This window comes from Streptomyces sp. NPDC006365 (assembly GCF_042870755.1).
Taxonomy (GTDB): Bacteria; Actinomycetota; Actinomycetes; order Streptomycetales; family Streptomycetaceae; genus Streptomyces; species Streptomyces xiangluensis.
In genome coordinates this window covers 1-56972 of sequence record NZ_JBIAHS010000013.1, presented here as the reverse complement: position 1 = coordinate 56972, position 56972 = coordinate 1, and the positions used below count along the sequence as shown (strand labels likewise).

General features: G+C 70.3%; 51 protein-coding genes and 3 pseudogenes (1 of these 54 running past the window's edge). 21 read left to right on the top strand and 33 right to left on the bottom strand.

The features are described 5' to 3' along the window. On the top strand, positions 1 to 636 hold the 3' portion of the coding sequence (locus ACFYO0_RS30195; protein WP_388682368.1) for a GntR family transcriptional regulator. The gene continues 87 nt to the left of window position 1, outside the view; only the last 636 of its 723 coding nucleotides appear in the window; its start codon lies off the left edge, out of view; its stop codon occupies positions 634 to 636. On the opposite strand, the gene ACFYO0_RS30190 is transcribed toward ACFYO0_RS30195, so the two are convergent. The 4 genes from ACFYO0_RS30190 to ACFYO0_RS30175 all read right to left on the bottom strand — a co-directional run bounded on the left by ACFYO0_RS30190 (position 602) and on the right by ACFYO0_RS30175 (position 6189). Continuing rightward, positions 602 to 1177: an NAD(P)-binding domain-containing protein gene (locus ACFYO0_RS30190; RefSeq protein WP_388682366.1), complete on the bottom strand. Its 576-nt coding sequence runs from the start codon at positions 1175 to 1177 to the stop codon at positions 602 to 604. The two genes, ACFYO0_RS30195 and ACFYO0_RS30190, sit on opposite strands and share 35 nt — an antisense overlap. 101 nt (positions 1178 to 1278) lie before the next feature. Continuing rightward, entirely contained in the window at positions 1279 to 1872 is a 594-nt protein-coding gene (locus ACFYO0_RS30185; RefSeq protein WP_388682364.1) for a TetR/AcrR family transcriptional regulator, read from the bottom strand. Positions 1873 to 2704: 832 nt separating this feature from the next. After that, on the bottom strand, positions 2705 to 4045 hold the full coding sequence (locus ACFYO0_RS30180) for a class I SAM-dependent RNA methyltransferase (protein WP_388682362.1): 1341 nt from the start codon (positions 4043 to 4045) through the stop codon (positions 2705 to 2707). Positions 4046 to 4137: 92 nt separating this feature from the next. Next, positions 4138 to 6189 (bottom strand): APC family permease, encoded by a 2052-nt coding sequence (locus ACFYO0_RS30175; RefSeq protein ID WP_388682360.1) that lies wholly within the window; start codon positions 6187 to 6189, stop codon positions 4138 to 4140. Positions 6190 to 6599: 410 nt separating this feature from the next. Here ACFYO0_RS30175 and ACFYO0_RS30170 point away from each other — a divergent pair, with 410 nt between their 5' ends. Together ACFYO0_RS30170 and ACFYO0_RS30165 are read left to right on the top strand one after the other, a co-directional pair. Then, complete coding sequence (locus ACFYO0_RS30170; RefSeq protein ID WP_388682358.1) at positions 6600 to 7271, top strand: NAD-binding protein; 672 nt, start codon at positions 6600 to 6602, stop codon at positions 7269 to 7271. Then, on the top strand, positions 7271 to 7948 hold the full coding sequence (locus ACFYO0_RS30165; protein WP_388682356.1) for a potassium channel family protein: 678 nt from the start codon (positions 7271 to 7273) through the stop codon (positions 7946 to 7948). The genes ACFYO0_RS30170 and ACFYO0_RS30165 overlap by 1 nt, the downstream gene beginning before the upstream one ends. Positions 7949 to 8012: 64 nt before the next feature. Here ACFYO0_RS30165 and ACFYO0_RS30160 read toward each other — a convergent pair whose 3' ends face one another. From ACFYO0_RS30160 to ACFYO0_RS30125, 8 genes and pseudogenes are all read right to left on the bottom strand, one after another. Next, positions 8013 to 8828 (bottom strand): DUF3159 domain-containing protein, encoded by an 816-nt coding sequence (locus ACFYO0_RS30160; protein ID WP_388682354.1) that lies wholly within the window; start codon positions 8826 to 8828, stop codon positions 8013 to 8015. A gap of 3 nt (positions 8829 to 8831) precedes the next feature. Next, entirely contained in the window at positions 8832 to 9230 is a 399-nt protein-coding gene (locus ACFYO0_RS30155; protein ID WP_388682352.1) for an OB-fold nucleic acid binding domain-containing protein, read from the bottom strand. Positions 9231 to 9288: 58 nt separating this feature from the next. Next, positions 9289 to 9972, bottom strand: coding sequence for a response regulator (locus tag ACFYO0_RS30150; RefSeq protein WP_388682350.1), 684 nt, complete (start codon positions 9970 to 9972; stop codon positions 9289 to 9291). Further along, positions 9969 to 12516, bottom strand: a pseudogene (locus tag ACFYO0_RS30145) (ATP-binding protein). Before ACFYO0_RS30145 ends, ACFYO0_RS30150 begins: the two are co-directional and overlap by 4 nt. 136 nt (positions 12517 to 12652) lie before the next feature. Then, the gene (locus ACFYO0_RS30140; RefSeq protein ID WP_388682348.1) at positions 12653 to 13354 is read right to left on the bottom strand and encodes an ABC transporter ATP-binding protein; all 702 of its coding nucleotides are present in this window, start codon (positions 13352 to 13354) and stop codon (positions 12653 to 12655) included. 238 nt (positions 13355 to 13592) lie between these two features. After that, entirely contained in the window at positions 13593 to 14363 is a 771-nt protein-coding gene (locus ACFYO0_RS30135; protein WP_386355772.1) for a DUF3710 domain-containing protein, read from the bottom strand. A gap of 1 nt (position 14364) precedes the next feature. Beyond that, entirely contained in the window at positions 14365 to 14880 is a 516-nt protein-coding gene (gene dut / locus ACFYO0_RS30130; RefSeq protein ID WP_344386860.1) for a dUTP diphosphatase, read from the bottom strand. Between the two features lie 8 nt (positions 14881 to 14888). Continuing rightward, a complete protein-coding gene (locus ACFYO0_RS30125) occupies positions 14889 to 15473 on the bottom strand; it encodes a PaaI family thioesterase (RefSeq protein ID WP_388682347.1) in 585 nt (194 codons plus the stop codon). Positions 15474 to 15871: 398 nt separating this feature from the next. On the opposite strand from ACFYO0_RS30125, the gene ACFYO0_RS30120 reads away from it, so the two are divergent. Both ACFYO0_RS30120 and ACFYO0_RS30115 read left to right on the top strand, forming a co-directional pair. Beyond that, positions 15872 to 16597 (top strand): hypothetical protein, encoded by a 726-nt coding sequence (locus ACFYO0_RS30120; protein ID WP_388682346.1) that lies wholly within the window; start codon positions 15872 to 15874, stop codon positions 16595 to 16597. Positions 16598 to 16620: 23 nt separating this feature from the next. Then, on the top strand, positions 16621 to 17076 hold the full coding sequence (locus ACFYO0_RS30115) for a DUF3093 domain-containing protein (RefSeq protein WP_388682345.1): 456 nt from the start codon (positions 16621 to 16623) through the stop codon (positions 17074 to 17076). Positions 17077 to 17233: 157 nt separating this feature from the next. Here ACFYO0_RS30115 and ACFYO0_RS30110 read toward each other — a convergent pair whose 3' ends face one another. Further along, positions 17234 to 17407 carry a hypothetical protein gene (locus ACFYO0_RS30110; protein ID WP_344386815.1) on the bottom strand — a complete coding sequence of 58 codons (174 nt, stop codon included), beginning with the start codon at positions 17405 to 17407 and terminating at the stop codon, positions 17234 to 17236. A gap of 402 nt (positions 17408 to 17809) precedes the next feature. Here ACFYO0_RS30110 and ACFYO0_RS30105 point away from each other — a divergent pair, with 402 nt between their 5' ends. From ACFYO0_RS30105 to ACFYO0_RS30090, 4 genes are all read left to right on the top strand, one after another. Continuing rightward, positions 17810 to 18463: a response regulator transcription factor gene (locus ACFYO0_RS30105; protein ID WP_388682343.1), complete on the top strand. Its 654-nt coding sequence runs from the start codon at positions 17810 to 17812 to the stop codon at positions 18461 to 18463. Positions 18464 to 18469: 6 nt separating this feature from the next. Continuing rightward, complete coding sequence (locus tag ACFYO0_RS30100; protein WP_388682693.1) at positions 18470 to 19714, top strand: sensor histidine kinase; 1245 nt, start codon at positions 18470 to 18472, stop codon at positions 19712 to 19714. A 391-nt stretch (positions 19715 to 20105) separates the two neighbouring features. After that, positions 20106 to 20402, top strand: coding sequence for a DUF4193 domain-containing protein (locus ACFYO0_RS30095; protein ID WP_005481602.1), 297 nt, complete (start codon positions 20106 to 20108; stop codon positions 20400 to 20402). Between the two features lie 13 nt (positions 20403 to 20415). Then, a complete protein-coding gene (locus ACFYO0_RS30090) occupies positions 20416 to 21312 on the top strand; it encodes a hypothetical protein (RefSeq protein ID WP_388682341.1) in 897 nt (298 codons plus the stop codon). A 329-nt stretch (positions 21313 to 21641) separates the two neighbouring features. Here ACFYO0_RS30090 and ACFYO0_RS30085 read toward each other — a convergent pair whose 3' ends face one another. Beyond that, positions 21642 to 22454, bottom strand: coding sequence for an inositol monophosphatase family protein (locus ACFYO0_RS30085; RefSeq protein ID WP_388682339.1), 813 nt, complete (start codon positions 22452 to 22454; stop codon positions 21642 to 21644). Positions 22455 to 22462: 8 nt separating this feature from the next. Beyond that, positions 22463 to 23590 (bottom strand): ferrochelatase, encoded by a 1128-nt coding sequence (locus ACFYO0_RS30080; protein ID WP_388682337.1) that lies wholly within the window; start codon positions 23588 to 23590, stop codon positions 22463 to 22465. A 150-nt stretch (positions 23591 to 23740) separates the two neighbouring features. Between ACFYO0_RS30080 and ACFYO0_RS30075 the strand changes: the two genes are divergently transcribed. From ACFYO0_RS30075 to sepH, 3 genes are all read left to right on the top strand, one after another. Continuing rightward, positions 23741 to 24979, top strand: a complete 1239-nt coding sequence (locus tag ACFYO0_RS30075) for an MFS transporter (protein ID WP_388682335.1) — start codon at positions 23741 to 23743, stop codon at positions 24977 to 24979. Next, a complete protein-coding gene (locus ACFYO0_RS30070; RefSeq protein ID WP_388682333.1) occupies positions 24939 to 26267 on the top strand; it encodes a D-arabinono-1,4-lactone oxidase in 1329 nt (442 codons plus the stop codon). The genes ACFYO0_RS30075 and ACFYO0_RS30070 overlap by 41 nt, the downstream gene beginning before the upstream one ends. Before the next feature lie 486 nt (positions 26268 to 26753). After that, a complete protein-coding gene (gene sepH, locus ACFYO0_RS30065) occupies positions 26754 to 27818 on the top strand; it encodes a septation protein SepH (protein ID WP_388682331.1) in 1065 nt (354 codons plus the stop codon). 88 nt (positions 27819 to 27906) lie between these two features. On the opposite strand, the gene ACFYO0_RS30060 is transcribed toward sepH, so the two are convergent. Continuing rightward, positions 27907 to 28734: a sulfurtransferase gene (locus ACFYO0_RS30060; RefSeq protein ID WP_388682329.1), complete on the bottom strand. Its 828-nt coding sequence runs from the start codon at positions 28732 to 28734 to the stop codon at positions 27907 to 27909. Positions 28735 to 28996: 262 nt separating this feature from the next. Here ACFYO0_RS30060 and ACFYO0_RS30055 point away from each other — a divergent pair, with 262 nt between their 5' ends. The 3 genes from ACFYO0_RS30055 to ACFYO0_RS30045 all read left to right on the top strand — a co-directional run bounded on the left by ACFYO0_RS30055 (position 28997) and on the right by ACFYO0_RS30045 (position 32832). Continuing rightward, positions 28997 to 29791, top strand: a complete 795-nt coding sequence (locus tag ACFYO0_RS30055; RefSeq protein WP_388682327.1) for a VOC family protein — start codon at positions 28997 to 28999, stop codon at positions 29789 to 29791. A gap of 318 nt (positions 29792 to 30109) precedes the next feature. After that, positions 30110 to 31291 carry an FAD-dependent monooxygenase gene (locus ACFYO0_RS30050; RefSeq protein ID WP_388682325.1) on the top strand — a complete coding sequence of 394 codons (1182 nt, stop codon included), beginning with the start codon at positions 30110 to 30112 and terminating at the stop codon, positions 31289 to 31291. Continuing rightward, complete coding sequence (locus ACFYO0_RS30045) at positions 31291 to 32832, top strand: hypothetical protein (RefSeq protein ID WP_388682323.1); 1542 nt, start codon at positions 31291 to 31293, stop codon at positions 32830 to 32832. The genes ACFYO0_RS30050 and ACFYO0_RS30045 overlap by 1 nt, the downstream gene beginning before the upstream one ends. Before the next feature lie 293 nt (positions 32833 to 33125). Here ACFYO0_RS30045 and ACFYO0_RS30040 read toward each other — a convergent pair. Next, positions 33126 to 33389: pseudogene (locus ACFYO0_RS30040) on the bottom strand (thymidine kinase); the annotation flags it as partial. Then, positions 33388 to 33724, bottom strand: a pseudogene (locus tag ACFYO0_RS30035) (ferric reductase); the annotation flags it as partial. The pseudogenes ACFYO0_RS30035 and ACFYO0_RS30040, both read right to left, overlap by 2 nt. A 410-nt stretch (positions 33725 to 34134) precedes the next feature. Between ACFYO0_RS30035 and ACFYO0_RS30030 the strand changes: the two are divergent. Further along, a complete protein-coding gene (locus ACFYO0_RS30030) occupies positions 34135 to 36399 on the top strand; it encodes a WD40/YVTN/BNR-like repeat-containing protein (protein WP_388682321.1) in 2265 nt (754 codons plus the stop codon). Between the two features lie 90 nt (positions 36400 to 36489). Here ACFYO0_RS30030 and ACFYO0_RS30025 read toward each other — a convergent pair whose 3' ends face one another. After that, on the bottom strand, positions 36490 to 36792 hold the full coding sequence (locus tag ACFYO0_RS30025) for a hypothetical protein (protein ID WP_388682319.1): 303 nt from the start codon (positions 36790 to 36792) through the stop codon (positions 36490 to 36492). A 794-nt stretch (positions 36793 to 37586) separates the two neighbouring features. On the opposite strand from ACFYO0_RS30025, the gene ACFYO0_RS30020 reads away from it, so the two are divergent. Next, entirely contained in the window at positions 37587 to 38282 is a 696-nt protein-coding gene (locus ACFYO0_RS30020) for a DUF4397 domain-containing protein (RefSeq protein ID WP_388682317.1), read from the top strand. Between the two features lie 581 nt (positions 38283 to 38863). Here the strand turns inward: ACFYO0_RS30020 and ACFYO0_RS30015 are convergent. The 12 genes from ACFYO0_RS30015 to ACFYO0_RS29960 all read right to left on the bottom strand — a co-directional run bounded on the left by ACFYO0_RS30015 (position 38864) and on the right by ACFYO0_RS29960 (position 49760). Then, positions 38864 to 39610 carry a DsbA family protein gene (locus ACFYO0_RS30015; protein ID WP_388682315.1) on the bottom strand — a complete coding sequence of 249 codons (747 nt, stop codon included), beginning with the start codon at positions 39608 to 39610 and terminating at the stop codon, positions 38864 to 38866. Continuing rightward, a complete protein-coding gene (locus tag ACFYO0_RS30010) occupies positions 39607 to 40107 on the bottom strand; it encodes a flavin reductase family protein (RefSeq protein ID WP_388682314.1) in 501 nt (166 codons plus the stop codon). Before ACFYO0_RS30010 ends, ACFYO0_RS30015 begins: the two co-directional genes overlap by 4 nt. Positions 40108 to 40205: 98 nt before the next feature. Then, positions 40206 to 41717, bottom strand: a complete 1512-nt coding sequence (locus tag ACFYO0_RS30005) for a dihydroorotase family protein (protein WP_388682312.1) — start codon at positions 41715 to 41717, stop codon at positions 40206 to 40208. Continuing rightward, positions 41714 to 42853 carry an acyl-CoA dehydrogenase family protein gene (locus tag ACFYO0_RS30000; RefSeq protein WP_388682310.1) on the bottom strand — a complete coding sequence of 380 codons (1140 nt, stop codon included), beginning with the start codon at positions 42851 to 42853 and terminating at the stop codon, positions 41714 to 41716. The genes ACFYO0_RS30005 and ACFYO0_RS30000 overlap by 4 nt, the downstream gene beginning before the upstream one ends. Continuing rightward, on the bottom strand, positions 42832 to 43896 hold the full coding sequence (locus ACFYO0_RS29995; protein ID WP_388682307.1) for a PrpF domain-containing protein: 1065 nt from the start codon (positions 43894 to 43896) through the stop codon (positions 42832 to 42834). Before ACFYO0_RS29995 ends, ACFYO0_RS30000 begins: the two co-directional genes overlap by 22 nt. Then, positions 43893 to 44615 carry an asparagine synthase-related protein gene (locus ACFYO0_RS29990; RefSeq protein WP_388682690.1) on the bottom strand — a complete coding sequence of 241 codons (723 nt, stop codon included), beginning with the start codon at positions 44613 to 44615 and terminating at the stop codon, positions 43893 to 43895. Before ACFYO0_RS29990 ends, ACFYO0_RS29995 begins: the two co-directional genes overlap by 4 nt. Further along, positions 44579 to 45715, bottom strand: a complete 1137-nt coding sequence (locus ACFYO0_RS29985; RefSeq protein ID WP_388682306.1) for an asparagine synthetase B family protein — start codon at positions 45713 to 45715, stop codon at positions 44579 to 44581. The genes ACFYO0_RS29990 and ACFYO0_RS29985 overlap by 37 nt, the downstream gene beginning before the upstream one ends. A gap of 87 nt (positions 45716 to 45802) precedes the next feature. Beyond that, entirely contained in the window at positions 45803 to 45988 is a 186-nt protein-coding gene (locus ACFYO0_RS29980) for a 4-oxalocrotonate tautomerase family protein (RefSeq protein ID WP_388682304.1), read from the bottom strand. 998 nt (positions 45989 to 46986) lie between these two features. Then, the gene (locus ACFYO0_RS29975; RefSeq protein ID WP_388682302.1) at positions 46987 to 47754 is read right to left on the bottom strand and encodes an oxidoreductase; all 768 of its coding nucleotides are present in this window, start codon (positions 47752 to 47754) and stop codon (positions 46987 to 46989) included. A 70-nt stretch (positions 47755 to 47824) separates the two neighbouring features. Continuing rightward, positions 47825 to 48265 (bottom strand): luciferase family protein, encoded by a 441-nt coding sequence (locus ACFYO0_RS29970; RefSeq protein ID WP_388682299.1) that lies wholly within the window; start codon positions 48263 to 48265, stop codon positions 47825 to 47827. 22 nt (positions 48266 to 48287) lie between these two features. Next, complete coding sequence (locus ACFYO0_RS29965) at positions 48288 to 49088, bottom strand: cupin domain-containing protein (RefSeq protein ID WP_388682296.1); 801 nt, start codon at positions 49086 to 49088, stop codon at positions 48288 to 48290. 87 nt (positions 49089 to 49175) lie between these two features. Continuing rightward, positions 49176 to 49760 carry a TetR/AcrR family transcriptional regulator gene (locus ACFYO0_RS29960; RefSeq protein ID WP_388682293.1) on the bottom strand — a complete coding sequence of 195 codons (585 nt, stop codon included), beginning with the start codon at positions 49758 to 49760 and terminating at the stop codon, positions 49176 to 49178. A gap of 399 nt (positions 49761 to 50159) precedes the next feature. On the opposite strand from ACFYO0_RS29960, the gene ACFYO0_RS29955 reads away from it, so the two are divergent. The 3 genes from ACFYO0_RS29955 to ACFYO0_RS29945 are packed head-to-tail and all read left to right on the top strand — an operon-like array spanning position 50160 to position 54683. Next, positions 50160 to 51422 (top strand): Cmx/CmrA family chloramphenicol efflux MFS transporter, encoded by a 1263-nt coding sequence (locus ACFYO0_RS29955; protein ID WP_388682291.1) that lies wholly within the window; start codon positions 50160 to 50162, stop codon positions 51420 to 51422. 10 nt (positions 51423 to 51432) lie between these two features. Then, positions 51433 to 53010: an FAD-dependent monooxygenase gene (locus ACFYO0_RS29950; protein ID WP_388682288.1), complete on the top strand. Its 1578-nt coding sequence runs from the start codon at positions 51433 to 51435 to the stop codon at positions 53008 to 53010. Positions 53011 to 53024: 14 nt separating this feature from the next. After that, the gene (locus tag ACFYO0_RS29945) at positions 53025 to 54683 is read left to right on the top strand and encodes an FAD-binding oxidoreductase (protein WP_388682285.1); all 1659 of its coding nucleotides are present in this window, start codon (positions 53025 to 53027) and stop codon (positions 54681 to 54683) included. Positions 54684 to 55597: 914 nt separating this feature from the next. Here ACFYO0_RS29945 and ACFYO0_RS29940 read toward each other — a convergent pair. Continuing rightward, entirely contained in the window at positions 55598 to 55861 is a 264-nt protein-coding gene (locus ACFYO0_RS29940; RefSeq protein ID WP_388682688.1) for a hypothetical protein, read from the bottom strand. Between ACFYO0_RS29940 and ACFYO0_RS29935 the strand changes: the two genes are divergently transcribed. Further along, complete coding sequence (locus ACFYO0_RS29935; protein WP_388682686.1) at positions 55787 to 56446, top strand: TAXI family TRAP transporter solute-binding subunit; 660 nt, start codon at positions 55787 to 55789, stop codon at positions 56444 to 56446. The two genes, ACFYO0_RS29940 and ACFYO0_RS29935, sit on opposite strands and share 75 nt — an antisense overlap. A gap of 30 nt (positions 56447 to 56476) precedes the next feature. On the opposite strand, the gene ACFYO0_RS29930 is transcribed toward ACFYO0_RS29935, so the two are convergent. Next, a partial coding sequence (locus ACFYO0_RS29930) for a sensor histidine kinase (protein WP_388682282.1) occupies positions 56477 to 56972 on the bottom strand: 496 nt, incomplete at its 5' end.

Here is a 56972-nt window from a genome sequence, read left to right as displayed (position 1 = left end):
GGTGAGCTGTACTCCGTCAGCCAACTCGCGGACCGGCTGAGCGTCTCTCGTACCCCGGCACGCGAGGCGCTGCTGGGACTGGTCGATCTCGGCCTGGTGCGGATCGAGCGCAACCGCGGCTTCAGGGTCGTACGGCGCGAGCCCCGGCAGATCGCCGAGGTCTTCCACCTGCGTCTGTTGCTGGAGGTGCCCGCCGCCCGACTGGCGGCCCAGCACGTCGATCTCGCCCTGATCGACGGCCTGCGGCGGGAACTGGCGGACATGGGTGCGGCGGCAGCCGACCACGACGAAGCCCGCTTCATGGCCCATGATCGAGCCTTCCACGCGCTCATCCTCACCGCCGGGGGCAACTCGCTGCTCGTCACGACAGTCGGCAATCTGCGCGACACCATCGCCACGGTCGGCGCCTCCACCGTCGACCGCACCCGCTCACTCGCCGACATCGCCGCCGAGCACCTGCCCATCCTCGACGCGCTCGCCGATCGCGACCCGGCTGCGGCCGCCGACGCGATGCGACGGCACGTGGCGCACACCGGAGAACTCCTTCTGGCCCAGGTCGCAGCCGAGAGCGGCCGGCATCTGACACCCGACGAGGCGGAACTCATCCGCGGCACAAAGGACAAGGCCAAGGAGTGAGCCGCGGCCGTGGTCCCCTGCCTCCATCTGGCCTTGGGTGACCCCTTCGGGAGCGGTGACGTTCACAGTGCGCCCTCGTGACCGCCGTGCGTCGGCTGGCGCTGAAGCACCACCAGGTGGTTCGGTGACCGATGATCTCCCCGCAAACGTCACCGTGATGAGCTGCGCGAGCACCCCGACGACTCGTCGCACCAGGGCTGTTGACCTGCATGAACCACGATGGAACTTCCTCAGTGGGGCAGTTCGCGGAAGAAGGTGCGGATGTCGCCGACGAGGTGTCGATGACCACCGTCTCGTCGGGCACCGACGTGAACAGGCCGGCCAGCTGGCCCGCCACCCCGAACGGGATCGACAGGACGATGACGTCCTGGTCCTGGACGGCGTCGGCGAGGTCCGCCGCGCGGGCGCCGGACTCCAGCACCTCCGCCCGGACGGCCTCGGGGCCGCGGGCGTCGGCCACCTGGACGTCGTGACCGGCCGTGCTGAGTTTGGCGGCGAGGTTCCCGCCGATGACACCGGCGCCTATGACAGTAATTTTCATGATTTGTCCCTTGGGGGATTGTGCTGCCCCTGAGGGCAGCGCGATGTGATGGCCGGGTGGTGGTGCCGCCTGGCGTTGCGGAGGCGGGGCAGGGGTGCGGTTTACGCCTGGGTGTCCTGCTGGCGGTAGCCGCTCGCGAGGAGCGTGCGGAGCCGGTCGAGGGATTCTCCCTCGGTGCCGGTGCCCTTGATCCAGGCAATGGAGCAGGCCGCGAGGAACAGGTCGTTGCCCCGCACCGACGCGCGCACGTGCCCCGCGAGCTGTGCGGCTCCCACGTACTGATCGGTGGCGGCGATGAGGATGTCGCAGGGAATCGTGAGCGGGTTGTCCGGCTCCTGCGCCCGGGCCGCGGCCATGAGCGGGTCCGGCAGACCGCTGAAGGCGCTGAAGTACTCCTCCATCGCCCGCAGCCACTGCTCCAGCGCCTCGGCGGGGTCGCCGAGCTGATCGATGTCCGCCTGGCGGGCCACCAGCTCCTCGGAGCGTGTCTGCAACACGGCCGCCAGCAGCGCCTCCCGGGTCGGGAAGTGCCGGTACAGGGTGCCGGGCCCCACGCCCGCCTCCTTGGCCACCACCTCTAGGGAGGTGCCGACCCCGTGCTGCAGGAAGTGACGCTGCACGGTCTCCAGGAGGGCAGCGCGGTTGCGCTGGACGTCCGCGCGGGGCTTGCGCCCCCGCTGCTCACCGGCGCTCATGCGCCCTCCTGCCTGCCGTGATCCCGCGGCCGCATCAAAACGGATGCTGCCTCCGTACTTAGTTGAGAGCAAAACGGAGGCGGCATCCGGTCAAACCGGCGGTCCGACCACGGAGCCCGGACAACGCAGGGGGCCGACATGTCTGGCCGTAGAGCGCAGGGCAAAAGCCATGCGGGCTGCCCCCGTACCAGCGTGCCGTTGTCCGGCCCCTCCCGCGCCGAGCCTGGCCCCGGTCCCCGGTCCGGGACGTCAGGGGGTGAGCTGTTGGTGTCCGATGACGGAGAGCAGTTCGAGTTTGCTGTGGCTCTCGGCTCAGCATCTCGCCGCCCCCCGTACACGAGGGGAACGCAGGCGTGGTCGAGGCTCCAGACCGACCCCAGAGCCGCGGGCAGCTTTGTCGGTCGCAATCCGAAAGCTTCTCGACCGATGTGACAAGGCGGGTCGAGACCGCTGACCGTGAGGTCACGTGGCGGCTACGAGACCAGCACACTGCGGGGCCACCTTGGCGTGCCGGATCAGTACGGACTCGACCCGCGCCTGGCGTCCAACTCCTGAGCCCGCGTACAGTCCGAGTTTGATCATTAACCTCGCTGCTGTTTCAGGCGCACGAGCCTCGTGACGCCCCATCAGAAGCAGCGTCGAACGAGCGTCAAGACACGTCCCCCACCGCCCCCTCACGAAGCCGCGGCAGAGCGTTCATCGCCCGCACCCCGCTGTTCGAAGCAGCAGGTGAGGCATGTGACACGAGCCTGCGACGCACTCCACGCGATGGACTGAGGGAAACAGGTCGGGCACACCTCGACGCACCTGAGCAGTCCAAGAAAACAGCAGGTCAGAGCGCCTTTGAAGCCGGTTCGAGGATCGCCACGCACTCCACATGATGCGTCATCGGGAACAAATCAAACGCCCGAAGCATCCGCACCCGATAACCCCCCTCCCGGAAGTACCCCAAGTCCCGCGCCAGCGCAGCCGGATCGCACGCCACATACGCGATGCGACGCGCCCCCAGGTCCGTCAGAAGCCGGACCGTCTTCTTGCCGGCGCCCGCCCGCGGTGGGTCCAGGACGATCAGGTCGGCCTCGGTGATGCCGGTGCGCGGCAGCACCGCCTCGACCTTGCCGTGTTCGATGCGGACGCGGTCGAAGGCGGCGAGGTTGTGCCGGGCGTCTTCCACCGCGCGCTTGCCGGACTCGATGCCGAGCACTGCGCCCTGGTCGCCCAGGCGGTCGGCCAGGGCGCCCGCGAAGAGGCCGACGCCGCAGTACAGGTCGAGCGCCGTCTCGCCCTTGCGCGGCAGCAGGCCCTGCATGACCGCCTTGACCAGCGCGTCCGCGGACTTCGGGTGGACCTGCCAGAAGCCGCCGCTGCCGACTCGGTACGTGCGGTCGTCCGCACGCTCGCGCACGAACGGGCGGCCGTGGACCCGGTGGACCCCGCCGTCCTTCTCCTCCACGCGCATCACCGACACCGGCCGGTCCAGCTCCACGATCGGCAGGCGGGCGCCGGGCCTTGGCGTCAGGATCACCTGCCGGTCCTGGGAGCCCGTCGCCGCGATCGCCTCGATCGACTCCATTCCGGACCAGTCGCGCTGCTCGATGCCCAGCTCGCTGACGCCCGGCGCGGCGATCATGCAGTGCTCGATCGGCTCGACCTCGTGCGAACGGTGCCGTCGCAGACCGGCATGCCCGGAGTCGTCCACGGCGTACTGCACGCGCGTACGCCAGGCGGGCACCTCACCGGCGGGCACCTTGTCGCCCTCGGCCGGCATCACCGTGCCGTCCCAGCCGGCCTCCTCGGGCGTCAGGCCCGCGAGCCGCTTCAGCTGCTCGGCGATCACCTCGCCCTTCATGCGGCGCTGCGCGCCCGGCTTGGCGTGCTGCCAGTCGCAGCCGCCGCAGCGGCCGGGGCCCGCGTACGGGCAGGGCGCCTCGACTCGGTCCTTGGACGCTTCCAGGACGGTCACGGCGTCCGCGCGCAGGAAGCGCGAATCCTCCTCGCCCTCCGTCACGCGCGCGACGACCCGCTCACCGGGCAGCGCATGCCGGACGAACAGCACCTGTCCCTCGGACGTACGAGCGATGCAGTGCCCCCCGTGGGCGACGGGCCCGATCTCGACCTCGTACTCCTGCCCCACGAGCGACCCCGCCGGCGTTTTCTTCGGTTCTGCCTGCATGGCGGGGTGACTCCAGATGCGAAAAGGGGGAACGGCCGGACAACAGCCCACCAGTCTACGTGGACACCGCCCAGCCGTTCGACACGAGTCCGTCAGCCCCTCGGAGTGCTGGGCTCCTTGGGCCGCTCCTCCGCGGGACCACGCCGCACGGAACCCGGCGCGTTCCACTCCTGCTGCTTCCGTGCCCGCCGCTTGGCCACTTCGGAGGACTCCAGCTGGTACGGCACGGAGGTCACCATCACCCCGGGTGTGAACAGCAGCCGCCCCTTGAGCCTGAGGGCGCTCTGGTTGTGCAGCAGTTGCTCGTACCAGTGGCCGACCACGTACTCGGGGATGATCACGCTGACCGCGTCGCGCGGGGACTCCTTGCGCAGGTTCTTCACGTACTCGATGACCGGCCGCGTGATCTCGCGGTACGGGGAGTCGAGAACCTTCAGCGGTACGTCGATGCCGCGTCGCTCCCACTCCTCCCTCAGTGCCTTCGTCTCGGCCGGGTCGACATTGACGCTGAGCGCCTCCAGAGTGTGCGAGCGCATCAGCTTGGCGTAGGCGAGGGCGCGCAGCGTCGGGCGGTGGATCTTCGAGATCAGGACCACGGAGTGGACGCGCGAGGGGCGTACGACATCATCGCTCGGCCCTTCCGGCGCGGCGATCTCCTCGGCGACGCGGTCGTAGTGCTTACGGATCGCGGACATGATCGCGTAGAAGATCACCATGCCGAGCAGCGCGACCCAGGCGCCGTGCGTGAACTTGGTGACGAGCACGACGACCAGCACAAGGCCGGTGAAGAAAGCACCGAACGTATTGATCGCCCGGGAGCGGTACATGCGGCGGCGCACGGCCTGGTTCCGCTCGGTGGCCAGGTGGCGGTTCCAGTGCCGGACCATGCCGGTCTGGCTGAGCGTGAAGGAGACGAAGACGCCGACGATGTAGAGCTGGATCAGCCGGGTCGAGTCGGCGCCGTAGACCCACACCAGGAGCCCGGCGGCGCCCGCGAGCAGCACGATGCCGTTCGAGAAGGCGAGGCGGTCGCCGCGGGTGTGCAGCTGACGGGGCAGATAGCGGTCCTGGGCGAGGATCGAGCCCAGCAGCGGGAAGCCGTTGTACGCGGTGTTGGCCGCGAGGAAGAGAACCAGCGCGGTGGCCGCGGCGAGCACCACGAACATGAAGCTGCCCTCACCGAAGACGGCCTCGGCAACCTGCGAGATCACCGGGTTCTGGACGTAGTCGGCGCCGACCGCGACGCCGTTCTCCAGCAGGTCGTGCGCCGGGTTCTCGGCCATGCGGACGTTCGTCGCCATGGCCAGGCCGATGATGCCGCAGAACATGGTGACGGCCAGCAGGCCCATCATCGCGAGCGTGTTCCCCGCGTTCTTGGACTTGGGCTTGCGGAAGGCCGGGACGCCGTTGCTGATCGCCTCGACGCCGGTGAGCGCGGCACAGCCGGAGGAGAAGGCGCGCAGCATCAGGAAGACCAGCGCAAAGCCCGCGAGCCCCTGGTTCTCGGCCTTGATCTCGAAGCCGGCGGTCGGCGCCCTCATGGTGTCGCCGAGGAACAGACCGCGGAACGCGCCCCAGGCGATCAGGGCGAAGACGCCCGTCACAAAGACGTACGTCGGAATCGCGAAGAGCCTCCCGGACTCCTTGACCCCGCGCAGGTTCATCAGCGTGAGCAGCACGATGACGGCGATCGCGCACGCCACCTTGTGCTCGACCACGAAGGGGATCGCGGAGCCCAGGTTCTCGATGCCGGAGGAGATCGACACGGCGACGGTGAGCACGTAGTCGACGAGCAGCGCGCTGGCGACGGTGAGACCGGCTTTGGGGCCGAGGTTGGTGTTGGCCACCTCGTAGTCGCCGCCGCCGCTCGGGTACGCGTGCACGTTCTGCCGGTATGAGGCCACCACCGTGAACATCAGCACGACGACCGCGACCGCGATCCAGGGGCTGAAGTGGTAGGCCGACACGCCCGCGATGGACAGGACCAGCAGCACCTCGCCCGGCGCGTACGCCACGGAGGAGAGCGGGTCCGAGGCGAACACGGGGAGGGCGATGCGCTTCGGAAGGAGCGTTTCCCCCAGCCGGTCACTGCGCAGTGCGCGCCCGATGAGGATCCGTTTGGGCACGTCGGTCAGTTTGGACACGCTGAGGATCGTAAGCCGTCGGGGTATGGGGCGCCCACCCGCCACCCGACATCTGCTCTACGAGTGAATTAAGCGACGGGTGATGCTGCGGGTTCCGGCACCGACGGCGTCCCCATGTCTATATGACAAAACCCCGCATCCCACCCCTCCTGGAGACCTCATGACGCAAGCGACCGCGGAACTCATCGGCGCCGCCGCCGCACTCCTCGGGCTCGGTGTCCTCACCCTCGTCAGCGTCCGCAGCATCAGCCGCCGCTGATCGCGGCAAGGCCGTGGGCGAGCGTGCACAGGGGTGCCCACCGCGGACCGCGCGTGTGTAGCTTGGGCATCGGTCTGAGACCCTGTTCGAGGCCTTTTCAGCCTGAGCAGTAACTCCATGAGCAGTAACGATTGACAGCGGAAGGACGGTCGTGCACATCGTCATCATGGGCTGCGGGAGAGTGGGTTCCGCTCTCGCCCAGACCCTGGAGCAACAGGGGCACACGGTCGCCGTGGTCGACCAGGACCCCACCGCCTTCCGACGACTGGGCTCCGGGTTCGGCGGCCGTCGTGTCACCGGAGTCGGCTTCGACCAGGACACCCTGCGCGAGGCGGGCATCGAGGAGGCGGGCGCATTCGCCGCCGTCTCCAGTGGGGACAACTCGAACATCATCGCCGCCCGGGTGGCCCGCGAGATGTTCGGCATCGAGAACGTCGCGGCGCGCATCTACGACCCCCGCCGCGCCGAGGTCTACCAGCGCCTGGGCATCCCGACCGTGGCCACCGTCCGCTGGACCGCCGACCAGATGCTGCGCCGGCTGCTCCCGTCGGGCGCCGAGCCGCTGTGGCGCGATCCCACCGGCGGTGTGCAGCTCGCCGAGGTGCACGCGTCGACGGTGTGGGTGGGCCGGCGGATCAGCCGGCTCCAGGACGAGACCGGCGTACGCGTCGCTTTCCTCACCCGGCTTGGAGAGGCGATCCTGCCGAGCTCGCAGACGGTGCTGCAGGAGGGCGATCTGGTGCACGTGATGATGCGTACGGACGACGTGGACAAGGTCGAGGCGGCGTTCGCCAAGGGCCCTGACGAGGAGGGCGGTCACTGATGAGGGTCGCCATTGCCGGTGCCGGTGCGGTGGGCCGCTCGATCGCGGGCGAGCTGCTGGAGAACGGGCACGAGATCCTGCTGATCGACAAGGCGCCGACCGCGATCTCGGTCGAGCGCGTGCCGCAGGCGGAGTGGCTGCTGGCCGACGCCTGCGAAATCACTTCGCTGGACGAGGCGGCGCTTCAGCGCTGCAACGTCGTCATCGCCGCCACGGGCGACGACAAGGTCAACCTCGTCGTCTCGCTGCTGGCGAAGACGGAGTACGGCGTTCCGCGCGTCGTCGCCCGCGTCAACAACCCCAAGAACGAGTGGCTGTTCAACGAGTCCTGGGGCGTGGACGTGGCCGTCTCGACCCCCCGCCTGATGTCGGCCCTGGTCGAGGAGGCTGTGAGCGTGGGCGACCTGGTCCGCCTCCTCCGCTTCAGCCACGGCGACGCCAACCTCGTCGAGCTGACACTCCCCCCGGAGTCGGCCCTCGCAGGCATCCGGGTCGGCGACGTGGAATGGCCCGAGGACACGTCGTTGGTCACCATCATCCGCGGCACCCGAGTCCTCACCCCGACCCGGGAGGACTCCCTGGAAGCAGGCGACGAGTTGCTGTTCGTAGCGGCCCAGGCCAGGGAGGAGCAGCTGGAGGACCTGCTGTCGGTTCGGCGGGAGGATGCGGTCGGCTAGAACGCTCGGATACGAGGATGGGGCTCCCGGAGATCTCCGGGAGCCCCATCCTCGTATCCGAGCGTCAGCGCTTGCGGTGCTTCGGGCCGCCCGATTCGACTGAGTCCGTCGGGCCGTCCGTGAGGCGTTGCAGGGTCTCGTCGGCCAAGGGGTCCATCGCGTCGCCGAAACGCTCGGCCGTACGCCGGCGCTCCTCCTCGGCCTTCTCCTCCGCCTCCATCTCGGCGAAGACGTCGATCGGCGCGGGCGCCTTCGCCAGGAACACCCAGGTCAGCCACACTGCCAACAGGAACGGCGGAATCTTCAACGCGACCAGGACCCACCCCAGCTGGGTGGTGTCCGCCCACCAGTACAGCGGAAAGAGGATCGCGCACTTGGCGAGCAGAATCGCCCCCCACGCGTAACTCGCCTTCGCGTACGCCTTCTTGCGGCCCGGGTTACGCGTCCGCCAGGAGAGGTTCTCCTTGAAGACCGGGCCGAGGATCAGCCCGATCAGCGGAACGCCCGCGAGGGTCGTGATGATGTACGCGAGGCCCAGGCCAAGCGTGTAGAGCATGCCCGGCAGATAGAAGTCCTTGGCGTTGCCGGTCATCATCGCGAAGACCACGCCGAAGGCCACCCCGAAGACACCGCTGAAGGCGTGCTTGACGGTGTCCTTCATGACCAGGCGCACGACGACGAGCAGCACGGAGACGCCGAGCGCCGCGATGGCCGCGGAGTGCAGGTCCTTGTTGACCGTGTAGATCGTGACGAAGAGGAGGCCGGGCAGGACCGTCTCGATCATGCCCCGCAGACCGCCGAACGCCTCGAAGAGCGCGGCCTCCGTCACCGCCCGCGAGTCGTGGGCGTCGTCTTCGGTCGGCTTGTCGAGCGACGTCACCGGCTACTCCCGTCCGAGGGGTCTGAGTTCGTACTTCGGATTGAACAGCACCCGGCGGCCCCGGCTCATCGAGATCCGGCCCGATGCGATCAGCTTGCGCCCCGGTTCGATCCCCACGATGGAGCGCCTGCCGAGCCACACCACGTCCAGGGCGCCCGAACCGTCGAACAGTTCGGCCTCCAGAGCCGGGACACCGGCCCTCGGGCGCAGCGTGACCGTGCGCAAGGTACCAGTAACGGTCACTATCTGTCGGTCATCCGCGTCACCGATACGCGTACACCCGGTGGTCTCGGTGTCCTCGCGCAGTTCCTCCGACTCCAGGTCCTCCTGCGACGAGGAGAGCCGGTCGATCATCCGCCGGAAACGGCCCGGCGGCCTTTCGGAACGAGGAACAGCGCTCATGCCTGAAGCGTACCGGGGGCCTCTGACAGCTTCGTACCCCCTAGGTTTACCCATAGCACTAACGCTCGAATCGATACCCCATCCCCGGCTCCGTGATGAAGTGCTGAGGATGCGAAGGATCCCCCTCCAGCTTGCGCCGCAACTGGGCCATGTAGACGCGCAGGTAGTTGGTCTCGGTCCCGTACGAGGGACCCCAGACCTCCTGGAGCAGCTGCTTCTGGCTGACCAGGCGGCCCGCGTTGCGCACCAGCACCTCCAGGAGGTGCCACTCGGTCGGGGTGAGGCGCACGTCGCGGCCTGCCCGGTTGACCTTCTTGGCGGACAGGTCGACCGTGAAGTCCTCCGTCTCCACGATCACTTCGTCCTCGCCGCCCCCGTTGGGCTCCGCGCGGCGGACGGCGGCCCGCAGCCGGGCCAGCAGCTCGTCCATGCCGAAGGGCTTGGTGACGTAGTCGTCGGCGCCCGCGTCGAGGGCCTCGACCTTCTCGTCCGAGGAGTGCCGGGCCGACAGCACCAGGATCGGTACGCGCGTCCAGCCGCGCAGTCCCTTGATCACCTCGACGCCGTCCATGTCCGGCAGGCCCAGGTCGAGCACGATCACGTCGGGGTGGCGGGCGGCCGCGAGCCGGAGCGCGGTGGCGCCGTCGGGAGCCGCGTCCACCTCGTACTTGCGTGCCTTGAGGTTGATCACGAGGGCTCGGGTGATCTGCGGCTCGTCGTCGACCACGAGGACGCGGGTCATGAAGCCTGCCTTTCCGGTTGTGCGAGTTCTGCGGGGCGTACGGCACAGGACGGGCCCGCCCGGACGGTGAGCACCATCGTGAGTCCGCCTCCGGGAGTGTCCTCGGTGTCGAGGGTGCCGCCCATGGCCTCGGCGAAGCCTCGGGCGACCGCGAGCCCGAGGCCCACGCCGGCGCCGCGCGGGGCGTCACCGTAGCGCTGGAAGGGCGCGAAGATACGCTCCTTGGCCTCGTCCGGGACGCCGGGCCCGCGGTCCACCACCCGCACCTCGACCCGGTCTCCGAGCGTGCTGGCGGCCACCAGCACCCGCTCCCCGTCAGGGCTGTACTTCACCGCGTTCTCAACGATGTTGGCGACCGAGCGCTCCAGCAGCCCCGGGTCGACGGCGACCATGGGCAGGGTCTCCGGGATGTCGAGGTCCACGCTGTCCTCGGGTACGCCGCCCAGCGCCATCGGGACGACCTCGTCGAGGTCGATCTCGCGGATCAGCGGGGTGACGGTGCCGGTCTGCAGCCGGGACATGTCCAGGAGATTGCCCACCAGGTGATCAAGTCGGTCGGCGCCCGCCTCGATCCCCTCCAGGAGCTCGGCCTCGTCCTCCTGGGACCAGGCCACGTCATCGGACCGCAGGGACGACACGGCGGCCTTGATCGCGGCCAACGGGGTGCGCAGATCATGGCTTACGGCGGCCAGCAGCGCCGTACGGATGCGGTCGCCCTCTGCCAGCGTGCGGGCATGCTCGGCCTCCTGCTGGAGGCGCTGGCGGTCCAGTACGACGGCGGCCTGGGCGGCGAAGGCGGCCAGCACCCGGCGGTCCTCGGCGGGCAGCACCCGGCCGGACAAGGCCAGCGCCATGGCCGCCGACCGGCATGTCGACGTCCGCGTCCTCCGGCCGGATCGGCGGCTGCGGGCCGACACTGGCCGCGCAGGTCCACGGATCGACGTCGCTCGTACGTTCCAGCAGGGCCACCGACTCCATGGCGAAGGTCTCGCGGACCCGCTCCAGCAGGGCGTCGACACTGGTCTCGCCGCGCAGCACGCTGCCCGCCAGGAAGGAGAGGATCTCCGATTCGGCGCGCAGCCGGGCTGCCTGATGCGTACGCCGGGCCGCCAGGTCCACCACCGATGCCACCGACACGGCGACGCCCACGAAGATCGCCAGGGCGAGGATGTTCTTCGGGTCGGCGATCGTCAGCCGGTGGAAGGGCGGCGTGAAGTACCAGTTCAGCAGCAGGGAGCCGAAGGCTGCTGAGGCCAGCGACGGCAGCAGCCCGCCGAGTAGCGCCGCGGCCACCGTCAGCGTCAGGAACAGCAGCATGTCGTTGGTGAAGCCGAGGCCCGCGTCGGTGTGGGTGAGCAGCACCGTCAGCAGCGCCGGGCCGCCGACCCCGGTCAGCCAGCCTCCGATGATCCGGGACCGCCCGAGCCGCGCACCCCGGGCAACGGGCAGACCGCGCCCCTTGCCGACCTCGTCGTGCGTGATCAGGTGTACGTCCAGGTCGGGGCCCGACTCGCGGGCGACCGTGGCGCCGACGCCGGGCCCGAAGACGTACTGCCAGCCCTTGCGGCGGGAGACGCCGAGCACGATCTGCGTGGCGTTGACGCCCCGCGCGAACTCCAGCAGCGCCGAGGGAATCTCGTCCCCGATGACGTGATGGAAGGTACCGCCCAGGTCCTCCACCAGGGTGCGCTGGACTGCAAGTTCCTTCGGCGAGGCGGACGTCAGACCGTCGCTGCGCGCGATGTAGACCGCGAGCACCTCGCCGCCGGCGCCCTTCTCCGCGAGCCGGGCGGCCCGGCGGACCAGCGTCCGGCCCTCCGGACCACCCGTCAGCCCCACCACGATGCGTTCACGGGCCTGCCAGGTGGAGCGGATGCCGTGCTCGCCCCGGTACTGCTGGAGGTACTCGTCGACGCGGTCGGCGACCCAGAGCAGGGCCAGTTCGCGCAGGGCGGTCAGGTTGCCGGGGCGGAAGTAGTTCGACAGGGCCGCGTCGACCTTGTCCGGCTTGTAGATGTTGCCGTGCGCCATCCGCCGCCGCAGCGCCTGGGGCGACATGTCGACCAGCTCCATCTGATCGGCCCGGCGCACCACCTCGTCGGGGACGGTCTCCTTCTGCCGTACGCCCGTTATCGACTCGACCACGTCACCCAGCGACTCCAGATGCTGGATATTGACCGTCGCAACGACATCGATGCCGGCAGCGAGGAGTTCCTCGACGTCCTGCCACCGCTTGCCGTTGCGGGAGCCCGGGACGTTCGTGTGGGCCAGCTCGTCGACGAGCGCCACCTGTGGGCTGCGTGCCAGCACCGCGTCCACGTCCATCTCGGTGAAGAACGAGCCCCGGTCCTCCAGCTGCCGACGCGGGATCTCCTCCAGGCCGTGCAGCATCACCTCGGTCCGCGGCCGGGCGTGATGCTCGACGAAGGCCACCACGCAGTCCGTGCCCCGCTCGACGCGACGGTGCGCCTCGGACAGCATCGCGTACGTCTTGCCGACGCCCGGCGCCGCACCGAGATAGATCCGAAGCCTGCCGCGTCCCATGGGTTCCATTGTCTTCCCGTAACAGCCGCACACGCTGCGTCGACCTTACGGCCAATCGTCGGCTCCCAAGCAGCGGAAGGCGGGCCCGGAGACGTCTTTGACGTAACCCTGATGCGGCCCGCTCCTCAGCACCAGTTCAGTGCTCGACGATCTCGCCGTCGCTCAGCTCCAGCACCTGGTCCGCCAGGTCGAGCAGCGCGGCGTCATGCGTGGCGACGAGCGCGGTGACCTGCTCGCTGCGGACGACCGCGCGCAGCAGCTCCATCACGGCGAGGCCGGTCTCCGCGTCCAGCTGGCCGGTGGGTTCGTCGGCGATGAGGAGAGAGGGCTGGTTGGCGAGAGCGCGTGCGATGGCCACCCGCTGCTGCTGACCGCCGGAGAGCTCGCCGGGGCGCTGCGCCCCGTGATCGGCCAGGCCTACCAGGGCGAGCAGCAGCTCTACGCGCTCCTCGCGCTCGCGCGGATGGGCCCGGCGCAGCCGCAACGGGACGCCCACGTTCTCGGCGGCCGTCAGGATCGGGATGAGGCCGAAGGACTGGAAGACGAAGCCGATACGGTCCCGGCGCAGCCGGAGCAGCCCCTCCTCACCGAGCCCGGACAGCTCGAGACCGTCCACGGTGATCCGGCCCTCGTCCGGCTCGTCGAGCCCGCCGACGAGGTTCAGCAACGTCGTCTTGCCGGACCCCGAACGGCCCTTGAGGGCGACGAGTTCGCCGCGCGGCACATCGAAGGAGACCCCGCGCAGGGCGTGTACGGCGGTGGCTCCGGTCCCGTACGACCGGTGGACGTTCTCGACGCGCACCATGGTGTCGGTGGCGATCGCACCGCTGCCGCTCATCCGTTCCTCCCCCGTCGGCCGGGCGCCAGTATGGTCACCGGGTACCCGTCCCGGCAATGGTGTGGCACGGCCTGCGCGTCAGCCGCGCCGACAGACCGGAAACCCGCGTACGACCATGGGCCGCACCCGGCGAAGGTGCGGCCCATGGTCGTGCATCCGTGTCTACTGGTCGTGCATCCGTGTCTACTGGTCGTGCATCCGTAGCTACTGGTCGTGCATCCGTAGCTACCGGACGCGTCTACCGGACCTCGGTGATCTCCGGCCCGCGCTGCAGCTGCCCCATGCCTCCCGAGAAGCGGGAACCCGCCTGCTCCTCCTGCTGGACACCCTCGGCGACCATTTGTGCGTCCTCCGGCAGCTTCAGCACGATCGGGTCGCGCGGGGCCATCGGGCCCTCGCCGCGGACGACCACCGTGTCCCGGAAGATCTGCTCGAGCAGCCCGGCGGCCTGCGGCTGCACCGCGCCCTGCCCGGAGATCACTCCGCGCAGGAACCAGCGGGGACCGTCCACGCCGACGAACCGTACGACCTGGAAACCGCCGGTCCCGTCCGGCAGCTGCACCGGTACCTGGGCGCGCAGCTCCCAGCCCAGCGGGCCCTCGACCTCGTCGATGACACCGCCCTGCTGGGTGATGCCGGTGGCGATCTCCTCACGAACCTCGCCCCAGATGCCCTCGCGCTTGGGGGCGGCGAAGGCCTGCAGCTGGACGGCGCTGTCCTTCAGCACCACGGTGGCCGCGACGATGGCGTCGCCCGCGACCTCCACGCGCAGTTCCATGCCGTCGACCCCGGGCACGAAGAGGCCGCCCAGATCGACCCGGCCCTCGGCCGGATCGCGGACCTCCGAACTGTCCCAGGGACCGTCGGGGCGCGGCTTGGGTTCGAGCCGTACGCGCTCCTGCTCTGCGTCGTCCGTCTCAGTGTCGACTTCCTCAACTACGCCGTCGACCTGCTCGGCCTCGCTCGCCGCGTCCTCGGCGGCACTGCCCTTCTTGCGACGTCCGAACACGTCACTGTCCTTCCCGGTCGGATACGACCGAAGCGTATCGATTCCCACCCGTTGTGCCGTCCACCGCGGCATGGCCGCCGGTGGACCCGAAGCCCCCTGCGGCCCGTGTCGAGTCGGGAAGCTCCGCCACCTCCTGGAAGCGCACCTTCTCGACCTGCTGGACGACCAGTTGGGCAATCCGGTCGAAGCGCTCGAACCGCACGGACTCGCGCGGGTCGAGATTCACCACGATCACCTTGATCTCCCCACGGTACCCGGCATCCACGGTCCCTGGGGCATTCACGAGAGCGACTCCGCAGCGGGCGGCGAGCCCGGATCGCGGGTGCACGAAGGCCGCGTACCCCTCGGGGAGTGCGATGGACACTCCGGTGGGCAGCACGGCCCGCTCGCCGGGCGCGAGCTCACGGCTTTCGGTCGTCCGCAGATCCGCGCCGGCGTCGCCGGGGTGCGCGTATTCCGGAAGTGGTACGTCCGGATCGACGCGCTTGATCAGCACATCAACGGGGCTCGGGGGCACGGATCGGGTCACGGGTTCACCTCGAAGGCGCGAGCTCGCCGGACCTGATCCGGGTCGTTCATGGCCGCCTGGATCTCCTCCTGGCGGCCGTTGTCGACGAAGTGGTCGACCTTGACCTCGATGAACAAGGCGTCCGCGCGGACCGCGACCGGACCTTCGGGTCCGCCTATCCGGCCGGTGGCCGTGGAGTAGATCTTCCGTCCGGCCACCGCCGTGACCTCGGCTTCCAGATGCAGCACGGTGTCCACGGGGACGGGCCGTACGAAGTCGGTCTCCAGGCGACCGGTCACCGCGATCGTCCGCAGCAGCCAGTTCAGCGAGCCGAGCGTTTCGTCGAGAGCGCTCGCGAGAACGCCGCCGTGGGCGAGACCGGGCGCGCCCTGGTGGGCGGTCTGGACGGTGAACTCGGCGGTGATCCTGACGCCTTCGCCCGCACGGGCCGCGAGGTGCAGCCCGTGCGCCTGTCCGCCGCCACAGCCGAAGCAGTGCTCGTAGTGCGCGCCTAGCAGTTCGCCGGGGGCGGGCGCGTCCGGGTGCCGCACCGGTGCCACGGCGTCGGGCGGGGGGCGCAGGGTCGAAGAGGTACCACTCACAGGCGCAGACCTTACCTCCGCGTCAGCAGCCCGTAGGCACCGTGGCAGGGTTGATTGCAGTCGTTGGCTTTGCCTGTGTTTCCTGGGTTTGGCTGTGCATCACGATCTGCCAGTGGCTGGGCAGGTACGCGCTACTTTCACATGATTGAGCGACAGACGAACAGATCTGTGAATAGCTCGCGTTGGGCTTCCCTAACCTCCTGGCTGGAGAACTCCTTCGTCTGTCGGTGGCAGCGCGCCAGGTGGGTGCGGGCGACTCACGAGGGATCGGCTGGCCCATTTCGGTACCGCGTGGATCATCGCCTTGCTGGAGCGGGATCAGGTACGGGTGGAGGTCCTGCATTCCCGCCGCGGAACACCAGGCGGGAGTGGGGGACACCAGGGCGGGGAGGTGGACGGTGCGGCGGAAGATCCAGCTGGGTGAGGGGCAGACGGAGCGCGTCGCGTGTGCCTCGGTTTCCGCGTTCCGGGGCCTGGACACGGTCACCGGCGAGGTGCTGGGCACTCAAGTACTGGCCGGGCGGGTGGGCTGGCTGACGTCCCTGGTCGAGGAGCTGTGCACCCAGGTCACCTCGCCGCACTGGAACCGGCCCGACCTCGCGCGGCTCGCCTCCGGGAGGGACTGCTCCGGTGCCCGGCTGCCGTCGAACGCGTGGATGGCCCTGCGCACGCTGGGATGGGGTGCGAGTGTGCCGGACGGGCTGTACCTGCCGGACCGGGTACGCAGGGTGGCCGAGGAGCAGGCCGGACGGGCGCTGCGGTCGGCCTGGTGGCGCAGCGAGATCACCGACGCGGTCCTGGCCACCTGGCCTGTTGGCCCGGATGCCGATCCCCTGCGGCGTACCGAAACCCAGTGGGCGGCGTTGCGGTGTGGAAAGCGTCCGGCGGGGCGGATGCCCCAGTCACCCACCCACCGCAGCCAGCGGCGTGGACGGCGGCAGGCACCGCACACGATGAGCACCCCCACCCGGCACCAGCCCCGTGGGGCCAGACTCGGCGCAGGCTTCCACCTGCACACCCACGCCACCCCCGTCACATCACGGGCACGGCCGCCGGGACAGCCGAGATCCTTTTCCCAGGACCGGAGCCGGGCCCAAAACCCAGCCCCGCCCAGGAATACCTAAGCTCATCTGCGACGCTTGGCTTCATGCAGCTCTCCGCCTCCTACGAAGAACGTCTGACCGCGCCCCGCACCTGGTGGCTCGTCTGCTTTCTGGTCGGCGTCTCGATGGCGCTGATCCTGCTGCCGTTCGGCGTGCTGCCCCTGCTGGGCGGCCTGGCCGGCGGCACGGCGGTCGCGGCGGTCGTGGCGAGTTCGTACGGCTCGGTCCGTATCCGGGTGGTGGGCGACTCGCTGATCGCGGGCGACGCGAAGATTCCGGTGTCGGCCCTGGGCGAGGCCCATGTGCTCGACGCCGAGGAGGCGCGCGCGTGGCGCACGTACAAGGCGGACCCGCGCGCCTTCCTGCTGCTGCGCGCATACATCCCCAAGGCCCTGCGGGTGGAGGTCACGGACCCGTCGGACCCGACGCCGTATCTGTACTTGTCCACGCGGGAGCCGGAGCGCCTGGCGGCGGCGCTGGACGCGGCGCGGGCGGCATAGGTCTTTCAGCGGGGCCCTTTTGACGAGCTGCCGCCCCGGCTCGACTTTCCGGCTTTCGGGACGCCGCCGAGAACGTCCAGAGCGGCTGACAACATGTACAACAACGAAGCGGGGCCCCGGTCTGGATCTGCCGGGGCCCCGCTCTCGTACGAGCTGATCAGACGCGTGACGCGCTGACCTCCACACCGTGCTCGGCGGCGAGGCGGCGGAGGTCGTCGAGCTCGGCCTCCTCGACCTCCGCGAGGAAGTCGTCGCCGGTCTCGCGTGCCCGCGTCAGGTCGGACTCGGTCGCCTTTATGCGCTGCAGAAGTCCTGCGGTGAATGCGTCCATGCTGCGCCCCCTCGTCCTGGGTCGTGGGTCGGTGGCACGGGGGTGTGCCGTTCGGAAGGGGCGATCACGTCTCCTGTGGATGCCCAGCGCTGCCCGTGCTGGGCGGCGACGGTGCCGGACACCCACGTCCGCTCTGCGGAAGCGGCCGGTGGTGTACCACATGGTGGTGTGGCACATGCAGAGCGTGATCGCGGGGTGTAAAGCCGTCCTCCCCGTACTCCCTTCCGCGGAAACCTCAACCGGAAGAGAAAATCTCGCATTCCCGGGCCTCTCACCCTCCTCTCACCCGTCTTACAGCCGACTTATGGCCGAAAAGGGCAGGATGGAGGTCTCACCCCCGACAGACCCCACCGGTGTGCGCCGAAGTGCGCTACGCGGGTGGACAGAGGAAGGACAAGCGACGTGCGCGTACTCGTCGTCGAGGACGAGCAGCTGCTCGCCGATGCGGTGGCCACCGGACTGCGCCGGGAGGCCATGGCCGTCGACGTCGTGTACGACGGTGCGGCCGCCCTGGAACGCATCGGCGTCAACGACTACGACGTGGTCGTCCTCGACCGTGACCTCCCACTGGTGCACGGCGACGACGTCTGCCGCAAGATCGTCGAGCTCGGCGTGCCCACACGCGTGCTGATGCTCACGGCCTCCGGTGACGTCAGCGACCGTGTCGAGGGCCTGGAGATCGGCGCCGACGACTATCTCCCCAAGCCCTTCGCGTTCAGCGAACTGACGGCACGCGTGCGTGCCCTCGGTCGGCGTACGAGCGTGCCGCTGCCGCCCGTCCTGGAGCGTGCCGGGATAAAGCTGGACCCCAACCGCCGCGAGGTCTTCCGCGACGGCAAGGAGGTCCAGCTCGCTCCCAAGGAGTTCGCCGTCCTGGAGGTGCTGCTGCGCAGCGAGGGCGCCGTCGTCTCCGCCGAGCAGCTCCTGGAGAAGGCCTGGGACGAGAACACCGACCCGTTCACCAATGTGGTGCGCGTCACGGTGATGACCTTGCGCCGCAAGCTCGGCGAGCCGCCGGTCATCGTGACCGTTCCCGGCTCCGGTTACCGGATCTGATCAGTGGTGGCCACGAGAAATGCGCTACCGACGGCGCCTCCGAAGCCCTCCTGGGACCCGCGGAGGCCGGAGCCCCCGTTCCCCTGGCTGCGCCCGACCATCCGGATAAGGCTGACGCTGCTGTACGGCGGGATGTTTCTGATCGCCGGCATCCTGCTGTTGTCGATCATCTATCTGCTGGCGGCACAGGCGCTGAACACGGGCAGTGATCCGCTCTTCAAGATCACGGGCGGCACCGACATAAAAGTCACGAGCGAGAACTGCCCCGCGGTCAACTCCGACCAGACGCTCGACGAGTTCAACGCGGCAATCGCCACCTGCATCGATCACCAGCGCCGGGTCGCCCTGGACGACCTGCTCAGTCGCTCCCTCCTGGCCCTGCTGGGTCTCGCGGTGATCGCTTTCGCCTTCGGCTACGCGATGGCCGGCCGTGTCCTGGCGCCGCTCGGCAGGATGACCCGCACCGCGCGTGCGGTGGCCGGCTCGGACCTCTCGCGCCGTATCGAGTTGGACGGTCCGGACGACGAGCTGAAGGAGCTGGCGGACACCTTCGACGACATGCTGGAGCGACTGCAACGGGCGTTCACGGCCCAGCAGCGCTTCGTCGGGAACGCCTCGCACGAGCTGCGTACGCCCCTGGCGATCAACCGCACGCTCCTGGAGGTGCATCTTTCCGATCCGGGGGCTCCCGTGGAGCTGCAACAGCTCGGCAAGACGCTGCTCGCCACCAATGAGCGCAGCGAACAGCTCGTCGAAGGGCTGTTGCTGCTGGCCCGCAGCGACAACCAGATCATCGAGCGCAAGGCGGTCGATCTCGCCGAGGTCGCCTCGCAGGCCATCGACCAGGTGCGCGCCGAGGCAGATGCGAACGGCGTGGCGATCCGCGGGGAGCAGGCCCCCGTGGTCGTCCAGGGCAACGGCGTACTCCTGGAGCGGATCGCGCTGAACCTCGTCCAGAACGCCGTCCGGTACAACGTGCCGAAGGACGGCTGGGTCGAGGTGACGACACAGGCGCAGCACGGCCAGGCGATCTTCGTGGTGTCGAACACGGGGCCCGTGGTGCCCGCGTACGAGATCGACAACCTCTTCGAGCCGTTCCGGCGGCTGCGGACCGAGCGGACCGGCAGCGACAAAGGTGTGGGGCTCGGCCTGTCGATCGCCAGGTCCGTGGCCCGTGCCCACGGCGGCCACATCAGCGCCGAGCCGCGTGAAGGGGGTGGGCTGGTGATGCGAGTCACCCTGCCCATCTGAGAACATGTCGCCGACACACGGCGTTGTTCGCTTTGCGCGGAATTTTCTGGGCAGCAGCCCAGGAGGTTCATGTGTGATCGATCACACAGGCGAATTTTTGGCCATCTACTCTCCGTGATCAAGGAGGCTGGCGGAAAGCCGGGAAAGTCCGGGTTTTCGATGGTCTTCATGACGGGAAGTACTGGTGAGACGCCTTTGTAGTGCGGCGTGAGGACCGTGTACGGTCCCGTTCGCCATCCAAGCCGATCACTACTGCTGAGTTCGGTTGGGTGTCGATTGAGTAACAGACCTTGATGTGAGGCAAAATCTCCGCCTCAGGTCGGGCACAAGTCCGGCCTCTCACGCGTTACGTGCGCTGAGACACCACAGACACCCAGAGGGGGAGAGCGACATGGCTACGGATTACGACACCCCACGCAAGACCGATGACGACGTCGACTCCGACAGCCTTGAGGAACTGAAGGCCCGTCGGAACGACAAGTCGACCTCGGCGGTCGACGTCGACGAGTTCGAGGCCGCCGAGGGCCTGGAACTGCCCGGTGCGGACCTCTCGAACGAAGAGCTGGCCGTACGGGTGCTGCCGAAGCAGCAGGACGAGTTCACCTGCATGAGCTGCTTCCTGGTCCACCACCGCAGCCAGCTGGCCCGCGAGAAGAACGGCCAGCCGATCTGCCGCGACTGCGACTGAGACAGGGTCGGCCGTGGTTGGCTCGACCCCGCCCTGGAAGCGCCGTTCTCATGACCAGGGAGCGGCCGGTCCGTCTTCGGACGGTGTACGTGACGACGAGCGGGGCCGTGAGGCCTCGCTCGAAGCAGCGGACGTGACAGGTGCCTCCGGTGCCCTGGAGGTGTCGGACAAGAAGGCGCCTGTCGCCAAGCGGCGGGCGGTCGCCGTCGGGCACGGGGTGAGGGACGGCGTCCGCTGGGGCGGCGGCAGGGCCAGGGCGTTCCTGGCTTACCTCACGGACCGGATCATCGAGAGCGCCCCGCGGATCCCCGTACGGGACCTCGCGACGCTCCAGCGGCAGTTCCCCGGCCTGGGTCCCGAGCAGCTCGCGGACAAGCTGGTCGCGGGCGCGTGCAACGCGACGGCGACGGTGGGCGCGGGGGTCGGCGCCGCCGCGATGATGCCCGTACCACCGGCGATGCCCGCGGAACTGGCCGCCGAGATCACCGGCGTGGCCGCCATCGAGCTGAAGCTGATCGCCGAGCTGTACGAGGTCTACGGTCAGCGACCGCCGGGCAATCTGAAGGAACGTACGACCACGTATCTGAACTCGTGGTCGGAGGAGCGCGGCATCGACGTGGCCAAGCCGTCGACGGTCAACGCCGCTCTCGGGATCCAGTTGAGGCGCGAGCTGCGCCAGCGGATCATGAAGCGGACGATCAGGAATCTGCCGAACCTGATGCCGTTCCTGGTGGGCGCCGCCGTTGGCGCGGCGATGAACCGCCGCGAGACCAGAAGACTCGCGGACCGCGTCCGCACGGACCTCCGCAAGACGCAGGTCCCCTGGGACGCCCTGCCCGCACTGCCGCCACTGGAGAAGCCCGCCGATCCCTTGGACATGGGCAACAACCACAAGGAACTCGGGTACTGAGCTCATTACGTGCGAAGGCTTCTAGCCACCGCCCTGGGAAGAGCTGCGATGGCCAGAAGCCTCCCGATGCTGCGAAAGGTGCTGACCTAGAGCGCCAGAGATGGCTGCCGTGTCAGTAGCAGGGGTTCACGTCGCTGACTGGATAGACGTTCGGAGCGTAGATCCAGCCCTTGGTTTGGGTGCCAGCGACGCGACCGTAGATCCACCTGTTTCCGTAGTCGTTGCGCACGGAACACCAGTAGTAGATCTTCGTGCCTTCGGCGAAAGTGCCCTTCGAACCGCATCCCTCGCTTTAGCCGTGCCAGTCGCCCCGCAGCGCCTACGCGATGTCAGTCGTGCCACGCGCCCAATTCCTCCAGGCGCCTCTGGAGCGGCTCGAACAGGCCGGGTGGGGCCGCGATGGTCAGGTCGGGTGAGAGGGGCTCTCCGGGGCGGCCGCCGGTGAGGGCGCCCGCCTCCCGGGCTATCAGGTCACCGGCCGCGTAGTCCCAGGGGTTCAGCCCGCGCTCGTAGTACGCGTCCAGGCGGCCCATCGCCACATCGCACAGGTCGATCGCGGCCGAGCCGCCGCGGCGGATGTCCCTCACCTCCGGAATGAGCTGCCGGACCACCTCGGCCTGCCGGGACCGGCGCTCGGCGAGATAGCCGAAGCCGGTGCCGACGAGGGCCAGCCCGAAGGCGGGGGCCGGCCGCACGCGCGCGGGGCGGTCGTTCACATACGCGCCCTCGCCCAGGACGGCCCGGTAGGTCTCGCCGCGCATCGGGGCGTGCACCACGCCGACGACCGTCTCGCCGTCCTTGCGGGCCGCGATCGAGACGGCCCAACTGGGCAGCCCGTACAGGTAGTTGACCGTTCCGTCGATGGGGTCGATGACCCACTGGATCCCGCTGCTGCCCTCGACGCTTGCGCCCTCCTCACCGAGCACGCCGTCGTCCGGCCTGAGGTCGGCGAGCAGGCCGGTGATCAGCTTCTCGGAGGCGATGTCCATCTCGGTGACGACATCAGCGGCGCTGGACTTGGTCGCGGCCACGCCGAGATCGTCGGGGCGGCCGTCGCGCAGGAAGGCGCCCGCGTGGTGCGCCGCGTCGAGCGCGATCTGCAGGAGTTCGGCCTTGAGCGGGTCGCTCGCGGTATCGGTCACGGTGCTCCTCAGGCGTACGGGCTGTCGGCGCCCGCGGCGGCGGGCTTCGGGGCGCGGGCGGGGCAGCAGCCCACAGGGCAGACATCATGGCTCGGCCCCAGATCACCAAGGGCACAGGGCTTCACCTCGCGCCCGCTCTCGGTGGCGGCCCTCTCCACGACGAGCTCACGGATCGCGGCGGCGAACCGCGGGTCGGCGCCCACGGTGGCCGAGCGGCGCACCGGCAGGCCCAGCTCCTCGGCCTTGGCCTTCGCTTCCGTGTCGAGGTCGTACATGACCTCCATGTGGTCCGAGACGAACCCGATGGGCGCCATCACGACGGCCGGAACACCGGCGCCGTGCAGCTCCTCCAGGTGATCGCAGATGTCCGGCTCCAGCCAGGGGATGTGTGGGGCACCGGAGCGGGACTGGTAGACGAGCTGCCAGGGGTGGTCGGTCCCGGTCTCCTCGCGCACCGCGTCGGCGATCAGCCGCGCGGCGTCCAGGTGCTGCTTCACGTACGCACCGCCGTCGCCGTGGTCCTCGACGGGACCGGAGGTGTCCGCGGAGGCGTTCGGGATCGAGTGGGTCGTGAAGGCCAGGTGCGCGCCCGCGCGGACGTCCTCGGGGAGGTCGGCGAGGGACTTCAGGACGCCGTCGATCATGGGCTGGAGGAAGCCCGGGTGGTTGAAGTAGTGCCGCAGCTTGTCCACCCTCGGCAGCTCCAGTCCCTCGGCCTGAAGCGTCGCGAGCGATTCGGCGAGGTTCTCGCGGTACTGGCGGCAGCCCGAGTACGAGGCGTACGCGCTGGTGGCGAGGACCAGGATGCGTCGGCGGCCGTCGGCGACCATCTCGCGCAGGGTGTCCGTCAGATACGGCGCCCAGTTGCGGTTGCCCCAGTAGACCGGCAGGTCCAGGCCGTGGTGGGCGAAGTCCTTGTGGAGGGCGTCCAGCAGGGCGCGGTTCTGGTCGTTGATGGGGCTGACTCCGCCGAACAGGAAGTAGTGCCGCCCCACTTCCTTGAGGCGTTCCTTGGGGATGCCGCGGCCCCGCGTCACGTTCTCCAGGAACGGGACCACGTCGTCGGGGCCTTCGGGGCCGCCGAACGAGAGCAGGAGGAGGGCGTCGTACGGATGGGCATCGAGCGCGTCGGGCATGTCATTGATCCTGCCACTCGTCACTGACAGTCGGGAAACGGCGGTGTGACGGGGCGGAATGACGGGCCGGCAGCGGCATACACAGGACCCTCGGGCCCGTAAGCTGTATCGGCCGCATTCACGCCTTACCGGATCCTCACCGGAGCCCCCGTGCCCAGCCCCTACCGCGCCCTGTTCGCCGCCCCAGGCTCCACGGGCTTCTCCGTCGCCGGTTTCCTCGGCCGGATGCCGCTGTCGATGATGGGCATCGGCGTGGTCACGATGATCTCCCAGCTCACCGGGCGCTACGGCCTCGCGGGCGCCCTCACGGCCACCCTCGCGCTGTCCGCGGCGGTGATCGGTCCGCAGATCTCGCGGCTGGTGGACCAGTACGGTCAGCGTCGTGTGCTGCGGCCCGCGACGCTGTTCGCCCTCGCCGCGGCGGCCGGGCTGCTGCTGGCCGCGCACTTCGGCTGGCCGGACGGAGTGCTGTTCCTGTGCTCGGCCTGCATCGGCTGCGTACCGAGCATCGGCGCGATGACCAGGGCGCGCTGGGCGTACCTCTACCGGGACAAGCCCGAGTTGCACACCGCGTACGCCTTCGAGTCCGTCGTCGACGAGATCTGCTTCATCTTCGGTCCGATCATCTCCATCGGTCTGTCCACGGTCTGGTTCCCGGAGGCCGGGCCGCTCCTGGCGGGCTGCTTCCTGGCGGCCGGTGTCTTCTGGCTGACGGCCCAGCGCGCCACCGAACCCACGCCGCATCCCCGCGAGCACCACACCGGCGGCTCGGCCCTGCGCGCTCCCGGGCTGCAGGTCCTGGTGGCCACCTTCGTGGCGACGGGAGCGATCTTCGGCGCGGTCGACGTGGTCACGGTCGCCTTCGCCGAGGAAGAGGGCCACAAGGCCGCCGCGAGCGTCGTACTGGCCGTGTACGCGGCGGGCTCCTGCGTGGCGGGAGCCGCCTTCGGACTGCTGCGCTTCATGGGGGCGCCCGCCCGCAGATGGGTACTGGGCATCTGCACGATGGCCGTGAGTATGATCCCCCTCCTACTGGTCGGAAACTTGCCGTTCCTGGCCGTGGCGCTGTTTGTCGCGGGCCTGTCCATCGCGCCGACGATGATCACGACGATGGCCCTCGTCGAACGGCACGTACCTCGCGCGAAACTGACCGAGGGGATGACCTGGGTCAGCACCGGTCTTGCGGTCGGGGTCGCGCTCGGCTCCTCCGTGTCCGGCTGGGTGATAGACGCCGCCGGGGCGCGGGCCGGGTACGGGGTTCCGGCGGTCGCCGGGGCCGTCGCGGTCGCGGTCGGTTTCCTGGGGTATCGCCGGCTCAGCGGGCCGGTTCCGCAGCGGGGAGGGACCCATGAGCAGCACAGCGAGCGGGAAGACCGGCACGTGGCGTAACTGGGCGGGCAATGTCTCGGCCCGTCCCGTACGGGACGTCACGCCCGCCTCTGTCGAGGAGCTCGCCGCCACCGTGCGCCAGGCCGCCGAGGACGGGCTGAGAGTCAAGGCTGTCGGCAGCGGGCACTCCTTCACGGCCGTCGCCGCTACCGACGGTGTGCTGATACGGCCCCAACTGCTCACCGGCATCCGCAAGATCGACCGCGCGGCGGGCACCGTCACCGTGGAGGCGGGCACCCCGCTGAAGCGGCTGAACGTGGCCCTGGCCCGCGAGGGACTGTCGCTCACGAACATGGGCGACATCATGGAGCAGACGGTTTCCGGCGCGACGAGCACCGGCACTCACGGCACCGGCCGTGACTCTGCGTCGATCGCCGCCCAGATCACGGCACTTGAACTGGTCACCGCCGACGGCTCGGTCATCAACTGCTCCGAGAAGGGGACCGAAGAAGAACGCGCTGTCTTCGCGGCGGCCCGCATCGGACTCGGTGCCCTGGGTGTCGTCACCGCGATCACCTTCTCCGTAGAGCCCCTTTTTCTGCTCACGGCCCGTGAGGAGCCGATGACCTTCGACGAGGTCACCAGCGCCTTCGACGAACTCCACGCGGAGAACGAGCACTTCGAGTTCTACTGGTTCCCGCACACCGGCAACTGCAACACCAAGCGGAACAACCGAAGCGCGGGCCCGGAGAAGCCGGTCGGCAGAATCAGTGGCCTCTTCGAGGACGAGTTCCTTTCCAACGGCCTCTTCCAGGTGGCCAATTCGGTGGGTCGTGCCGTGCCCGCGACGATCCCGGCGATCGCGAAGATCTCCAGCCGGGCCCTTTCGGCCCGCACGTACACGGACATTCCCTACAAGGTCTTCACTTCCCCGCGCCGAGTGCGCTTCACAGAGATGGAGTACGCCGTCCCCCGCGCGGCCCTTGTCGAGACGCTGCGCGAGCTGAAGGCCATGATCGACCGCTCTCCCCTGCGGATCAGCTTCCCCGTGGAGGTGCGCACCGCGCCCGCCGACGACATCACGCTGTCCACGGCATCGGGCCGGGACAGCGCGTACATCGCGATCCACATGTACAAAGGCACGCCGTACCGGGCGTACTTCACGGCCGCGGAGCGGATCTTCACCGCGCACGAGGGGCGCCCGCACTGGGGCAAGCTGCACACGCGCGAGGCGGAGCACTTCGCCGAAATCTATCCGCGCTTCGGCGAGTTCACCGCCCTCAGGGACCGGCTCGACCCGGACCGGCGCTTCGGAAACGACTACTTGCGGCGGGTGTTGGGGACGTAATCGCGCCACAGAGTCGCGCCATCGCCAACTGCACGAGAACGAGAGGACCTCGGAGGAGACTCAAGAGGAACTCAGAGCCGGAACAATCAACTTCGATCGTGACGATCGCGTGAAGATCGCCACGCACCGTGGTCACCGGAACGGTTTCCCCGGTGACCAACTCCCGACCCCCGCGAGAAGTTGGGCGGCGTGCCGATCCACGCAGGTGGCCCGAATGGAGTACTGTTGCGAGCCCTGGGTCCGGACACCCGCCAGGGCGTCCGGGGCCTTCCAGGACCGCCGTGAGGGGGCTCGTTGCACAGGGTGACGGAGTATGTCACTTAGCGTTGCGAATAGGTAACCGTGCCATAACGGCGATCCAGGGCCAGCGCCCGACACGCCGGGCAACTCGGCAAGGTTGTGGCAGGCTGCACCCGGGCAGGCCACACTCGACTAGCGGAAGCAGCGACGCACGTGACGTCGGCAGGCACCACCCGGGAGGTCCCCATGCCCGAACTGCGTGTCGTGGCCGTCTCTAACGACGGCACACGGCTGGTGCTGAAGGCTGCGGACAGCACGGAGTACACGCTTCCGATTGACGAGCGTCTGCGCGCCGCCGTACGCGGCGACCGTCCCCGCCTCGGCCAGATCGAGATCGAGGTGGAGAGCCATCTCCGCCCCCGAGACATCCAGGCGCGTATACGCGCAGGCGCCTCCGCCGAAGAGGTCGCCCAGCTCGCCGGCATCCCCGTCGATCGCGTACGCCGCTTCGAGGGCCCCGTGCTCGCGGAGCGCGCGTTCATGGCGGAGCGGGCCCGCAAGACCCCGGTCCGCCGGCCCGGCGAGACCACCGGACCCCAGCTCGGCGAGACGGTGCAGGAGCGGCTGCTGCTGCGCGGCGCCGACAAGGAGACCGTGCAGTGGGACTCGTGGCGCCGTGACGACGGCACCTGGGAGGTCCTGCTGGTCTACCGGGTCGCGGGTGAGCCGCACTCGGCGAGCTGGACGTACGACCCGCCACGGCGGCTCGTACAGGCCGTGGACGAGGAGGCGCGCTCGCTGATCGGCGAGTCCGACGACGACCTCGCCTCGCCCGAGCCCAGCTTCCCGTTCGTGCCGCGTATCGCCCGGCTGCCGCGCGACCGCGAGCACCCGATGGACCGCGCCCTGGAGCGCCAGACGGAACGTCCCGTCCTGCCGGCCCAGTCTCCGGAGCCCGAGGAGGAGAGCATCAACGGTGAGCGGGACTCGCTCACCAGCCTCCTGGAGGCGGTGCCCAGTTTCCGCGGCGACCTGGTGGTGCCCGAGCGCCCCGCCCCGACCACGGAGATGCCGGCGGAGGAGGAGCCCGCCCCGGAGCCCGAGGCGGAGGAGCCCCCGGCTCCCGCGGCCTCGGCCGGTTCGGCGTACGCCGATGTGCTCATGCCGCGCTCGGTGGGCAGCCACCGTGACCGGCTCGTCGGCTCCACCGACCGGCAGGCCGAGGCGGACGGCGTCCGCCCGGGCCGAAGAGCAGCGGTGCCGAGCTGGGACGAGATCGTCTTCGGGACGCGTCGCAAGAAGCAGGAATAGGCAGCGGAAGATGTACGCGACTGGGGCTCGCACCACTTCGGGGCGAGCCCTTTTCGCTACCGGGCGCCTCCTGTGGGCCGGGGCCGGTCTACTGCGGGTCGGGACCCGTCGCGACCGGGCGGCTCCCGTCCGCCGACCACTCCGACCAGGAGCCCGCGTACAACGCGGCCGGAATGCCCGCGACCTCAAGGGCGAGGATCTCGTGGGCGGCGGAGACTCCCGAGCCGCAGTAGACGCCGACTTCACAAGTGCCGGTCGCGCCCAGGGACTTGAAGCGCTCGGCGAGTTCGGCGGCCGGGCGGAAGTGGCCGGATTCCGTCACGTTCTCCGTGGTCGGCGCCGAGACGGCGCCGGGGATGTGACCGCCGATCCGGTCGATCGGCTCGACATCGCCCCGGTAGCGCTCGGCGGCGCGCGCGTCGAGGAGCAGGCCGGTGCGGGCCAGGGCGGCGGCTCCGTCCGCGTCGAGCAGCGGCAGCGCGCCGGGCGACGGCAGGAACGTACCGGCGACCGGAGACTGGGTACCGGCCTCGATCGGGCCGTCCCAGGCCGCGAGTCCGCCGTCAAGGACACGCACCGACTGGTGACCCGTCCAGCGCAGCAGCCACCAGGCGCGCGCGGCGGCCCAGCCGAGCCCGCCGTCGTACACGACGACGTCCCGGTTCGCACTGACTCCGGCCGCCTGCATGGCCGCCCCGAAGACCTCCATGTCCGGCAGCGGATGCCGCCCGCCCGCCCCCGCCGGAGCTGCGAGTTCCGAGTCCAGGTCCACGAAGACGGCACCCGGAATGTGCCCCGCCTCGTACGCGGGACGCAGGTTCGGGCCGCCCAGTTGATAACGGATGTCGAGCACCGCCGGCGGCTTCGGTCCGGCCAGGGCGTTCGCGAGTTCGGCTGCGGAGATGATGGCGTTCATGGCCACCATCCTTGCGCACGGGGTGGCCGCATCGTCCAGGTCCGGCTACTCTGCCCGCCGACCCGAGCACACGGCGTACGGGCCTGGACACAGGCTGTACAGCCGATGGACACCACCAGGCAACCGCGGGGATACGGATGGGACACAGCAAATCGGGCATCCTCCAGCCATGCGCCGCCGACTCGGCGCGCGGCGGCTGTGTGCGCGTTCGGAAGCGGAAGTGAAGCTGCCGGCGCTCTTAGGCGCCGAGGAAAGAGTGACGATGACCGAGGCACGGGGACCGGCCGGCCTGAACGGCACCGCACACACGCCCGGCACACCCTGCTGGGTGAGTCTCATGGTGCACGGGATGGCCGCGACCCAGGAGTTCTACGGAGCACTGTTCGGCTGGAAGTTCCAGCCCGGTCCCCAGCAGCTCGGCCCGTACGTACGTGCCGTGCTCGACGGCCATGAGGTGGCCGGGATCGGGCAGTTGCCGCCCGACCGTCATCTGCCCATCGCCTGGACGCCCTACTTCGCCTCGGACGACGTGGATCTGACGGCGGAAGCGGTACGGGCCTGCGGCGGCACGGTCGGCGTCGGCCCTCTGGACGCCGGGGATGCCGGCCGTATGGCCATCGCCTCCGATCCCTCGGGCGCCGTCTTCGGCATCTGGCAGATCGCGGCCCACCTCGGCACGGGCATCACGGAGGTGCCCGGTACGCCCACCTGGAACGAGCTGGTCACACGCGACTCCGCGAGCGTCGCCAAGTTCTACGACACGGTCTTCGGCTACGAGGAAGAGCCGGTCGCCTCCGCGGACTTCGACTACATCACGCTGCACATCGAGGGCCGCCCGGTGGCCGGCATCCGCGGTGTGGGCCACGCCCTGCCCCGCGACCGGGGCCCGCACTGGATGACGTACTTCGAAGTCGCCGACGTGGACGCCTCCCTGACCGATGTCATCGACCTGGGCGGCCACGTTTTGAAAACGCCCCGCGACACCCCGCACGGCCGCATCGCCACGGTCGCGGACCCGGAGGGGGCTGCGTTCGCCCTCGTACGCACGAGCCACTGACAACGACTGCGTTTTCCACGCCGCGTTCTGGGCGGCGAGAGCGAGCTCTCCCCAAGTGATCGACGACTCGGGCGACTTGGTCGGCCTGCTCCGGGCCGGCAACTGCGCCTCGTCCGCGGTCACACAGTCCGCGCGTCCCCCGTGGGAGAGATGCTGCACGAGGTACGCATACACGTCCTGGGTACGTTGACAGGCGTCTGTCGACATGTTGCTATGAGGCGCTGCTCAGCGGACCTGCGTCGCGTCGCATGCCGCTCGGGCAGCGGATCGACGGCCGCTTGACCGGGGGCGGCGCCCCCGAACCCAGAGCGAGGACCCATGCCGCAGCGCGCCGCGACCATCGTCGGCGGCGGGATCGGCGGGCTCGCGGCGGCCGTCGCCCTGCATCGCCGGGGCTGGCGCGCCGAAGTGCTGGAACGGGCCCCGGAGTTCACTGAGATCGGCGCAGGCATCTCCCTGTGGCCGAACGCGCTGCACGCGCTTGAGGTGCTCGGCCTGGCCGACGCCGTCCGGGCACTCGGCGCCGTCGAGGCCACAGGCGGCGTACGCGACCGCCGGGGCCGCTGGCTGTCCCGTACGGACAACGCGGAGCTGGCGCGCCGCTTCGGCCATCCCCTGGTGGTCCTGCATCGCGCGGATCTGCTGCGGGCGCTCACCGAGGCGCTGCCCGCCGACAGCCTGCGGCCGGACAGCGAGGTGTACGCGGTCCGCGACGACGGCGACCGCCTGGTCGTCGATCACCGTGGGGGCGTGTCCCGGCCCGACCTCGTGGTCGGCGCCGACGGGCTGCGCAGTGCGGTCCGCCGCGCCCTGTGGCCCGACGCGGCCGGCCCCCGGTACGCCGGCTACACGGCCTGGCGCATGGTCACCGAGCCCCTCGCCGAGCCACCCTCCGAGGGTGCGGCGACCTGGGGCCGCGGGGAGAGGTTCGGCTACACGGCGCTGCCGGGCGGGCGGATGTACTGCTTCGCGACCGCGTCGCTGCCGGCGGGAGCGGCCTCCGGCTCGTCCGAGTACGCCGAACTGCTGCGCCGGTTCGGGTCCTGGCCGGATCCCGTCCCCACCCTGCTGGCCGCCGTCCCCGCGGACGCGGTGCTCCGCCACGACCTGTACGACCTTCCGACGCTGCCCACCTTCGTCCGCGGCCCGGTCGCGCTGCTGGGCGACGCGGCTCATGCCATGACCCCCAATCTGGGCCAGGGCGCGTGCCAGGCGCTGGAGGACGCGGTCACCCTCGCCCACTGCCTCGACGGCACCTCGGACGTGGCCGCCGCGCTCCGCTCGTACGACGTGCTGCGCCGCCCGAGGACCCAGGCCATCACGCGCCGCTCCGCCCGGCTCGGCGCGGTCGGCCAGCTGTCGTGGCCGCCCGCGGTGCTGCTGCGCGACACGGCCGCCCGGCTGACGCCGACGCGGGCGACGCTGCGTTCCATGGCGCCGGTGCTCGGCTGGACCGCGCCCGGTGACCGGGCGACCGCGACGGAGAGCGAGAGCCGCTGATGCCGGACTGGACCTATCACCCGCTGCGCGGCGCTGCCGCCGCAGTCCTCGGCCGACGCCGTTCGCAGCGAACCGCGCTGCGACTGCTGGCCTGGATCGGCTCCCGTCCCGCCGGCGCGCGGCTGATCGCCCGGGGGTTCGGCCACCGCCATCCGCCAGAGCGCCTCGCCGGAGAGATCGCCGGCGTGCCCGTGACCGTCCGTCTCGGCATATCCGTCCCGCCCTCGCTCGCCCGCGAAACGGTACGCGCCATGCCCCCGCTCGGGGTCGGTGTCGTCGAGGTGGCGCCCGTCTCGGCGGCCGACTTGGAGACCGTACGCGAGGCCGCTGCCGGCCGCTCGGTCCCGCTGGTCGTCCGCGCCGGCGACCCGGAGGCCGAGGCCGCCCTCAAGCTCGATGTCGACGGGTTCACCAGCGGCGACGACCCGCACGTGGTCCAAGTGTCCGACCCGTCCGTCACCGCCGCGGCAGCCGCGCTCAAGGAGCCGGGCACCGTCGTGCTCGCCCGGCCGGGGGTGCTCCTCGAGGCCGGACCCGGATGGTTCGCACGGGTCACCGAGACAGCCACACCCACCGCTCCCGCTCCGCGGCTACGCGACGTCGGCCGCGATCCCCGCCGCTGGCCCGCCTGGTGGTGGGCGCTGCTCGTCGGGCTCGGTATGACGGGCGCCGGACTCGGCGCCGCGGTGATCACGCTCGGGCCGGTGCTGCTCTGGTACGACCGCGACTACCTCGGCATGACGCTGCACGAACTGCATGCGGCCAACCACCACCTCGTGCACTTCCTCCAGCACGACCGGATCACCATGGCCGGCACGATGGTGGCGATCGGCGCCCTCTACTCCGGCCTCGCCGTCGGCGGGATCAGACGCGGCTGGCCCTGGGCCCGCGAGGTGTATCTGCTCTCGGGAGCGATCGGCTTCCCCACCTTGTTCTACTTCCTGGCCACCGGCTTCGTGGAACCCCTGCACACGGCCACCGCCCTCGTGCTGTTCCCGATGTTCGTGGCCGCGGTCCGCCGGGCCCCGCACACTCCGCGGTGGCGCCTGGTGCCCGAGGGGCCGGAGCCGGAGCGCCGACGGGCGCTGGCCGGCCAGCTGCTGCTGATCGTCACGGGAGCGGGGCTGTTCGTCGGCGGAGCGGTGATCTCGGTGGTCGGTCTGACCGGTGTCTTCGTGCCGACCGACCTGACCTTCCTGGGCACCAGCACGCAGACGCTGGAAACCCTGAGTCCCCGGCTTGTGCCGTTCGTCGCCCACGACCGGGCGGGGTTCGGCGGCGCCCTGATGGCCGCCGCGGTGGCGATCACTCTGCTCAGCGCGTGGGGCTGGCGGCGGGGTGAGGCCTGGGTGTTCTGGACCCTGACCGCGGCGGCGGCCGCCGGCTTCCTGCCGGCTGTCGTGGTGCACGGCGCGATCCGCTACACCGACTTCATCCACCTCGCGCCGGTCTACTTCGGCATCGCCATCACCGGCACCGGTCTGCTGCTCGCGCGTCCATACCTCTGTGCCAAGGCGTCGGCGAGGCCTGGACGGCCGTAACCCGCCGCGCCAGGCCACGCATGAGCCGCACGTCCGCAGCGGTCACGAGTTCGGAGTCATCCATGGTGCGCCACTGTCCCTGGGCTCCGCGAAGCCGTCGAACCATTTTCCAGGGACGAGGATCGGAGCAACCAGCTTCACAACGCCCGAAGTTGGGCCGCTGGACGCCGCACGGCGTCGAGGTCGCCGGGGCGCCTCCACTCGAACGGCTGGGCCCTCGGGACGATCCCGAGGGCCCAGCCCTGCACTTCCCTGCACTACAAGGAAGTGATCCGCTTCTCGTCGGCCAGAGGTCAAGTGGCGCTGACCGGCAGCACGTCCGGCGACAGTGCCGCGGCCCGCGACGCAGCGCTCGTCATCCGCCTGCGGTGGTGACGCCGGCACGGCACCTCGTACCCGACCTCCGCCGCCGACTTGACCACGTCGCCCACGACGACCTGCTCCGCCTCGACGACCTGCTCCCCCTCGACGACCATCTCTCCACCCACGGTGCGCGCATTGTGCGTGGCCCGCTCACCGCACCAGCACATCGCCTCGACCTGCAAAGTCTCCACCCTTGCGCAGCATCGTCGCGGGGATCGCGGGCCGTCGACCGTCCGGGCTGTTGACCGCGTACAGCAGCTGGGCCCCGCGCTCGTCCGCGATCGCCTCCAATTCCTCCCGCAGCGCCAACTCCTCTGCCGTACGGGCCCGGTGGAGCAGCGTCAGGTGTCCGGGCGCGGCGGGCAGCGTCTCGAACAGCGCCCGGAGCGGCGTGATTCCCGCTCCGCCGACGAGCAGCAGCACCTTGCCGCGGCCGCGGCGGGCGGCTGTCATCGCCCCGTACGGGCCCGCCCTCCGCCCCCACGCGGGGGCCCGACCGCAGCCCGGCCAGCGCCGCGCTGTGCCCGCCGCGTTCACCAGCCGGTCGGCGGTGGTAGCGGCGACGGCGGGGGCGTTCCGCCACCACAGCCACAGGACGGCGGCGGCACCCGCCCAGGCGAGCACCAGCAACGGTGCCGCGGGGGAACGCCGGGGGCGTATCCGGCGGTTGGCCTGCCGTCTCCCGCCCGGCCGTGCTGGAGCGTCGCCAAGGCCGCACTTCCCTCTGCTTGCCTTGTGCCACGGCACCGTACACCGGCCGGTTGGCTGAAAATCGTGAGGCAGGGCGATGGCAGCGGCAACCGCCGCGGCAGCCCAAGGAGATCCACTCGGGTTGGTCCTCCCCTCGTGCGGCCCGGCCGACTCGCGCCCTTCTGCTCAACATCCCTCTCTCGTAACGTCATCACAGTTTGAAGTGGTCATGACGAAGGAAGGGATTTCATGGGCAGAGGTCTGCTTTCGCTGGTTCTCACCGCGGTCACCGGTGCCGCGTTACTCGCTGCTCCACAGGACGCTGCTCCACAGGACGCTGCCGTTCCGGCGGCCGCGGCGCCGGTCGCCGGAACGCCGCCCACACCGCCCGACGTGTACCGGCCGGTCCGTGGACCGGCCGCCCCGGCCGAGTACCGCTACCTCCAGAAGACCCTGCCGGGAGAGTCAATTCCGCGCCACGCCCACGACCTCGCCGCGGCACAGGCGCGCGAACTGCCCACCGCCGGCGGGCGTTGGAAGGCCGTCGGGCCCACCAACATCGGCGGGCGCGTGGTCTCCCTCGCGCTCGACCCCCAGCGCGCCGACACCCTGTACGCGGCGGCCGCCAGCGGCGGGCTCTGGCGCAGCACCGATGCCGGAGCGACGTTCCACTCCGTGTGGCCCGACAGCTGGACCCAGGCCATGGGCGCAGTCGCCACCGCGCCGGACGGCACCTTGTACGTCGGAACCGGTGAACCCAACCCCGGCGGCGGAAGCATCACGTACGAGGGGACGGGGCTGTACCGCAGCACCGACGGCGGCGCCCACTGGAAGCCGCTCGGCCTGCGCGACTCCGGAGCGATCAGCGCCATCACCATCGACCCCGCCAACCCCCGCCGCATCTACGTCGCCGCGGCCGGATCGCTGTACAACGGCGGCGGCGACCGGGGCGTGTACCGCTCGGAGGACGGCGGCGCCACCTGGGAGCGGATCCTCGCGGGCGCCAACGAGTTCACCGGCGCCACCGAGATCGTCGTCGACGGCGACCGGCTCTACGCCGTGCTGTGGGACCACCGCCGCCGCCCCGACCTGCGGACGTACGGCGGTGTCGGCTCCGGTGTCTTCCGCAGCACGGACGGCGGCGAGAGCTGGCAGCGGCTCGGCGGCGACCTGCCCGCCCGGGGTCCCGACGTGGGACGTATCGGTCTCGGCGTCGCGGGCGACCGGCTCTATGCGATCGTCAACAAGTCCAACGGTTCCTTCGAGGGCTTCTACGCCTCCACCGACGGCGGCAACAGCTGGAACCGCACCCCCGCCAACCAGGCCCTCACCGACTCGCAGTCCACCTTCGGCTGGTGGTTCGGCAAGGTGTGGATCGACCCCCGGGACACCGAGCACGTGCATGTGGCCGGGGTCGCCCTGCTGACCACGAAGGACGGCGGCGACACCTGGAGCGCCGACGACACGAGCATGCACGTCGACCACCACGCCATGGTGTGGGACCCGCGCCGCCCCGGCCGCGTCTACCTCGGCAACGACGGCGGCGTCTACCGCTCCGACTCCGGCGGCGACGGCGGCTGGGTCAAGTCCCGCCACCAGCCGTACACCCAGCTCTACAGCGCGGCGATCAGCCCGCAGGACGTCTCCAGGATCTCGGGCGGCGCGCAGGACAACGGCTCGCTGCGCTCCTGGGGCGGGGAGAAGTTCAACGAATACCTCGGCGGCGACGGCGAGGAGAACCTGATCAACCCCACCGACGTGGACAACGTCTTCGCCTGCTACCAGTACGGCAACTGCTTCCGCTCCACCGACGGCGGCGACACGCTCACGTACTTCGCCGACGCGACCGCCTATCTGCGCCGCAACTGGTTCACCCCGGTGGTCTTCGACCCCCGCGACCCGAAGGTCCTCTACTACGGCTCCGAAGTGCTCAACCGCTCCACGGACGGCGGCGTGACCTGGCAGCCCATCAGCCCGGACCTGAGCGGCGGCCCGGGCTCCGACCCCCTCTACACCAACTTCGGCACCATCACCTCGATCGCCCCGGCGGGCGACGGACGCACGGTGTACGTGGGCACGGACGACGGCCGTGTCTGGGTCACCAAGGATCTCGGGGCGACCTGGACGAAGCTGGCCGAGGGGCGCCCCTGGGTGACCCGCGTGGTCGTCGACCCGAAGAACCCGAACCGGGTCTGGACCACACACTCCGGCTACCGCTCCGGCTCCCCGCTCCCCCATGTGTACGGCAGCACCGACGGCGGCAGGCACTGGCGGAACCTGTCGGGCAATCTCCCCGCTGCCCCCGTCAACGACCTGGCCGTCGCGCGGGGCGGTCTGCTGTACCTCGCCACCGACCAGGGCGTGTTCACCAGCGTCACGGGCGGCAGCCGCTGGCTGCGCCTCGGCCGCGGCATGCCGCAGGTGCCGGTCGACGACATCGAGTACGACGCGGGGCACCGCCGCTTGGTGGCCGCGACGTTCGGCCGGGGCTTCTACGAACTGACCGCTCCCTGACCCGAATCCCCTCCGGGCGTCCCGAGACCGGACGAGCGGACGCCCGGAGGGCCCGCCACCAGCGAGCGGGACGCCCCCGGCGGGACGGGCTTACCGCCGCAGTTCGGGACCGTGGCCCGAGCCGATGCCTTCGTCGTCGCAGCCGACCCACATCGAGAGGTCGTACGGCGTTTGCGGGATGAGCACGATCTCGGACGGCGCGGGACCCGGCGTCGACTCCTTCGCCGCCGAGCCCTCCCGCAACAGGTCCAGGTCCTCCCTCAGGCGGTCGGCGTCCTCCTGTACCCGGCGGACGTCCAAGACGTCCCCGAGGCGGGTCTGCAGCCGACCAACTGATAGGACGAGGTCGATGAGAGCGTGCCGGGCGATGGCCAGTTCGTCGTGAACGGACACGGGGCCGCCTCCCTCCGGACAAGTTCGTGACAGGGCGTTCCGTGGACTGGTATGACGCAGGAGAGCGTCATAGGCCCATGGTGTCCGGGGCGACGACCGCGCACATGGGCCGTCAGGCCCTTCGGAAGGGGCCGAACAGCATGGGAGGGAGGCGCCGTTCGGGTTCCTCGGTCGGGCCACCGGGCCAGGCGTCACCCGGACCGACGGCGGATTGCCGCGACAGGCGCCGCATGCCCGGCGCGTGCCCGCCCGTCCCCAGGCGCGTACATACGCCAGCGTCGGCAGCCGCGGAGGACAAAGTCGAGATCGAATAGCTCCGCCAGCTTCCGGTAGGGCGGACTACCCGCCTTCTGCCGCATCTGCCGCAGGCCCGCGGCGAACACCGGTAACAGGCCGTCCCCCGAATCCAGCGGTCGCTCTCTGCGTGGCATCGCCGCACCTCCCCGTAGCCCGTTCATCGAGGTCAGACCAGGCACAGGCCAGGGCGTTTGCGATCACTCCGGAGCTGTCCGATGGTTGTTGGGGACCTTCATACGGCGTGAGCGGAGTGGTCTCTCGCAGGGCCGACGCGCCCGCCAGGGGTTGTCGTGGAGCCGATCGGACCGGGTCCGAAGCCGTGGGCGGTTCATCGCGTCTCTCCCCTCTCGGAAATCCGCAGGCCAGGAAGCCCATCAGAAGACCGCACGCTCTCTCAGGACCCGGAGACCGCAGAAGCACATTTCCGTAAGTGCGGCCCCACTGGCATCCGATGCAGAGGCCTGGCGCAGCAGTTGCGCTACAGAAGGGACAACACCATGAACACACGACTCACAAGAGCGGCCTTCGCGCTCGGTGCGGCCGGGCTGCTGGGACTGACGGCGGTGCCCGCCACGTCGGCCGGTGCGGCGCAGAACGCAGCGCAGAACAACGCCACAGTCACGATCTTCCACGGCATCCCCGGGGCGACCGTGGACATCTACGCCAACGGCAAGAAACTGCTGTCCGACTTCACCCCAGGCTCGCTGAGTTCTCAGCTCTCCCTGCCCGCCGACTCCTACGACATCAAGATCCTCAAGGCCGGGGCCTCCTACTCCGGCACTCCCGTGGTGCAGAAGACGGTCGAGGTGTCCAGCGGCACCAACGCCAGCCTGACGGCCAACCTGAACGCCAAGGGCCAGCCTGCGCTGAACGCCTTCCTCAACGACACGTCCAATGTGCCGGGGGACAAGTCGAGGCTGATCGTGCGGCACGTGGCGGCCGCGCCCGCGGTTGACGTGCGGGCCGACGGCACTCCCGTCTTCAAGAACGTCGAGAACCCGCAGCAGAAGCAGGCAGACGTCCCCGCCGGGTCGGTCAACGCCGATGTCGTACTGGCCGGCACCACCACTGTCGCCATCGGACCCGCGAAACTCGACCTCGCACCGGGCGCCAGCACCGTGGTCTACGCGTGGGGCAGCGCCGACGCCAACAACCTCGCACTCAAGGTGCAGAAGCTGAGCGCTTCCGGATAGCCCCTGGCCCGATCTACACCACCCTGCCCAAGGCCCGACCCGCCCACAGCCGCGACGCGGACACCCACACCCGCGTCCGCCACTACCGCATCGTCGACGCCACCACCGTAGAACTCCTACGCGAGCTGATCACCGACCCCACCCGCGAAGACAACCGGGCCACGGTTGGGTGGCGGGGTCCAGCCGCGCGATGAGGGGCCTCAGCACCCCTGTTCGGCCTCGGCTCAGGGCAGTCCGGAGGCTCCACCGATCCCGGAGTCAGCGGTTCACTCTGACCTGCGCCTCAGCTTCTGGGTGTCAAGAGGTCGCAGGTTCAAATCCTGGCGTCCCGACTTGCGGAGCAGCAGGTCAGAGGCCGTATCGGGGCATGCCGATACGGCCTCTTGGTCATTCCTGGGGACCAGTCGGGGACCAACGGTCAAGGCGGCTCAGGGCCGGGCGAAGTCGAACCGGGCCTGCTCGCCCCGCCCGTGAAGCTGCTCATTCGAGTGAGTGTGCTGCTGCCGCGGACGGGAGGGACCGGCCGGTGAACGGCCGCGGCGGCCGGGCGCGTCCACATACGGCGTGCCCGGCCGCGGCTGTCAGCGGGCCGTCACTGCCAGGGCGACGAGCCGGTCCCACACCTGTGGCTGGTACGCGTGGATGACCGGGCGCGGTTCACCGTCCGGCCAACCGAAAGCTATGCCTGGATTGTGATAGCTCGTCCCGTCGACCAGGAAGAGGTGCGGGCTGCCCCGGACGGCGTCCGTGGCCGATATCTCCCACTGCGTGAACAGCGCTCGGCGGTTCGTCCCCGAGCGCAGCGCGTCGTCGAGGGCGTCGCTGTCCACCAAGGAGCAGCGACGGGCGACGGCGATCAGTTCGGAGTGCACGCTGACGCACCGGGATTCGGAGTAGAAGGCGGTGCGCAGCGCCTCGTCGAGCTGATCGCTGCCCTCCAGCCCACCGATCCGGGGATCCTTGGCGGCCTGGACCGCCTCCATGGCAGGCAGCGTGGTGTCCGGGTACGTGGACGGCGGTGCCTGCCACCCCGTCCAGCCCAGCGCCGGTTCCCGTTCGGCCACCGCGGCCACCTCGGGGTCCAGGATCTCCTTAGGCGTCGGCCTGGAGTTGAACAGCTCCAGGGGGAAGGCCCGGTGGTCGATGGCGAGCGGGGCCTCCGCCCGCCTGATGGCCCTCCTCAGGTGGTGCAGGGCCAGGGTGGCCCACGGGCAGCCGATGTCGGAGTAGACCACCACGGTGCCGTCCGCCGCCGCGAGGTGCGGTACGTCGGGCGTACGCCCGACCAGGGGCTCGGTGGACGGCTTCGGTGCCGCGAGCGGGGTCATCGGGCGGCCAGGGCTGGATCGGCTGGGGCGGGCCGGGCGAAGGTCCGGTCGCAGTAGACCAGTGGCATCCCGCCGCCGGTGTGGGCCGCCTCCGCGCGGCCGATCAGGATGCTGTGGTCGCCGCCGTCGGCGATGTCGTGCATCGAGCAGGCCAGCCGGGCCGACGCCCTGGGCAGGCCGGGCAGCCCGAGTTCGCACGGCGCCATGTCACCCGCGGCGAACCGGTCGGTGCCCGACTTGGCGAAGCGCAGGGCGACATCGGACTGTTCCTCGGACAGCACGTTGATGAGGAAACGGTCGGCCTCGAGGAACGCCTGGTGGGTGCTGGCGGCCTTGTCCAGGCACACGAGGACCAGCGGCGGACTGAGGGACAGGGAGCTGAACGAACTCGCCGTGAACCCCCAGGACTGCCCGGACGGGCTGACGGTGGTGACGACGGTGACGGGGCCCGGGACACGGGCCAGGGCCTGGGTGAAATCGGTGGTGTCGAGAGGCATCGGGTCTCCACTCCTTCTGGCGGTCGGCCGTACGCGGGGCCCGGGCGGGCCGCCGTGCCGCGGGGCGGCGGCCCGCCCGCCCGGACCGCGGGCTGGGGTCAGACAAGTGCGGGGCTGGCGTCCGGCGTCTCACCTCCGTCGGCCCGCGGTGCGGCGCCCGCTCCGCCGACGGGCCGGACGCTCGGCTCGGCCTCCAGCCAGACACCGCTCGGCGTGCCGAAGACCGGGTCGTGACCGCGCCCGTCGTAGATCACCTCGCCGCGGCGCACGGTGACGTCGGGGCGTCCGGTGAAGGTCCAGCCCTCGTAGGCCGACCAGCCGCACTTGGCGTGCGCGTCGGCGGCGGACATGATCCAGATGGCTTCCGGGTCGAAGAGGGCCAGGTCGGCGTCGTATCCGGGCGCGACACGGCCCTTGCGTCCAGCGATGCCGAACAGCTCGGCGGGCCGCTGCGAGCTGAAGCCGGCGACGCGGGTCATCACCTCGTCCAGGGGCATCTCCGGGAACCGGCGGCGCATGCCCGTGAAGACCGCGGTGACCAGTTCCTGCACGCCGGGCAGTCCGGGCGGCGAGTCCTGTACGGACCTCGACTTCTCCTCGATGGTGTGCGGTGCGTGGTCGCTGCCGATCGTGGCCACCGCCCCGTCGACCAGGCCCCGCCACAGCCGGCTCTGGTCGGCGACGGTGCGGATGGCGGGGCTGAGCCGGATACGGGCGCCCAGCCGCTGCGTGTCGTCGGCCGAGAACGACAGGTGATGGGCCGTCACCTCGTGGGTGACGGGCAGTCCGGCGTGGTGCGCGGCCCGCAGCAGTTCGGACTCCTCGGCGGAGGAGACGTGCACGACGTGCACGGAGGTGCCGTGCCTGCGGACCAGTTCGATCACCTTGGCCGCCGCCACGATGCCCCCGCTCCGCGGCCGGGAGGGCTCGTAGTCGCCGTATCCGGCCGGGGGGCCCTTGAGGTCGTCCAGGAGGGAGAAGACCGCGTCGTCCTCCGCGTGCAGCACCAGCCTGAGGCCGCGCTCCGCGGCGATCGCGAAGATCCGGTCGAGAACCAGCGGGTCCCGGATGACGTGCGGAGCCGTGTGGTGGCCCGTCATGAAGACCTTGACGGACGTGGCCTCGCGGGGGGTGAGCCGGTGCAGGTTCTCCACGGTGGACTCGGTGACACCGAAGTGGAACCGGTAGTCCACCAGCGACTCGCCGTCGATCAGCGCGGCCTTGCCCTCCGCCTCGCCGGGATCGGTCAGCGGCGGCTGGGTGTTGGGCATGTCGATGACCGTGGTGACACCGCCGGCCGCCGCCGCACGGCTTCCGTGGGCCCAGTCCTCCTTGTACGTCAGACCGGGCGTCCGGAAGTGGACGTGCGAGTCGATCGCGCCGGGCAGCAGGTAGCGGCCCTGGGCGTCGAGGGTACGGCGGGCGAGCGGCGCGGCCCCGCTCGCGGTGACCGCGGCGATACGCCCGCCGCGCACGGCGACCCCGGCGCCGACCACCCCCTGTGGGGTGACCACCCGCGCGTTGGTGATGTGCAGGTCGAATCCGTCGGCCGGCACGGCGCCCGGCCCTGTCGTGGTCGAGGTCATGTTCTCCGCCTTGCTGTCGTTCACCGGGCCCATCCCGCGCTCACCAGGTCCCGGCACAGATCGTTGGTCGGGCCCATCAGGCCGACGGCACGTGCGTCGCGTGCCAGCTTGTTGAGCTGGTGGCCGCGCAGGAAACCAGCGCTGCCCAGCAGCCGCAGGGCCTCCTGGCACACCTCCTCCGAGACGGTGGAGGCTATGACCTTGCTGTACAGCGTGGTGGTCCCCGGGTCGTCCGCGTCCTTGCGGCCGGCCCGCTCGACCAGGGCCCGCGCCGCCTCGACCCGGGCGCCGAGGTCGACGAGCCGGTGCCGGGCGGCCTGCTGCCGGGCCAGGCCCCGGCGCTCGGCGTGCGCCATGACCAGGCGGTAGGCGGACTCGGCGATGCCGGTCGACACCGCGCCGAGGGTGGCGCCCGACTCGCGGACACCGGCGATGATGGACGTCGCCCGGCCGACCGGGCCGAGGACGGAGCCGGAGTCCACCTGGCATTCGTGCAGTTCCACGAAGCCCGTGGCGGAGGCGCGCATGCCCACCAGGTCCATGCCGGTGTCGGCGACCAGCCCCGGAGTGCCGGACTCGACGAGGAAGAAGGTCTGCCCGTCGCTGCCGTAGGTGCTGTCCGTGTCACCGGGCTCGGAGGACTGGGCGAGCACCAGGTAGAGCTGGGCGATCCCGGCTCCGGTGGTGAACGTCTTGGCGCCGTCCAGCACCCAGCCGTCACCGCTGCGCCGGGCCTTCGTCGACAGGTTGCGCTTGTCCGCTCCGGCGCCGCTCTCGCTCCAGGCGGAGGCGGCGATCCACTCGCCGCTCGCCAGCAGGGGGAGGTAGCCGCCCCGCTGCTCGACGGACCCCCACTCGCCGATCCTGGCACTCACCGCGTAGTGCTGGAAGAGGATGATGGCCAGGGACGGGTCGGCCGCCGCGACCAGTTCGATCAGCCGGTTGGTCAGGACCGCGTCACCGCCGAGGCCCCCGTGTTCCACCGCGATCGCGGCACCCAGGATCCCGGAGGAGCGCAGGGCCGCGAAGACCTGCGGCGGCAGTTCCCCGGCCTCGTCGGCCTCCGCGGCCGCCGCGCGGACGACGTCCAGCAGCGGGGCGTAGCGCTCGGCGAGCTCCTCGTGGGAGGGAACGGGCGTCAGACTGTCAGTGGCAGGCATGCGGAGTCCTCCTGGTATCGGTAGTCGCGCAGCGGGGTGATGTCCGCCGGGCTGGTGAGACGGGCCAGCTTGCGGCTGACGCTGACCCACTGGAGTACGTCGTCGGAACCGTCGCCGGAGCCGTCTGGCGCGGGGGTGACGAACGCCTTGGCGGCGGTGTCGCCGGAGGCTGTGGCGATCTCGACCACGCTGTCGTTCAGCCCGGCCTGCCGGGCCAGCCGCGCGGGCAGCGCACCGGGGACCCCCGCGGCCGCCGCCAGGCAGATCGTGCCGGTCAGGGCCACGCTGGGGTGCCATTTGGGCACGGACACGGCACGCACCGTCAGGCGGCCCGGCTCGTAGGCGCCGAGGGCGGCGACCTTCGGGAAGGCCCCGCTGCGGGGCCAGTGGAGCATGTCGGCCGCTGCCTCGCGGATCCGCAGCAGGCGCTCGTACACCTCGTCGCCGGCGCCGAACAGCTCCTGCTCACCGGTGATGCCGAGCTCCCGGGCATCGACGAAGACGTACGGGTTGCCCATGGAGACCAGCGACGCCTCGTACACGCCGGAGTCGGTGGGTAACTGGTCCGTGGGCCGGCCGGTGAGCAGCAGGTCCCGCATCCGCACGCCGGCGTCCTGGAGGAAGTGCACCGTGAAGCTGCCGCTGCGGCGCCGTGCCTCGTCCACCTCGCAGACCACGTGGTCGCCGTTGTTGAGCACCCGCACCCGAACCCGCCCGCCGGGGGCGAGCCGGGGCAGCCAGCCCCGCTCCTCGGCGCAGACCACCGAGGCGAGGATGGAGTGGCCGCAACTGCCCCGGAAGTCGAAGCTGTCCAGGGCGTCGGGCAACGCCTGGACGAACCGGTAGTCCAGGTCGAACAGCGGGTGGTCGGACGGGGACACCAACGCCATCTTGAGGACGTGCGCCTGGCCGTTGCCGGCCAGCCACTCGCGGGCCACCGTGAGCACGGGACGCAGCTGGGCCTCCTCGCCCGGCAGCCGTGTGGCGTCCAGTACGACGGTGGGAGTGGGGGCGCCTTCCACGTGCGCTATGTGGCCGATCACTTCAGCCCCTCCAGAGCGCGTTCGCCGGTGGTCACGGACGCGGGCGGTCCGCAGAACTGCTCGAGCCACAGCTCGTGGACCATCAGCGACCAGATGGCCATGGCCGCCTGGTCGTTGGGGGCGCTGGCCTGGGTCTCGAAGAGGGCGTCGACACGCTGCGGGTCGAGCTGGCCGCGGCTGCGCAGCCGGTCGGCGGACAGCGCGTCGCGGGCGAAGTCCATCAGCGGCTGGCCGGGCCGCAACATGGCGGTGATCGGCAGGGTGAACGGCTGCTTGGGACGGTTCAGCACGGAGTCCGGCAGCAGGCCCTCGGCCGCCGAGTACAGGACCTTCTTGCCCTTGCCGGGCGCGATCTTCAGATCCCGCGGCAGGGAGCGGGCGTACTGGACGACGCTGGGCTGGCAGAACGGCAGCCGCACCTCCACGGAGGCCGACATGCTCAGGTGGTCGACGCGGCGCAGGTGGTAGGCGGGCAGGCGGCTGCCGATCTCGAAGTCCGTCAGGACCTCCAGGGTGTCGCCCGGCGCGGCACGCAGGTGCTCCGCGATGAGGTCGGAGGACGATCCACTGGCGGAGACGAAGGCGCTGTACTCCGGGGAGTACAGGGATTCACGCAGGGACTTCGGCACGGCGGCCAGCGCGTCGACGTACGGCGTCACCCAGTCGGTGCCGGACGGGGCGCTCACCGCCTTCCTGATGCGGTCGTAGCCGCCGAACAGCTCGTCGGCCGCGTCTCCGGTGAGGGCGACCTTGAAGCGCCCGCGTCGCGGACCGAGGCGAACAGCGCGTAGGTGCTCAGAGTGATCGGGTCGGCGTTGGGCTGGCCCAGGTGCCAGACCACGTCCGACAGCAGGGACGGGAACGACGCAGGGTCGAGCTCGATCTGGTGGTAGCGCGTACCGCAGCGCTCGGCCACTTCCCGGGCGAACGCGCGCTCGTCCGACGGCCAGGTTCCGCGGTAGGCGATGTTGAAGGTGTGGAGGTCACGGACCTTCTCCGCGGCCAGGGCCGTCACGAGGCTGGAGTCGAGTCCGCCGCTGGTGATGGTGGCGACGGGTACGTCGGCCAGGGTGAGCCGGTGCACCTCGTCCCGCAGCCGGTCGCGCACCTGCTGTGTGGCCTCCGCCTCGTCGGCGGGCGTGCCGACGGGCCGGGTCACCTCGCGGCGGGTGATGTGCAGACCGGCCGAGAGGGTGACGCGGGCGGTCGCCGCGGGCGGCAGCACGCTGATCCCCTCGAACATCGTCTGCTCGCCGAACGGCGTCCTGGTCGCCAGATAGGCGTCAAGACCGGCGTCCCAGGGACGCGCGGCGACGTTGCGGAAGGACAGCAGCGCCGGCAGCTCGGAGGAGAAGTACAGGTGCCGCGAGGAGGCCTCCCAGTGGTAGTAGAGAGGCTTCATGCCGACGTCGTCGGCCGCGAGGACCAGGGTCGGCTCGTCGCGCAGGTCGACGAGGGCGACGGAGTACATGCCGTCGAGCTGCTCGGGGAACCGCATCCCGTACTCGGCGTAGAGGGCGGGGATGACGGAGCCGTCGCAGGTGTCCGCAAAGCGGTGGCCCTTGGCGGAGAGCCGGTCCCGCAGCTCCTGGTGGTTGTAGATCTCGCCGTTGAACACCGCGACGATGTCCTCGCCCAGCCGGTACGGCTGGTCGCCACCGTCGAGGTCCATGATCGCGAGTCGGTTGTTGCCCAGTGCCCATCCGGCACCGGCGGCCTGGGTCTGCGCGTCGGGGCCGCCGTGCCGCTGGAGCGCGGCGACGGACTTCAGTTCGTGGGGGGTCGCTTCGGCATCGAAGTGGCCGAATATCCTGCACATGACTGGATCACCGAACCTTTGGAAATGGCTGTGCTCAGGGAGAACGTCGGTCGAACGGGTGACAGGCGCCTTCACGGCGCGTATTTTCTAGAGCTCGGAAGCCAGCTTTCCCCCCTTGCCCCAGTAGCTGGTCTCGACTTCGCGGATAATGACAGTGACAGCTTCCAGCGGGCATTCGGCAATGCGGGAAACGGTGGACGAAATCTCGTTGACTGCTTCTCGTCGCCCATCCTCGTTGCTTCCGGACCACCAGTCGATGGTGACTACGGGCATATGCCTATCCTTACTACTGTGGGGTAACGTCGGAGTGTGGGCGGCAGCGTCTCTGCTACCTGCGAAGGCGTGGGTGAGCAGGGGCCCTGCGAAGGCGTGGGTGAGCAGGGGCCCTGCGAGGCGAAGAGAGGTCAGGCGTCATTTGTCGACTGGTATGGCGCCAGCCTCAAACCGCTGCGATCAGCGTGAATGTCATTGATCCCCCGGATTACGCTCGAGGTGTTCGCACGCCCTCGGGCTGCCTTTCCCGCGCAGCGACCCCCTTTGGCCGCGGGTTCTCCCAGAAATGGGAGCCGCCTTCGCGGAACGTCTGACCTTGCCGCGCCGACTACTACACGGAAGCACATCGGCAGAACCGTCAGCAACTTGATCCTGTCTTTTTCCATTCCTTTTACCTGACAGTTTTCGGGCATGCGAAAACGGCAGGCCGGCCGCATTTTCGAGTCGGTCTGACGTGGGAAACGCGATATGAAGTTTCGCTTGGCGGTGCCGGGTCCGGGCGGATTCCGGAATTCCGGTCGTGGGCACCCCGGTCCGGACAGGTCCTGACGCCGGGCCGGCGCCGGGCGCGCCGCGGGCGGATCAGTGGGGCACGCGACGGGGCGGGTGCGGGTTCGTGGGGTTCGGGTGGTGGGCCTTGTGTCCGGTCGGAGACCGTCGTGCCTGTGCCCGCGCACGGCCCCGGTCTCTTGCTCAGGCGGGGCGCCGTGCCCGTGCCCGTGGCGGGCTCGTCGTGCGGGTGCCGGCGGCGGGGCCTGCACGCGGGGCGATGCGTGCCGGTAGCGGTACCGGCGGTGCGGACGCGTCCGGGGTCATGCGTGCCTGGGCAGGGCCGCGATGCCGCCGCCCTTGCGAGGTGCGGACCCGGTGCCCGGGCGGAGACCCGGCCCTGGGGCCCGCAGCCGGACCGTCGCCTTGGACGTACGGCCACACACCTCCGCTCCAGGCCTGCCCGGACACGGCTGAGCCTGGCCCGGGTGGGCCAGGCTCATGGGGCGTCAGACCGTCTTGAGCTGTCCGCCGTCGACAACCAGGTCGGCGCCGTTGAGCGCGCGGGTGCGTCCGTTCGCGAGCATGCGGACGACCTCGGCGACCTCCTCCGGCTCGGTGAGCCGGCCGGTGGTCAGGCCGGCGGCGGCCGGGAAGCCCTCGAGGAACTCCTCGAGGCTCTTGCCCGAGGCGGCCGCCAGGCCGGCGCCGAAGCCGTCGGAGTCGAGCCAGGCCGGGGTGCGGGTCGGGCCGGGGGAGACGGTGTTCACCCGGACGCCCTTCGGGCCGAGTTCCATGGACAGGGCCTTGCTGAAGTTGGTCAGGGCGGCCTTCGCGGCGCCGTAGTCCACGGTCGGCGGCTGGGGGCCGCGCGCACGGGCGGACGAGACGTTGACAATGGCGCCCTGACGCTCGATCAGCTGCGGCAGCGCGGCGCGAACGGTGCGTACGACGCCGAAGAAGTTCAGCTCGAACGTGCTCTGCCACTCCGCGTCGTCGATCGCGGCGAAGCCGCTGGTCCTCGGCGAGAAGGCGCCGACGTTGTTGACGAGGACGTCGATGGCGCCCACGCCCTCCTGGGCCTGCCTGATGAGTTCGGCCGGTCCCTCGGGTGTGGACAGGTCGACGGAGACGGTCAGGGACGCGGCCTCCTTCAGCTCGGGGGTGATGGTGCGCGCCGCGCCGACGACCTTGAAGCCGTCCTCTTCCAGAGCGCGGGTCACCGCGAGCCCGATGCCCTTGCTCGCGCCGGTCACCACAGCTGTCTTCACCGTCATCGGTTGAACTCCTTGAAATGCGTGTCGGTAGGTACCCGGGAGGTCCCGGGAGAGGGGCCGGTCCTGTGACTCAGCGGCCCCGGGCGTAGCCGTAGGAGGCGAGGAGGATCTGCCAGACCACCTCGATCTCGTCGCGGTCGCGCGGTCCGAAGACCAGCTCGGTGTTCTGGATGGGGTGCGGGATGCCCCAACCGGCCTCGGTCACCAGCTTCTTGGTGTCCTCGGGAAGGGTGAGGTGCACGCTCCCGTCCTGGGGCGGGTGCTGGTGGGCGAACTCCCGGCTGTTGCGGATGAACGCGTCGTCCGGGCCGGTCCCGAACTCGGGCGCGAGGTGGATCGCGCGCGCCTCCGGGTACGGGACGTGGGTGGGAGCCAGATAGACCCCGCTCAGCGAGCGCATGCGCTGCCAGAGTTCCTCCTGCAGCGGAGTGGGGGCCACCTGGTCCAGTTGGCCGTGCGGGACGGGGCCCCTGGTACGCGGGGCGGGTCCCGGCCTGTCGGGAAGGTTCACGGGGACTTCTCCTGTCGGGGTCTCAGACGGCCTGTACGTCCGCGGACACACCCGCGGCGCGGTACAGGGCGGAATCGAAGGGGGTCGGGCCGCCGCAGGTGATGAACTCGGCGGTGTCCGGCCCGTCGCCGCCCGGCTTGCGGGCACCGTGCGGCACGCCCGGCGGGGCGAACAGCACGTCTCCGGGCTCGACGTCGTTCCACTGGTCGTACATGTAGAGCTGGCCGACGCCCTGGAAGGCGATGAACGCCTCCTCGCTGTCCGGGTGGACGTGCACGTTGAACGTCTGTCCGGGCTGCTGCACACCGCAGTGCAGGCACAGCCGGGGGCTGCCGGTGCCGGGCCAGAAGACGAAGTTCATGACCGCGCCCTCGCCCTCGGTGGGCGCCTCGCCGATGCCCGAGAAGCCGCGCAGCTGGACGTCGTCGTCGCTGAGGGCCCCGGCGAGCTTGGGCGAGGCCGCCCACGTCTCGCCGCCGTCCAACTTGGTGCGCCAGACGTAGGCCGTCATGCCTTCGTCGCCGGCGGCCAGCTCCAGGGTCTTGCCGGTGGGTGAGTAGACCGAGGAACCACGCCCCAGCCGAAACCTTTCTCCAGTGATATCGCCATGGCCGGTCCCGTCGAGGACGACCACGGTGTTCTCCTCCTCGAAGGCCCACCCCAGCCGCCACACGGCCCCCGGAGCGATCTCCACGACGTTGAGCTTGACCAGTTCGGCGCCCATGGCGGGCCCCACCGGTTCGGCGACGGCCCCCCAGTCGAAGGACGAGAACACGAACTCGGACCGCCGGATGATGCAGCCCTTGGCGTCGTTGGCAGACATGCGTTCCTTTCCCGAGCGGGCAGGGGCGGGCCCCGGGCCGGCCTGTGCCCGCTCGGCTGTGTACGGACTATGCGGCGCTGGGGCCCGTCACTCGGGCAGTGCCTCCAGCGCGGTGTCGATGATCGAGGTGAGCAGGTCCCGGTCCGGGACGGAGATGCTCATCACGCGCAGTCCCTGCACCATCGTGGTGAAGAACGCGGAGATGCTCGCCACGTCCGCCCCGCCGGGGAGCTCGCCGGATGCCCTGGCGGCGTGCAGGGCCGAGGCGAAGGCGGCCTGCGTCGCGCTCATCGCGTCATGCGCGATGCGCGCCGCCGTCGGGTCGTGCGCGGCCCGCTCGACGATCGCTCCGACCAGCAGACAGCCGGGGCGATCCTGTGCCGACAGCGAGTCCTCGACGCGCTCCGTCAACAGGTCGCGTATGACCTGACGGATGGGCACCTGGCGGGCCAACTGGTCCCGCAGGCGCCGGTTCGTGACGTCGACATAGCGGCGCAGCGAACGTTCATACACCTCCTGTTTGGTCCCGAAGGCGGCGTAGAGAGAACCGCGTCCCAGACCGGTCGCCTCACACAGGTCCGAAACCGAGGTCGCCTCGAACCCTTTCGTCCAGAACACCTGCATGATCTTGAGCAGGGCCTCGTCCTCTGCGAAGCCGCGCTGTCTCGTCATGTCCCGAACGTAGACAGCGCTGGACCGGTCAGTCAAGAAAGCGATCGCTCGGCGAGCCCTTGTTCGGCCAGTTCTCAAGCGTTTTGACGAGCAATGCGGCTTTTATGTGCCGCTCGACTGTCTGAAAGTGGGCCTCTTACTGGACCGATCGTCCCTGAATGATTAGCGTGGTCGACGTATCGCTGGAGGATTCCGCGGGTCTACGAGCCCGTCGCACGGTCCGCCGCTCACTCCGGCCGCTCCATCACCGGCGGCCACATCCCCCGGAAATCGCGCGCTTCATCGCGGCATTCCGGCGTTCAGCGCCAGGTGGAGGACCACCGATGTGGCCCGACGTGGCACTCCGTAGCGCCCCGTGGGGGGCTCCTCCTTCCGCCACGCCCGTTTGGAGCGTTCGCTGTGCCAATCGCACTCTTCGTACTCGGTCTGACGATCTTCAGTCTGGGCACGACCGAATTCATGATCGCCGGGCTCCTCCCGGAGCTGGCCCAGTCCTTCGGGGTCTCCATCCCCGCCGCCGGACTCCTCATCTCGGCGTTCGCCGTGGGTGCGGCCGTCGGCGCGCCGGCGGTGGCGCTGCTCTCGACGCGGCTGCCGAAGAAGACCACCCTCGTCGTACTGCTCGTCGTGTTCCTCGCGGGCCAGGTCATGGCGGCGACCGCACAGACCTACGAGGTGCTCCTGGTGGCCCGCGTGGTGACCGCCGTCGCACAGAGCGCCTTCTTCGGTATCGGCGCCGTGGTGGCCGCGGATCTCGTAGCGCCGTCGAAGCGGGCGAGCGCCATCGCGATCATGTTCGGCGGACTCACCATCGCGACCATCGCCGGTGTGCCGCTGGGCGCCTTCCTCGGGCAGGAGTGGGGCTGGCGGGCCCCGTTCTGGGTCGTCAACGGACTGGCCCTGATCGGGCTGATCGGCGTCATCACCCTCGTACCGCCCCACCGTTCCACCGAGGAGGCGAGCGTCCGCGACGAACTGGCGGCCTTCCGCAGCGGCCGGGTGTGGCTGGGACTCGCGACCACGGCACTCAGCCAGGCCGCGCTGTTCGGCTGCTACTCGTACATCGCGCCGCTGCTGACCGACGTGACGGGCTTCTCCGAGGGAGTCGTGCCCGTCCTCCTCGTCCTGTTCGGTGTGGGCACCCTCTGCGGCAGCGTGCTCGGCGGTCGGTTCGCCGACATGAACCTGATGCGCACCCTGTGGGTTGGCATGGTCGTCCTCGGTGTGTCCCTCGCGGCGTTCTCCGTCACCGCGCACAACAAGGTCCTGATGACCGCCACGCTGATCGTGTTCGGTGTGGCCGGTTTCCTCATCAACCCGGGCCTGCAGACCCGGGTCCTGAACGAGGCCAAGGGCGCGGCGACCCTGGCCAGCGCCGGCAACATCTCGGCGTTCAACATCGGCAACGCGGTCGGGCCGTGGGCCGCCGGACTGGCCATCAGCGCCGGCCACGGTTACCTCTCGCCGAGCTGGGTCGCGATGGCCTTCGCCGGTTGCGCACTGATCACAGCCCTGGCCGGCAGCGCCGTCGACGCCGTCGAGCGCCGCCGCTCGCCGGTGGCCGACCGGACCGCCCGCGAGGCACCCGTGACGGAGGCGGAGGCCGGGATCGCCGACGAGCTCCGGCCGGCCGCCACCACCGCCGAGCGGTCCTCCCGGTGAGGAGCACACGGTGAAGTCGTCGGCAGAAAGGGCACAGGTGCTCGTCGTGGGCGGAGGCCCCGTCGGCATGCTGCTCGCCGCGGAACTGGCCGAACGCGGCGTCCACACCGTGGTGCTGGAGGCCGGGACCACACCGCGGGACGTGCCGCGGGCCGGCACGCTGCACGCCCGCACCGTGCAGACCCTGCTGCGCCGCGGCTACCTCAGCGTGCCGGACCCCGGGGACCCGCGCGCACTGCGTTCCGCCGTCTTCCACTTCGCCGGCAGGCCCCTGCTGCACATCTCGGCACCCACGGCCGAGGGCCCGCCCATCCTCGGCGTCCCCCAGTCGGCACTGGAGGAGACCTTTGCAGCACGGGCCCAGGAGGCCGGTGCCGTCGTCCTGCGGGACCACACGGTCTGCGAAGTGCGGTCGTCCGAGCGGTCGGTACAGGTCACCGCCCTCACCGGCGACGGGACCCGCACCTTCGACGCGGACTACGTGGCCGGCTGTGACGGTGCCCGCAGTGTGGTCCGGACGCAGGCCGGGTTCCCGGTCACCGAGACACCGGCGACCTTCAGCGGTCTGATCGGCAGCGTCCGGCTGGCCGAACCGGCGGCCGTCCCGGACGGCTGGACGCGCGGCGAGGGCGGCTGGACGCTGATCAACGTCAATCCGTACGGGCACAGCCGGGTCCTCACGCATGACTTCTCCCGGCCGCTGCCCCCGCGGCGGGAGCAGGTCACGCTGGCGGGGCTGCGCCGGGTGACGGAGCGCATCCTGAGCCGCGACGTGCCGATGGACCAGCCCGTCCACCTGTCGCGGTTCAGCGACTTCTCCCGGCTGGCCGACGCCTACCGCAGCGGGCGCGTCATGCTCGCCGGCGACGCCGCGCACATCCACGCCCCGCTGGGAGGCCAGGGGCTGAACACCGGGATCCAGGACGCGGTCAACCTCGGCTGGAAGCTCGCGTCGGTGGTCCGCGGCCACACCACACCGAACCTCCTTGGCACCTACGGGACGGAACGTCGCCCCGTGGCCGAGCGCGTCATCGCCAACACCCGGGTCCAGGCCTGGCTGATGGACCCGAGCGCCGAGGACGGTCCGCCGTCCGCCTTCCTCGCGGAAATCATCCGGGTTCCGGAGGCGGGCCGGCGGGTGGCCGACGAGATCAGCGGGCAGAGTGTGGCGTACGCCGTCCCCTCCTGCCCGCACCCGTGGGCGGGTCGTTTCCTGCCGAACCATCGGCTTGCGACCGACACCGGCGACCACACGGTGGCCGAACTGCTCGGCACGGGACGGCCCTTGCTGGTGCTCACGCCCGAAGCCGAGGGCGCGCTGGACCGTACGGCCCTCGGCTGGCGGGGCCGGCTGAACTCCGTACGTCTGCGCGGTGGCCCGCCGCCGGACTGGCCCGCCGAGGCCCTGCTGTGCAGGCCCGACGGTTACGTGGCCTGGGCCGCCGAGCATGGCACGGCGACTTCGGCCGGTCTTGCCGAGGGCCTGACCAGGTGGCTCGGACCACCGGCGGCACATGTGCCTGAACTCCTTCGACCTGATCAGACGTCAGCCGCTCCCGAACACGACCCGTGCCCGGGCCGGGCATGACAGAGAGGGAACAGATGAGTGGAACAGACCGCCGCACGCTGATCACCCGTGTTGGCACGCTCGCCGGCGCAGCCTCGGTGGCCGCGCTGTCGCCCCGTCCGGCGCAGGCCGCCCCGTCCGGCACCACCGACACCGGCCACGGGGCGGCCATACGGTCCGGTGACCTCAGGTACGCGACGCTGACCACCGGCAACAACCAGCGCTTCGTCGCCAGGCCCGAGTACTTCAGGGTGATCCGATCGGCCGCGGACGCCGAGTCGGCCCTGCGGCGGGCCGTCGACGACGGCAAGAAGGTTTCCGTACGCAGCGGTGGGCACTGCTTCGCCGACCTGGTCTGCAATCCCGGGGTCGAGGTACTGCTCGACTTCTCCGAGATGACGGACGTGTCGTACGACCCGTCCATGCGCGCCTTCGCGGTGGAGCCTGGCGCCCGGCTGCTGAACGTGTACGAGACGCTGTTCAAGGGCTGGGGCGTCACCCTGCCCGGCGGCATGTGCTACAGCGTCGGCGCCGGCGGGCATGTGGCCGGTGGCGGCTACGGCATGCTCTCCCGCGCGCACGGACTGGTGGTGGACCACCTGTACGCCGTGGAGGTCGTGGTGGTGGACCGGTCGGGCGGGGTGCGCACCGTCGTGGCGACCCGCGAGGAGGACGACCCCCACCGCGACCTGTGGTGGGCCCACACCGGCGGCGGTGGCGGCAACTTCGGCCTGGTCACCCGCTACTGGTTCCGCTCGCCCGGGGCGCGGGGAGCCGAGCCGGACCGGCAGCTCGTACGGCCGCCCGCGGGCGTGCTGGTCAGCGCGCTGTCGTTCCCGTGGGAGCAGCTGAACGAACAGCGGTTCGGCCGGCTGCTGCGCAACTACGGGGCCTGGCACAAGGCCAACAGCGCGCCGGACTCCCCGAGCCGCGCGCTCAGTTCGGTGTTCAACCTCTGTCACCGGGCGCACGGCACCCTGGACCTGTTCACGCAGGTGGACGCCGGCGCCCCCGACGCCGACAAACTGCTCATCAACTTCCTCAAGGCCATCACCGCCGGCACCGGCCTGACGGCGACCGCCCTGTCCAAGCCGTCCGGCGATCTGGCCGCGATGCCCCACCTGGCCACCCCACGGCGCCTGCCCTGGCTGAACGCGACCCGGTTGCTCGGTACCAGCAACCCCACTCTCACCCACCCTTCTTTGCGCGCCGACCACAAGTCGGCGTACATGCGGACCGGTTTGGACGACCATCAGGTCGCGACCCTCCACCACCACCTCACGTCTGAGGCGCACGCCAACCCGGACGCCATGGTCGTCCTGCTCTCCTTCGGAGGCCGAGTGAATGCCATCTCCCCCAGCGAGACGGCCAGTGTCCAGCGCTCCTCGGCCTTCAAGATGCTGTTCCAGTCCTTCTGGGGGGATCCGGCACAGGACGAGGCGAACATCCGCTGGGTCCGGGAGCTGTACGAGGACTTCTTCCACGCTGCGGGCGGCGTACCGGCACCTGGGGAGCGCTACCAGGGCTGCTACATCAACTACCCCGACACGGACCTGAGGGACCCTCACCGCAACCGGTCCGGCATCCCGTGGCACACCCTCTACTACGGAGACAACTACCAGCGCCTCCAGCAGACCAAGCGGCTGTGGGACCCGTCCGGCTTCTTCCACCACTCCCTGTCCGTAGAGCCCTGACACTCCAGGCGCGTGTGCGGGCGCGACTCGCGTGGAAAATGGCTGACGATCGAACCATCCGTGCTGATCATGTGGCGAAGGGCGTTCACAGGCGACAGTCCGTGAACGCCCTTGGTCGTGGGTGTCCACCCTCCCCGTGGCGCCCCTCCTTCCAGCAACGCCCCCACCCCAGCCCCCACACAGCAACCCCTAAGCTGACGCCAGCATCTCGTGGTACCGATTGCCTTCAATTGTTCTGCCAGGGCAGCGGAAGATCGAGGTCGGGCCGGACGGCCCGTCCCCCGGCTGTTCGATGCCTGGCTCCTACGTCCAACACGAAGTCAGGCCCCGTCCCGGCGAGCGCCCCCGTCCACCGCCGGCTCCTCACCTTCCTCGGCCGCGACCGCCAGCCCCGCTGACGGATATGCGTGGCACCTCCACACGGAGCCCGGGCGGGGCTCACTCGAGGCCGCTCACCGGCAGGAAGGGGGCTCGTAATACGGCCGCGTCTCGGGGAGGACCAAGGTTGCGAGGGCGAGGAGGGCGACCAATGCCCCACGCTCTCATCCTCGCGCACCGCCGTTACGGCTCGCGCGCACCAAAGCCACCAACTGCCTTGATCGGTCCGCACCGACCCGCAATTCCTTGCGCAGCGACTCGGCCGAGACCGGGCGCTGACGCAGTTCCCGATGCCGAACATCAACCGACACGCGTCTTCGGCAGATGTGCCGACATCGTCACGACGAGCGAATCTCCGCAGTCACAGCGGGTGCGACACAACCAACCCTTGATTGTGGCTCCCGCCCAGGACTCGAACCTGCGGCCAAGGCCACTTTCCCGAGCCCACGGCCCAGAGCCTCCCACTCCCCAACGCTCGCTCCCCCATGGCCAGCGCGGCCGACAAGCAAGCCGACGCGCTTCTCGCCGGCCAGAGGTCAAGTGGCGGTGACTGGCAGCACATCCGGCGAAAGCACCGCTGCCCGCGCCGCGGCGCTCGTCATCCGCCTGCGGTGATGACGTCGGCAGAGCACCTCGTACCCGACCTCCGCCGCCGACTTGGCCACGTCGCCCACGACGACCTGCTCCCCCTCGACGACCATCTCTCCACCCACGGTGCGCGCATTGTGCGTGGCCCGAGCACCGCACCAGCACATCGCCTCGACCTGCAAAGTCTCCAGGCGATCGGCAAGTTCGATCAGACGCTGGGAGCCGGGGAAGAGCCTGGTGCGGAAGTCAGTGGTGATATCGAACGCGAAGACGGCGCCGAGGGATCCGGAACAGCGCTGATCGCCGAACGCATCCTGAAGGTCGCCGGGCTCTCCCCCGACGGTGACCTGGCCTCGCTGCGGCTGGATGTGCGCGAGTCGGCGACCGCCCTGGCAGAGGGGCGGATCGACGCCTTCTTCTGGAGCGGTGGCCTGCCGACCGGGGCGATCACCGATCTCCGCCGGAGCACCACGATCCGCCTCGTCGACCTCGGCGGCGTGGTCGGGGAGCTCACCCGGTCCTACGGCGAGCTCTACACCGAGACCACCGTGCCAGCCGTCGTCTACGGGGCGCAGAGCGCGGTGACCACGGTGAGCGTGCCGAACTTCCTTGTCGTACGACGGGACATGCCGGACTCGGAGGCGTACTGGCTGACACGGCTGCTGTTCGAGGGACAGTCACAGCTCATCGGGGCGCACCCGGAGGCCCGTCGCCTCGACCGGCGTACAGCGATCGCCACCCACCCGCTGGAGCTGCACCCCGGCGCCGCCCGGTGGTACCGCGAGTCACATCCCTGACCGCTTGCAGGGGCCCGTCACCGGCTCCCGTCACACCGGGTCGCCGGGGAGTGCGGGAGCGGCGGGCAGCCGTACGGTGGCGGACAGTCCGTGCGGCCGCGCGGCTGCCAGGAGCAGCTCGCCGCCGCCCGCCTCCACCACCATGCGGGTGAGCGCGAGGCCGAGCCCCGTGCCGCGGACGTTCTGGTGACGTGTGCTACGCCAGAACCTCCCGCCCGCCTGGGAGAGTTCCTCCGCGGTCAGGCCCGGACCGGCATCCCGTACCGTCACATCCACCGTCCCCGCGGCTTCCCCGACAGGTTGGCGGTGAACCGAGACGTCGACCGGTGCGCCGTCGCCGAACTTGAGGGCGTTGTCGAGCAGGGTGTCGAGTGCGTGGTCGAGGGAGTCGGGAAGGGACAGGGCGCTCACCCCGTCGGGGATCTGCGTGGTGAGCGGGACGCCCGCGCCGGCGAAGGCGGCCCGCCAGGCGTCGACCCGGTGTCTCACCACGGCTGAGACGTCGACCTGTGCGCGTTCCGCCTCG

Excerpts from the sequence above, each read along its gene's own strand:
- ACFYO0_RS30140 (WP_388682348.1), bottom strand. The coding sequence starts at position 13,354 with ATGAGCGGCAGCGGTGCGATCGCCACCGACACCATGGTGCGCGTCGAG.
- ACFYO0_RS30030 (WP_388682321.1), top strand. The coding sequence starts at position 34,135 with ATGGGCAGAGGTCTGCTTTCGCTGGTTCTCACCGCGGTCACCGGTGCC.
- ACFYO0_RS30020 (WP_388682317.1), top strand. The coding sequence starts at position 37,587 with ATGAACACACGACTCACAAGAGCGGCCTTCGCGCTCGGTGCGGCCGGG.
- ACFYO0_RS30180 (WP_388682362.1), bottom strand. The coding sequence starts at position 4,045 with ATGCAGGCAGAACCGAAGAAAACGCCGGCGGGGTCGCTCGTGGGGCAG.
- ACFYO0_RS30110 (WP_344386815.1), bottom strand. The coding sequence starts at position 17,407 with ATGGACGCATTCACCGCAGGACTTCTGCAGCGCATAAAGGCGACCGAG.
- ACFYO0_RS30150 (WP_388682350.1), bottom strand. The coding sequence starts at position 9,972 with ATGACCCGCGTCCTCGTGGTCGACGACGAGCCGCAGATCACCCGAGCC.
- ACFYO0_RS30155 (WP_388682352.1), bottom strand. The coding sequence starts at position 9,230 with ATGAGCGCTGTTCCTCGTTCCGAAAGGCCGCCGGGCCGTTTCCGGCGG.
- ACFYO0_RS30045 (WP_388682323.1), top strand. The coding sequence starts at position 31,291 with ATGCCGGACTGGACCTATCACCCGCTGCGCGGCGCTGCCGCCGCAGTC.
- sepH (WP_388682331.1), top strand. The coding sequence starts at position 26,754 with ATGCCCGAACTGCGTGTCGTGGCCGTCTCTAACGACGGCACACGGCTG.
- ACFYO0_RS30050 (WP_388682325.1), top strand. The coding sequence starts at position 30,110 with ATGCCGCAGCGCGCCGCGACCATCGTCGGCGGCGGGATCGGCGGGCTC.
- ACFYO0_RS30000 (WP_388682310.1), bottom strand. The coding sequence starts at position 42,853 with ATGCCTGCCACTGACAGTCTGACGCCCGTTCCCTCCCACGAGGAGCTC.
- ACFYO0_RS29985 (WP_388682306.1), bottom strand. The coding sequence starts at position 45,715 with ATGTGCAGGATATTCGGCCACTTCGATGCCGAAGCGACCCCCCACGAA.
- ACFYO0_RS30080 (WP_388682337.1), bottom strand. The coding sequence starts at position 23,590 with ATGCCCGACGCGCTCGATGCCCATCCGTACGACGCCCTCCTCCTGCTC.
- ACFYO0_RS29980 (WP_388682304.1), bottom strand. The coding sequence starts at position 45,988 with ATGCCCGTAGTCACCATCGACTGGTGGTCCGGAAGCAACGAGGATGGG.
- ACFYO0_RS30095 (WP_005481602.1), top strand. The coding sequence starts at position 20,106 with ATGGCTACGGATTACGACACCCCACGCAAGACCGATGACGACGTCGAC.
- ACFYO0_RS29975 (WP_388682302.1), bottom strand. The coding sequence starts at position 47,754 with ATGACGGTGAAGACAGCTGTGGTGACCGGCGCGAGCAAGGGCATCGGG.
- ACFYO0_RS30190 (WP_388682366.1), bottom strand. The coding sequence starts at position 1,177 with ATGAAAATTACTGTCATAGGCGCCGGTGTCATCGGCGGGAACCTCGCC.
- ACFYO0_RS30070 (WP_388682333.1), top strand. The coding sequence starts at position 24,939 with ATGAGCAGCACAGCGAGCGGGAAGACCGGCACGTGGCGTAACTGGGCG.
- ACFYO0_RS29945 (WP_388682285.1), top strand. The coding sequence starts at position 53,025 with ATGAGTGGAACAGACCGCCGCACGCTGATCACCCGTGTTGGCACGCTC.
- ACFYO0_RS30015 (WP_388682315.1), bottom strand. The coding sequence starts at position 39,610 with ATGACCCCGCTCGCGGCACCGAAGCCGTCCACCGAGCCCCTGGTCGGG.
- ACFYO0_RS30115 (WP_388682345.1), top strand. The coding sequence starts at position 16,621 with ATGCAGCTCTCCGCCTCCTACGAAGAACGTCTGACCGCGCCCCGCACC.
- ACFYO0_RS29965 (WP_388682296.1), bottom strand. The coding sequence starts at position 49,088 with ATGTCTGCCAACGACGCCAAGGGCTGCATCATCCGGCGGTCCGAGTTC.
- ACFYO0_RS30165 (WP_388682356.1), top strand. The coding sequence starts at position 7,271 with ATGAGGGTCGCCATTGCCGGTGCCGGTGCGGTGGGCCGCTCGATCGCG.
- ACFYO0_RS29960 (WP_388682293.1), bottom strand. The coding sequence starts at position 49,760 with ATGACGAGACAGCGCGGCTTCGCAGAGGACGAGGCCCTGCTCAAGATC.
- ACFYO0_RS30010 (WP_388682314.1), bottom strand. The coding sequence starts at position 40,107 with ATGCCTCTCGACACCACCGATTTCACCCAGGCCCTGGCCCGTGTCCCG.
- ACFYO0_RS30055 (WP_388682327.1), top strand. The coding sequence starts at position 28,997 with ATGACCGAGGCACGGGGACCGGCCGGCCTGAACGGCACCGCACACACG.
- ACFYO0_RS30060 (WP_388682329.1), bottom strand. The coding sequence starts at position 28,734 with ATGAACGCCATCATCTCCGCAGCCGAACTCGCGAACGCCCTGGCCGGA.
- ACFYO0_RS30185 (WP_388682364.1), bottom strand. The coding sequence starts at position 1,872 with ATGAGCGCCGGTGAGCAGCGGGGGCGCAAGCCCCGCGCGGACGTCCAG.